This window comes from Chitinophaga sp. 22308 (assembly GCF_052045305.1).
In the GTDB taxonomy this organism is placed as follows: Bacteria; Bacteroidota; Bacteroidia; order Chitinophagales; family Chitinophagaceae; genus Chitinophaga; species Chitinophaga varians_A.
The window spans coordinates 1-57,671 of sequence record NZ_JBQEOP010000004.1; the positions used below are offsets into that span (position 1 = coordinate 1).

At 49.2% G+C, this 57,671-nt stretch carries 47 protein-coding genes (1 of these 47 running past the window's edge); 33 read left to right on the top strand and 14 right to left on the bottom strand.

The genetic code is table 11. From position 1 onward, the window contains the following. The 3 genes from ACTJJS_RS16085 to ACTJJS_RS16095 form a co-directional block, all read left to right on the top strand. Positions 1 to 7,392: gliding motility-associated C-terminal domain-containing protein (locus tag ACTJJS_RS16085; RefSeq protein WP_440664456.1), on the top strand; the 7,392-nt coding region annotated here is incomplete at its 5' end. 108 nt (positions 7,393 to 7,500) lie between these two features. Beyond that, positions 7,501 to 8,508, top strand: a complete 1,008-nt coding sequence (locus ACTJJS_RS16090) for a PorP/SprF family type IX secretion system membrane protein (RefSeq protein WP_168870662.1) — start codon at positions 7,501 to 7,503, stop codon at positions 8,506 to 8,508. Between the two features lie 60 nt (positions 8,509 to 8,568). Continuing rightward, positions 8,569 to 10,626 carry an OmpA family protein gene (locus ACTJJS_RS16095; RefSeq protein WP_440664457.1) on the top strand — a complete coding sequence of 686 codons (2,058 nt, stop codon included), beginning with the start codon at positions 8,569 to 8,571 and terminating at the stop codon, positions 10,624 to 10,626. Positions 10,627 to 10,758: 132 nt separating this feature from the next. On the opposite strand, the gene ACTJJS_RS16100 is transcribed toward ACTJJS_RS16095, so the two are convergent. Continuing rightward, the gene (locus ACTJJS_RS16100; protein ID WP_168870660.1) at positions 10,759 to 11,274 is read right to left on the bottom strand and encodes a hypothetical protein; all 516 of its coding nucleotides are present in this window, start codon (positions 11,272 to 11,274) and stop codon (positions 10,759 to 10,761) included. Positions 11,275 to 11,706: 432 nt separating this feature from the next. Here ACTJJS_RS16100 and ACTJJS_RS16105 point away from each other — a divergent pair, with 432 nt between their 5' ends. Together ACTJJS_RS16105 and ACTJJS_RS16110 are read left to right on the top strand one after the other, a co-directional pair. Continuing rightward, positions 11,707 to 13,122, top strand: a complete 1,416-nt coding sequence (locus ACTJJS_RS16105; RefSeq protein ID WP_440664458.1) for an MATE family efflux transporter — start codon at positions 11,707 to 11,709, stop codon at positions 13,120 to 13,122. Positions 13,123 to 13,203: 81 nt separating this feature from the next. After that, entirely contained in the window at positions 13,204 to 14,127 is a 924-nt protein-coding gene (locus tag ACTJJS_RS16110) for a PfkB family carbohydrate kinase (RefSeq protein ID WP_440664459.1), read from the top strand. Between the two features lie 78 nt (positions 14,128 to 14,205). Here the strand turns inward: ACTJJS_RS16110 and ACTJJS_RS16115 are convergent, their stop codons facing one another. Beyond that, on the bottom strand, positions 14,206 to 14,997 hold the full coding sequence (locus ACTJJS_RS16115; RefSeq protein ID WP_440664460.1) for a S1/P1 nuclease: 792 nt from the start codon (positions 14,995 to 14,997) through the stop codon (positions 14,206 to 14,208). Positions 14,998 to 15,100: 103 nt separating this feature from the next. On the opposite strand from ACTJJS_RS16115, the gene uvrB reads away from it, so the two are divergent. From uvrB to ACTJJS_RS16135, 4 genes are all read left to right on the top strand, one after another. Then, on the top strand, positions 15,101 to 17,152 hold the full coding sequence (gene uvrB / locus ACTJJS_RS16120; protein WP_440664461.1) for an excinuclease ABC subunit UvrB: 2,052 nt from the start codon (positions 15,101 to 15,103) through the stop codon (positions 17,150 to 17,152). A 409-nt stretch (positions 17,153 to 17,561) separates the two neighbouring features. After that, entirely contained in the window at positions 17,562 to 18,950 is a 1,389-nt protein-coding gene (locus ACTJJS_RS16125; protein WP_440664462.1) for an ammonium transporter, read from the top strand. A gap of 275 nt (positions 18,951 to 19,225) precedes the next feature. Next, positions 19,226 to 20,308, top strand: coding sequence for a porin (locus ACTJJS_RS16130; protein ID WP_440664463.1), 1,083 nt, complete (start codon positions 19,226 to 19,228; stop codon positions 20,306 to 20,308). Between the two features lie 472 nt (positions 20,309 to 20,780). Further along, positions 20,781 to 21,440, top strand: a complete 660-nt coding sequence (locus ACTJJS_RS16135; protein ID WP_168870653.1) for a DUF2461 domain-containing protein — start codon at positions 20,781 to 20,783, stop codon at positions 21,438 to 21,440. A gap of 108 nt (positions 21,441 to 21,548) precedes the next feature. On the opposite strand, the gene ACTJJS_RS16140 is transcribed toward ACTJJS_RS16135, so the two are convergent. Both ACTJJS_RS16140 and ACTJJS_RS16145 read right to left on the bottom strand, forming a co-directional pair. Continuing rightward, positions 21,549 to 21,767 (bottom strand): hypothetical protein, encoded by a 219-nt coding sequence (locus ACTJJS_RS16140; RefSeq protein WP_143312907.1) that lies wholly within the window; start codon positions 21,765 to 21,767, stop codon positions 21,549 to 21,551. Between the two features lie 348 nt (positions 21,768 to 22,115). Continuing rightward, a complete protein-coding gene (locus ACTJJS_RS16145; protein ID WP_168870652.1) occupies positions 22,116 to 23,105 on the bottom strand; it encodes an aspartate-semialdehyde dehydrogenase in 990 nt (329 codons plus the stop codon). Between the two features lie 151 nt (positions 23,106 to 23,256). On the opposite strand from ACTJJS_RS16145, the gene ACTJJS_RS16150 reads away from it, so the two are divergent. The 3 genes from ACTJJS_RS16150 to ACTJJS_RS16160 all read left to right on the top strand — a co-directional run bounded on the left by ACTJJS_RS16150 (position 23,257) and on the right by ACTJJS_RS16160 (position 27,594). Further along, complete coding sequence (locus ACTJJS_RS16150; protein WP_440664464.1) at positions 23,257 to 24,936, top strand: hypothetical protein; 1,680 nt, start codon at positions 23,257 to 23,259, stop codon at positions 24,934 to 24,936. Positions 24,937 to 25,031: 95 nt separating this feature from the next. Beyond that, positions 25,032 to 25,697, top strand: coding sequence for a DUF5606 family protein (locus tag ACTJJS_RS16155; RefSeq protein WP_440664465.1), 666 nt, complete (start codon positions 25,032 to 25,034; stop codon positions 25,695 to 25,697). A gap of 184 nt (positions 25,698 to 25,881) precedes the next feature. After that, positions 25,882 to 27,594 (top strand): M3 family oligoendopeptidase, encoded by a 1,713-nt coding sequence (locus ACTJJS_RS16160; RefSeq protein WP_440664466.1) that lies wholly within the window; start codon positions 25,882 to 25,884, stop codon positions 27,592 to 27,594. Positions 27,595 to 27,712: 118 nt separating this feature from the next. Here ACTJJS_RS16160 and ACTJJS_RS16165 read toward each other — a convergent pair whose 3' ends face one another. Beyond that, positions 27,713 to 28,147: a Fur family transcriptional regulator gene (locus tag ACTJJS_RS16165; protein ID WP_168870648.1), complete on the bottom strand. Its 435-nt coding sequence runs from the start codon at positions 28,145 to 28,147 to the stop codon at positions 27,713 to 27,715. A 14-nt stretch (positions 28,148 to 28,161) separates the two neighbouring features. After that, entirely contained in the window at positions 28,162 to 28,788 is a 627-nt protein-coding gene (locus ACTJJS_RS16170) for an SCO family protein (RefSeq protein ID WP_168870647.1), read from the bottom strand. A gap of 222 nt (positions 28,789 to 29,010) precedes the next feature. Here ACTJJS_RS16170 and ACTJJS_RS16175 point away from each other — a divergent pair, with 222 nt between their 5' ends. The 3 genes from ACTJJS_RS16175 to ACTJJS_RS16185 all read left to right on the top strand — a co-directional run bounded on the left by ACTJJS_RS16175 (position 29,011) and on the right by ACTJJS_RS16185 (position 33,323). Beyond that, positions 29,011 to 29,409, top strand: a complete 399-nt coding sequence (locus tag ACTJJS_RS16175) for a MerC domain-containing protein (RefSeq protein WP_440664467.1) — start codon at positions 29,011 to 29,013, stop codon at positions 29,407 to 29,409. A gap of 9 nt (positions 29,410 to 29,418) precedes the next feature. Beyond that, entirely contained in the window at positions 29,419 to 30,603 is a 1,185-nt protein-coding gene (locus ACTJJS_RS16180) for a GTP-binding protein (protein ID WP_440664468.1), read from the top strand. A gap of 257 nt (positions 30,604 to 30,860) precedes the next feature. Beyond that, positions 30,861 to 33,323, top strand: a complete 2,463-nt coding sequence (locus ACTJJS_RS16185; protein WP_440664469.1) for a TonB-dependent receptor — start codon at positions 30,861 to 30,863, stop codon at positions 33,321 to 33,323. 7 nt (positions 33,324 to 33,330) lie between these two features. Here the strand turns inward: ACTJJS_RS16185 and ACTJJS_RS16190 are convergent, their stop codons facing one another. The 3 genes from ACTJJS_RS16190 to ACTJJS_RS16200 form a co-directional block, all read right to left on the bottom strand. Continuing rightward, entirely contained in the window at positions 33,331 to 34,002 is a 672-nt protein-coding gene (locus ACTJJS_RS16190; RefSeq protein WP_440664470.1) for a hypothetical protein, read from the bottom strand. Positions 34,003 to 34,074: 72 nt separating this feature from the next. Beyond that, on the bottom strand, positions 34,075 to 34,641 hold the full coding sequence (gene purN, locus ACTJJS_RS16195) for a phosphoribosylglycinamide formyltransferase (RefSeq protein ID WP_440664471.1): 567 nt from the start codon (positions 34,639 to 34,641) through the stop codon (positions 34,075 to 34,077). 53 nt (positions 34,642 to 34,694) lie between these two features. Continuing rightward, positions 34,695 to 35,447, bottom strand: a complete 753-nt coding sequence (locus ACTJJS_RS16200) for a copper resistance protein NlpE N-terminal domain-containing protein (RefSeq protein ID WP_440664472.1) — start codon at positions 35,445 to 35,447, stop codon at positions 34,695 to 34,697. Between the two features lie 492 nt (positions 35,448 to 35,939). On the opposite strand from ACTJJS_RS16200, the gene ACTJJS_RS16205 reads away from it, so the two are divergent. The 16 genes from ACTJJS_RS16205 to ACTJJS_RS16280 all read left to right on the top strand — a co-directional run bounded on the left by ACTJJS_RS16205 (position 35,940) and on the right by ACTJJS_RS16280 (position 52,487). Next, positions 35,940 to 37,169 (top strand): c-type cytochrome, encoded by a 1,230-nt coding sequence (locus ACTJJS_RS16205; protein WP_440664473.1) that lies wholly within the window; start codon positions 35,940 to 35,942, stop codon positions 37,167 to 37,169. 94 nt (positions 37,170 to 37,263) lie between these two features. Further along, the gene (locus ACTJJS_RS16210) at positions 37,264 to 40,326 is read left to right on the top strand and encodes a TAT-variant-translocated molybdopterin oxidoreductase (protein ID WP_440664474.1); all 3,063 of its coding nucleotides are present in this window, start codon (positions 37,264 to 37,266) and stop codon (positions 40,324 to 40,326) included. 117 nt (positions 40,327 to 40,443) lie between these two features. Then, complete coding sequence (gene nrfD, locus ACTJJS_RS16215) at positions 40,444 to 41,886, top strand: NrfD/PsrC family molybdoenzyme membrane anchor subunit (RefSeq protein WP_168870639.1); 1,443 nt, start codon at positions 40,444 to 40,446, stop codon at positions 41,884 to 41,886. Between the two features lie 48 nt (positions 41,887 to 41,934). Further along, positions 41,935 to 42,522, top strand: coding sequence for a DUF3341 domain-containing protein (locus tag ACTJJS_RS16220; protein WP_168870638.1), 588 nt, complete (start codon positions 41,935 to 41,937; stop codon positions 42,520 to 42,522). Between the two features lie 81 nt (positions 42,523 to 42,603). After that, positions 42,604 to 43,212: a c-type cytochrome gene (locus tag ACTJJS_RS16225; RefSeq protein ID WP_168870637.1), complete on the top strand. Its 609-nt coding sequence runs from the start codon at positions 42,604 to 42,606 to the stop codon at positions 43,210 to 43,212. A gap of 50 nt (positions 43,213 to 43,262) precedes the next feature. Then, positions 43,263 to 44,468: a quinol:cytochrome C oxidoreductase gene (locus tag ACTJJS_RS16230; RefSeq protein ID WP_440664475.1), complete on the top strand. Its 1,206-nt coding sequence runs from the start codon at positions 43,263 to 43,265 to the stop codon at positions 44,466 to 44,468. 63 nt (positions 44,469 to 44,531) lie between these two features. Next, on the top strand, positions 44,532 to 45,572 hold the full coding sequence (locus ACTJJS_RS16235) for a cytochrome c oxidase subunit II (RefSeq protein WP_168870635.1): 1,041 nt from the start codon (positions 44,532 to 44,534) through the stop codon (positions 45,570 to 45,572). A gap of 106 nt (positions 45,573 to 45,678) precedes the next feature. Then, a complete protein-coding gene (locus ACTJJS_RS16240; protein ID WP_168870634.1) occupies positions 45,679 to 47,490 on the top strand; it encodes a cytochrome c oxidase subunit I in 1,812 nt (603 codons plus the stop codon). A 113-nt stretch (positions 47,491 to 47,603) separates the two neighbouring features. Continuing rightward, the gene (cyoE, locus tag ACTJJS_RS16245; RefSeq protein ID WP_168871518.1) at positions 47,604 to 48,503 is read left to right on the top strand and encodes a heme o synthase; all 900 of its coding nucleotides are present in this window, start codon (positions 47,604 to 47,606) and stop codon (positions 48,501 to 48,503) included. A gap of 17 nt (positions 48,504 to 48,520) precedes the next feature. Then, positions 48,521 to 49,084 (top strand): cytochrome c oxidase subunit 3, encoded by a 564-nt coding sequence (locus tag ACTJJS_RS16250; RefSeq protein WP_168870633.1) that lies wholly within the window; start codon positions 48,521 to 48,523, stop codon positions 49,082 to 49,084. 27 nt (positions 49,085 to 49,111) lie between these two features. After that, the gene (locus ACTJJS_RS16255) at positions 49,112 to 49,786 is read left to right on the top strand and encodes a cytochrome c oxidase subunit 3 (RefSeq protein ID WP_168870632.1); all 675 of its coding nucleotides are present in this window, start codon (positions 49,112 to 49,114) and stop codon (positions 49,784 to 49,786) included. 80 nt (positions 49,787 to 49,866) lie between these two features. Further along, positions 49,867 to 50,277 carry a cytochrome C oxidase subunit IV family protein gene (locus tag ACTJJS_RS16260; RefSeq protein WP_440664476.1) on the top strand — a complete coding sequence of 137 codons (411 nt, stop codon included), beginning with the start codon at positions 49,867 to 49,869 and terminating at the stop codon, positions 50,275 to 50,277. Between the two features lie 56 nt (positions 50,278 to 50,333). Next, positions 50,334 to 51,026, top strand: coding sequence for an SCO family protein (locus tag ACTJJS_RS16265; RefSeq protein ID WP_440664477.1), 693 nt, complete (start codon positions 50,334 to 50,336; stop codon positions 51,024 to 51,026). An 85-nt stretch (positions 51,027 to 51,111) separates the two neighbouring features. After that, positions 51,112 to 51,684, top strand: coding sequence for a DUF420 domain-containing protein (locus tag ACTJJS_RS16270; RefSeq protein WP_440664478.1), 573 nt, complete (start codon positions 51,112 to 51,114; stop codon positions 51,682 to 51,684). 62 nt (positions 51,685 to 51,746) lie between these two features. Beyond that, positions 51,747 to 51,965, top strand: coding sequence for a hypothetical protein (locus tag ACTJJS_RS16275; RefSeq protein WP_246496227.1), 219 nt, complete (start codon positions 51,747 to 51,749; stop codon positions 51,963 to 51,965). Between the two features lie 33 nt (positions 51,966 to 51,998). After that, entirely contained in the window at positions 51,999 to 52,487 is a 489-nt protein-coding gene (locus ACTJJS_RS16280) for a GNAT family N-acetyltransferase (protein ID WP_343744514.1), read from the top strand. A gap of 103 nt (positions 52,488 to 52,590) precedes the next feature. Here the strand turns inward: ACTJJS_RS16280 and ACTJJS_RS16285 are convergent, their stop codons facing one another. From ACTJJS_RS16285 to ACTJJS_RS16295, 3 genes are all read right to left on the bottom strand, one after another. Further along, positions 52,591 to 53,199 carry a MarR family winged helix-turn-helix transcriptional regulator gene (locus ACTJJS_RS16285; protein WP_247654861.1) on the bottom strand — a complete coding sequence of 203 codons (609 nt, stop codon included), beginning with the start codon at positions 53,197 to 53,199 and terminating at the stop codon, positions 52,591 to 52,593. 64 nt (positions 53,200 to 53,263) lie between these two features. After that, a complete protein-coding gene (locus tag ACTJJS_RS16290; protein ID WP_168870626.1) occupies positions 53,264 to 53,524 on the bottom strand; it encodes a DUF2024 family protein in 261 nt (86 codons plus the stop codon). 32 nt (positions 53,525 to 53,556) lie between these two features. Beyond that, positions 53,557 to 54,135 (bottom strand): protoglobin domain-containing protein, encoded by a 579-nt coding sequence (locus tag ACTJJS_RS16295; protein WP_440664479.1) that lies wholly within the window; start codon positions 54,133 to 54,135, stop codon positions 53,557 to 53,559. A 218-nt stretch (positions 54,136 to 54,353) separates the two neighbouring features. Between ACTJJS_RS16295 and ACTJJS_RS16300 the strand changes: the two genes are divergently transcribed. Further along, positions 54,354 to 55,625 (top strand): chloride channel protein, encoded by a 1,272-nt coding sequence (locus tag ACTJJS_RS16300; protein WP_440664480.1) that lies wholly within the window; start codon positions 54,354 to 54,356, stop codon positions 55,623 to 55,625. A 24-nt stretch (positions 55,626 to 55,649) separates the two neighbouring features. Here ACTJJS_RS16300 and ACTJJS_RS16305 read toward each other — a convergent pair whose 3' ends face one another. After that, positions 55,650 to 55,976 (bottom strand): DMT family transporter, encoded by a 327-nt coding sequence (locus tag ACTJJS_RS16305; protein WP_343744512.1) that lies wholly within the window; start codon positions 55,974 to 55,976, stop codon positions 55,650 to 55,652. A gap of 158 nt (positions 55,977 to 56,134) precedes the next feature. Further along, entirely contained in the window at positions 56,135 to 57,028 is an 894-nt protein-coding gene (gene meaB, locus ACTJJS_RS16310; protein ID WP_440664481.1) for a methylmalonyl Co-A mutase-associated GTPase MeaB, read from the bottom strand. A gap of 205 nt (positions 57,029 to 57,233) precedes the next feature. Here meaB and ACTJJS_RS16315 point away from each other — a divergent pair, with 205 nt between their 5' ends. After that, positions 57,234 to 57,671: the 5' portion of an LON peptidase substrate-binding domain-containing protein gene (locus tag ACTJJS_RS16315; protein WP_168870621.1), read on the top strand. It continues 198 nt past the right edge of the window; the window shows 438 of its 636 coding nt (coding positions 1-438); it begins with the start codon at positions 57,234 to 57,236; its stop codon lies beyond the right edge, outside the window.

The window sequence follows — 57,671 nt, forward strand, 5'->3', positions numbered from 1 at the left end:
ACCGGCCAACAGGCAACGCTCACCGCTTCACCTGTTCCGGGCGCGGTAATTAACTGGTACGCTGATTCTACGACTACCACCATCGCCGGTACTGGTACCAGCTTCGTGGTGGGTCCGTTTAATAATCCGGGCACTTACAGCTATTTCGCTGCCGTAAGCGTTCCAGGCGCCTGCTCTTCTGCACGGGTACGTGTAGACGTAGTAGTGACCGGTCCGGTTATTCCTTCTCCGGATTGTAATGTGCCAACCAGCCAGGTTTCCGGCACCACCCTTGGTTGTATCCTCTGCTCTGTGCAGAATCCGACCAATGACATCGACAGCTCTAAAACAAACTTCACTACCCTGAGTATGCCGGTAGGTTTACTCGGCGGCTCTGTGTTCCAACAGCTCATCTTCCCGAACCCGGGAGCCGCAGGCGACAGCATCCGCCTGACCATGGCAGCTCCGGGCGGCCTGGCAGATGTAAGCCTGTTTGGCGGTATCGTGATCACTCAATACAATGGCTCTACTGCTGTGAAAGCAGATACACTGGCCAACCTGCTGACCCTGCGTCTGCTGAGCGGCCAGCAGTTCAACGCCACCGTAGGTGCTACCGGTACTTATGACCGCGTGGAAGTAAGACTCACCGGCACGCTCAATCTGCTCAATGCTATTGATATCTATGGCGCACGCGTGCTCTATCCGAACCCAACTATCAGTGGTACTGGAGATACTGTATGTGTGAACCAGAAAGCAACCCTGTCAGTAACACCTGCTGCCGGCACTACTGTACGCTGGTATGCTGATTCTACCAGCACCACCGTATTGAGCAGCCAGAATACTTATACTACCGATACCCTGAGGACCCCAGGTAAGGTTACTTATTATGTACAGGTGGTGGGCGCCAACAATTGCGCTAATCCTGACCGTATACCCGTAACCGTTACCGTGTCTCCTGCTCCTGTTGTACCAGGCACCGATCAGACCCTGAACCTCTGCCCAGGTACCAGTGCAGCACTGGCGGTATCCAATCCGAACAGCCAGCTTACTTACAACTGGTACAATGTGGCCACTGGCGGGACCAAACTGAATACCGACAGCGGATATGTATTTAATGTACCGAATATCACCAAAGACACTACCTTCTATGTAGAAGCGATGAGCGCCTGCGGTACTGTTTCTCCAAGACAGGCATTCCACATCGTGATCTCTGCTTCGCTGAGCGCACCGGTGGTAACGCCTAACCCTGATTCTGTCAACATCGGTACACAAGCCGTTCTGAAAGCCAGCTCCAATGCCGCTAACGTGACATTCACCTGGTATGGCAGCCAGGCCGGCAATGACAGCCTGTTCACCGGTCCGACTTACGCACCGCCTACTCAGAACACGCCAGGCACCGTGACTTATTGGGTGAAAGCATCCATCAGCGGTTCCTGCTCTTCTATCCGCGTGCCGGTAGTAGTGGTATACGGACAGTTTACTACACCAACACAAGTGCCTTGCGAAGGCGCCACTACCCAGACTATTGGTGGCAGCGGTCTCCTCGTGCTGGGCAACGTATACAACCCGCAGCTGGCAGTGGACAATGATGCCAGCACCTACTCTTCTCTCGTGATCAACCTCGGCGTACTGAATGCAGAGGTATGGGAAAAAGCAGGCTTCAACGGCCTCTCCGCTCCTGGTGATACTGTAAGGGTACTGCTCTCCGACCCAAGTGTGGTATTGTCTGCTTCACTGCTGGGCGGTGTTCAGCTGACCACTTATAATGGCAATGCTCCGCAGGATTCTGTGACAGTCAGCGATCCGCTGGTGAAACTCAGCCTGTTGAGCAATGGTACACAGGCTATCGCCGAATTTGTACCGGCCCATCCGTTTGACGCGGTACAGGTGAAACTGAAATCCGGCCTCGTAGGCGCCCTGACAGAAATAGGCTTCAACTATGCACAGCGTGCATTGGCCAAACCTGCTGTACAGGCCTCTCAGGTGGCTGTTTGTTCCGGTAACACGGCAACACTCAACGTACAGAACCCGGCAGCAGGCGTTACTTACCGCTGGTATACTTCCAACGGTACTTACCTGACCGGTAAAGATGGTACTTCCCTGACTACCGGTGCGCTGACATCAGACACCAGCTTCTTTGTGGAAGCTTACCGCAATGGTTGCGCAAGCACAGCAAGAACACAGGTCGCTGTGAAAGTGGCTGCTGCTCCGGTTGCGCCGACCGTACAGTCCAATGATGTGAAAGTTTGTCCGGGTTCAGATGCGGTACTGGCTATCGCCACCCCGCTGGCCGGCTACACCTACAACTGGTACAATGTAGCTAACGGCGGTACCAAACTGAACACCGACAGCGGATTTACCTATAAAGTTGTCAATGTAACAGCACCTGCTACCTACTATGTAGAAGCGGTGAATGACAGCTGTAACACTATCTCTGCCACCAGAACGGCTGTTAACGTGAGCACAGCAGCATCACTGCCTGATCCGACCGTAACACCGAACCCTGACACCGTGGTAGTCAACCAGCAACCGGTATTTACTGCATCTGCTTCTACCGCTAATGCACAATTCTACTGGTTCGCTACCCAGACCAGCACAGACACCCTGTTTAAAGGTGCGCAGTATGCCGCACCGGCATCCGCTACCATCGGTACCGTTACCTATTGGGTAGTAGCTGCCGTACCTGGCGCCGGCTCCTGTACTTCTGCAAGAGTACCGGTAACCGCTGTCACCATCAGCGACAGGCAGGACCCTGTGCCATGCGAAGGTGCAAGCTCCTTCACTATCGGCGGCTCCGGCCTCCTGGTGCTGGGCAATGTGTACAACCCGCAACTGGCCGTTGACCAAAGCGCCAATACTTACTCTTCCCTCGTTATAGACCTTGGCGTACTGAATGCTTCCGTTTGGGAAAGAGCTTACTTCAATGGTGTCTCCACTCCGGGCGATACTGTAAAAGTGATGGTCACCAACCCAAGCCAGGTGCTTTCTGCCGCCGTACTGGCCAGCCTGCAGCTGACAGCCTACAATGGTAATACGGCAGTAGACTCCGTACTGGTGTCTAACCCGCTCGTCAATCTCAACCTGCTCAGTGGCGGCAGAAGCGCACTGCTGTCCTTCGTACCAACCCAGCCGTTCACTGGTGTGGAAGTGAAACTGAAATCAGGTATTGTGGGCGCCCTCACAGAATTAGGCTTCAACTACGCACAACGTGCTATCGTGCAGCCAACTGTACAGGTGACCAACGCCAATATCTGTAAAGGTCAGCAGGCGACGATCAACGTGGTGAACCCTGTGGCCGGTGTAACTTATGGCTGGTACGACAGTCACGGTAACCACCTGCTCGACAGCATTGCCTACGTGACACCGCCAACCCTCGATTCCGGTACTTACACTTATACTGTAAGAGCTATGCGGAACAACTGTAGCGGCGCGGCTTCCCTGCCTGCAACAGTAACCGTGTACGGTACGCCGGCTACTCCGGTTGCCACCAAAGACAGTGTGACCACCTGTTTGAATACCCCGGTTACCTTCAGCGTAAATGCAGTGCCCGGCGTAAACTTCAACTGGTACGATGCTGCTACCGGCGGTGCTAAACTGGCCTCCAACACCAACACGTATACCACTCCGTCCAACCTCGGCGTAGGTACCTATAAATTCTATGTAGAAGCAGTAAACGGCAACAACTGTACAAATGCCGCCGGTACACGCGCAGTCATCACCCTCACGGTGACCACCGCATCTACCGCAGCTGATATCAATGTAACAGATCAAACCATCTGCGCAGGTGATACCGCTGTACTGACACCGACATCCACTACAGTGGTGAACCCGGTATTCAAATGGTATGCTAATCCGGATAAGACCGGCCCGATCACACAAGGTGTTAGCGCAACCGGTGTGCTGTCTGTCTCCGGCCTCGCACCAGGTACTTACACCTACTACGTAAGCGTAAGCAGCGCAGGCAACTGTGAAAACGCTGCCGGCGACCTGAAAGCAGCACATGTGACCGTTAACAAACGCTCCACTGCGGCAGATATCATCCTCAATGATACTACAGCATGTGCGAAGACAACGGTGACACTGACAGCTGCCACCACCACTGTGACTAACCCTGTATTCAAATGGTACCAGGACGCTAATCTGCAAACACTGCTGTTCACAGGTCCGTCTTACACCACAGGGCTGATCACAGCAAGTACTACCTACTATGTGACCGTAGAAGGAAGCAACAGCTGCGCTAACGCAGCAGGTACTGCCAAAGCGGTGAATGTAAACATCACCAGCCTGCAGACACCAACTGTGACCGCTTCCAACACTAATATCTGTGCAGGTGACTCCGTAGTCCTCTCCGTACAGAACCCGGTGAATACCCTTACTTACCGCTGGTACAATGTGGCCACCGGAGGTACTGCCCTCTTCACCGGACCGGTATATATCGTGAGAAACCTCACCGTGTCCACTGACTTCTATGTGGAAGCAAGTGCAGGTAGCTGTACCGATACTACCCGTGTTAAAATATCCATCGGCGTAGGTACTGCACCAACACCGGTACTGGTATCCGACAATGTGACCACCTGTACGAACACACCGGCCATATTGATGATCCTCAACCCGGACAATGCACTTACCTATAACTGGTACACCACACCAACAGGCGGCACGCCAGTCTTCACCGGACAGGTGTTCACCACACCACCGCTGACGACTACCACACAATACTATGTGGAAGCGGTAGGAGATCCGACCAGGTGTGGCGCCGCTTCCCCACGTGCTACTGCAACAGTAACAGTAGTTACTGCTCCGCCTGCACCTGTGGTAACACCGGCTGCTGTTAATACCTGCTCCGGTTCCAGTGTGACACTGACCGTGCAGAACCCGCAGCCGGGTGTGAACTACCAGTGGAATGATGCGGCTGGCAACCTGGTATTCACCGGCACCAGCTACACCTTCACTGCCGATAGCACCACCACTTATTATGTAAGAGGAATCGTTGGCGGCACCTGTCCAAGGTCCTGCGGCGGCTGCCCTGGTCCAAGGACTGCCATCACCGTAACGGTTAACGCAGCACCGGCTACTCCGACTGTTGCAGCCACTTCGCTCAACGTTTGCGCAGGCGGCACAGTAACACTCAGCATCCAGAACCCTGTTGCAGGTACCACTTACAACTGGTATGATGCTGCTACCGGCGGCACGCTGCTAGGAACCGGCAACACTTATACTACTAACCCGCTGAGCGTAACGACCGACTTCTATGCTGAAGCCAGCAACGGTAACTGTACCAGCGTGGTAAGAGCGAAAGTGACCGTAAGTGTGGGCACTGCACCAACACCAGTACTCGAATCCAATGCACTGACCATCTGCACAGGATCTACTGCAACACTGCGTGTGATCTCACCTGTGAACAATATCACGTATAACTGGTACACCGTACCAACAGGTGGTACGCCAGTCTTCACCGGACCGGTTTACACTACCCTGCCGCTCACCGCCTCCACCGACTTCTATGTGGAAGCTGTAGGAGATCCGGCGCTGTGTGGTAATCCTTCCGCAAGAGTAAAAGCTACTGTAACGGTAACTTCAGCTCCTGCTGCTCCGGATGTAACAGCTACCAGTCTCAGGACCTGCGCAGGTACCGGTGTGACAGTATCTGTGAAGAATGCCCAGCCAGGATTTATTTATCAATGGTATGACGCACCAGTAGGCGGTACCCTGCTCTTTACCGGTGAGGTATACAACATACCGGCCGTAAACAACACTACTACCTACTATGTACAGGCCAATATCGGCACCGGCTGCTCCAGCGCCACCAGAACTGCGGTTGTGGTGAACGTAGACCCTGCACCGGCAATGCCGACTGTAGCGTCCAACAACCTGACCATCTGTATCGGTGGCAACGCCACCTTCAGCATCCAGGCACCAGACCCTGCGCTTACTTATAACTGGTACGATGCTCCGGCTAACGGAACACTGCTGGCCACCGGTCCAAGCTTTACTACCGGTGCGCTGAACAGTACCACTACCTTCTATGTGGTGGCGAAGAATAATAATGGCTGCGCAAGCTCAAGCGTGAGTGTGACAGCCACCGTGATCACCACTATCGACGCTCCGCTGGCAGATCCGATAACAACATGCGCTGGTCAGACCGTGACGCTGGCCGTGAAGAACAGTGTGGCAGGCGTCATCTACAAATGGTATACACAGGCTACCGGCGGTACGCCAGTATTCACCGGTGCTAACTACACCATCACACCGGGCGGTAACGCGACTTACTACCTCGAAGCTGCTACCAGCGGCGGTTGTGTAAGCGCCAGCAGAACAGCAGTGAATGTCACCGTCAATGCAGCTCCGACAGTACCGGTGGTGGCTAATGCAACACTTCAGACTTGTCAGGGCCAGACCGTGACACTGAGTGTGCAGAACCCTGATGCAACGCTCACTTATAAATGGTATACCACCGCAACCGGCGGAACGGCGATATCAACCGGCAGCAGCTTTACAACACCACCGGTTACCGCTAACGCGATGTACTATGTGGAAGCAGTGAATGCTACCGGCTGTCCAAGTGCAACACGCACCGCTGTAAGCGTTCAGTTGATCAGCGCTCCGGCCGCTCCGACAGTGACCGGCAACGAAAACGGTATCTGCCCGGGTAAATCAGCCACGCTGACAGCCGGTTCAACAACGGCGGGTGTCACCTTCAACTGGTACACCGCACCTACCGGCGGCACACCAGTATTTACCGGTCCGGTGTTCACTACACCTGCGCTGAATACGACCACGACCTACTACGTGGAAGCTGCAAGCCCGTCTGGTGGTTGTGTAGGCATAGGCGCAAGAACAGCGGTGATCGTTAGCATGCTGCAACCGCTCGCTGCACCGCATGTGTCCTTCAGCAACATCACTGCTACCAGCGTCACCTTCACCTGGAACGCTGTTCCAGGAGCGGTACGCTACGAAGTGACCCTCGACGGTGGTGCAACCTTCAGCGCTCCAAGCACAGGCCCAAGCGGTACTTCACATACCGTGAACAATCTGCAGCCTAACCAGACCCTGAACTTCGGTGTACGGGCCATCGGCGCCAGCGATTGTGAAACCAGCGGACTGGGTACGCTGACTTGTACAACATCCAACCCGCAAGGCAACAACATCTTCATACCAAACCTCTTCAGCCCGAACGGCGATGGCGTAAATGATGTGTTGTATGTGTACGGAACAGCGATCGCGCAACTCGAATTCAGAGTGTACAACCAATGGGGTCAGTTGGTATTCACCTCCAAAGACCAACGTCAGGGATGGGATGGTACCATGAGCGGACAGAAACAACCGGTAGGGGTATATGTATACATCGTGAGAGCGACCATGCAGGATGGACAGGTGATTACGAAGAAAGGTAACGTCACCCTCATGAGATAATGACAGGAACAGAAACCCGTAGATTAATCAAATAAAGAACTAGCCGGGGTGCATGCCAGGCACCGGTTTGCACCCCCGGCCAATTTTGAACAAGTAAAAAATGTTCCTATGAAAAGGATCTTAATTGTTGCAGTACTTTTGTGGAGCAGTTTGTTGCCCTGGCAGTCTTTTGCCCAGGTAGACCCTCATTTTTCCCAGTATTATGCCTATCCGCTTTGGTTGAACCCGGCGCTGACAGGCGTAATTGACGGAGATTACAGGGTGTCAGGAAATTACCGTAACCAATGGGCGAACTATGGAAAACCCTTCTCTACCGCCGGTGTTTCCGTAGATGCTGCCACTGACAAGAATATTGGAGTAGGCCTCAATGTTCTCAATATGTCTGCCGGTGATGCCGGATATAATTACTTCAACGCCATGGCCAATGTATCCTATACCGGCGTACGGTTTGGTCAGACTAAAACCAGCCAGATCGTATTCGGTATTCAGGCCGGTATTATCAACCGCCGGGTAGATCCGGCCAAGTTCCAGACTGGTAGTCAATATAAGCCTACCATCGGCTTCGATCCCAGCATTGCCAATGGTGAAAATGTGACAACCACTTCCTCCACTGTTTTTGATGCCGGCGCCGGCGCCATGTTCTTCGATGGTAATCCTAATCATATGCTCAATCCCTTCGTTGGGTTTGCAGCAGCACACCTCACCGGCCCGAAAGATCCTTTTGCCAGCTCAGGGGAAGAAAAGAAGCTGCCGGTACGTTACCTCGTACATGGCGGTACCAAAATAAAACTCAATGAAACGGTAAGCCTCACCCCTACAGGCCTTTATATGCGTCAGGGCAACGCCGAAGAAGTAGTGGCGGGTATGTATGCTCAACTGCTGGTAAACCCCGATTTCGATTTCCTGGTGGGCGGCAACTACCGTTTTAATGATGCCGTCATTCCTTTTGCCGGCTTCCATTTCAAAGGATTTGTCCTTGGCCTCAGCTATGACGCCAATACATCGAATATGCGTCGCCTTGTCAACGGCAGCCAGAGCTTTGAAATTTCCCTTTCCTTTATCAGCAGGAAAAGAAGGGTGCTGAATGAAGAATACTTCATCTGCCCGAGATTATAAGGATAACGTCACATAAGTGGATATAACAGAAGTGGATACATTATTTAAATTAGAACCTTCATGAAAAAAATTACACTTCTTGTACTGGTAATTTTTGCAGGACTGATTAATTCGATACAGGCGCAATACGTAGTTGATTTCAAGCATACGGCAGACGTATATTACAACGCCAAGGACTATTATTCGGCAGCACAGTATTATAATAAAGCCCTGGGCACCTTTAAGGTGAAACCGGAACAGATATTGCCATATGCCATCGCCAACGCAGCTCCTCCCAGCGGTAAGTTTAAAGACTATCAACAGGTGGTGTCCCGGCTGGCGGAATCCTACCGGCTTTACCATGATTTCGGGAACGCTGAAACCTGGTATTCCCAGGTGGTGGGATTCAACAACCCCCAATATATACAAGCCAAATACTGGTATGGCGTATGCCTGAGAGCTAACGGAAAGTATGAAGAGGCGCTTAAACAGTTCAATGAATTTAAATCCAGTTATACCGGCGCAGATGAGTTGTCTACCCGCGTGCCGCTGGAAATCGCCAACTGTGAATTTGCTTTGAGCGAAGCCAGCAAACAACCCCGCTATACCATTGCCAAACTGTCCGGTAATGTGAACGAAGGCGGCGCCAACTACGCGCCGGTGGTAATGGGCCCCAATACCCTGATGTTTACTTCTTCCCGTGCGGAAACGCCGTCACTGCCTGCTAAACAGCCTGCTGAAAAGAAGAAGGACAAAAAAGGCACACCCTACATAAACGACCTCTATACGGCCAGTGGCACCGGCAGCGATTTTAGCAGCAGCCAGAAGCTGAATATACCGGCGGCCAAAGGATATGATCAGGGCGTATCTTCTATCTCCCCGGACGGTAACTCGATGTACATGACCCGCTGGTCAGTCAAAGACGGCGTGAAACAGGCTGCCATCTACCTAAGTACAAAACAAAACGGTAGCTGGACAGAGCCGCAAAAGATGGGCAGCAATATCAATATGGACGGTTATAACTCCATGCAGCCTTATATCACGGCTGATGGCAGGTACCTGCTGTTTGCCTCCAACAGGCCCGGTGGTATGGGTAAATACGATATCTGGTATTGTGTGATGAACAGCAATGCTCCTGGCAACGCCCGCAACATGGGGACTACTATCAACACGAAAGATGAAGAACAGGCGCCATTTTATGATGCCGAGAAAAATGTGCTCGTGTTCAGTTCAGACGGCCGCGTAGGCCTCGGCGGACTGGATTTCTTCCAGAGCGAGGGCGATTTTGGTTCCTGGTCTACTCCCGTGAATATGGGCAAACCCCTGAATTCTCCTAAAGATGATATCTATTATACTGCAATGGACAATGCGCATCCTTTTGCAGAGGGATTTATCAGCTCTGACCGAGAGTCCGTTTGTTGCCTGGAAGTGTTTAGCATCAAAAGGGTCCGGAAAATGGCGAGTGGCCTGATCGTGGACTGTGATACCCGCCAGCCTTTGGCCGGAGCGACCATCACGCTGCTGGACACAGTAAGACAGAAAACACTGAGCAAAATAACACTTGACGCTACCGGCCGCTACTCCTTTGAAGTAGATCCGCAGCGTTATTATAAAATCATTGCTGAGAAAGAGAACTATTTCACCAAGAGCCTTTACTTTAAATCAGATGAACTTACCAGGGTAGATTCTCTCGACAATCCAACCCTCTGCCTCAAACACTATGAAGTAGAGAAACCAATTGTCCTGAACAACATCTACTATGATTTTGGTAAAGCGACGCTGCGCCCTGAATCCAAAATAGTACTGGATACCGTTGTGGACATGTTAAACGATAACCCCAAACTGATGATTGAAATGTCTGCACATACAGACAGTGTAGGATCTGATAAATTTAACCTGAAACTGTCCCAGGCCCGTGCACAGTCTTGCGTGGATTACCTGATCAGCAGAGGCGTTTCTTCTCAAAGGCTGATCGCAAAAGGATACGGCAAGTCCCGTCCTATTGCCCCCAATTCACTGCCTAACCATAAAGACAATCCGGAAGGCCGTCAGAAAAACAGGCGTACAGAATTTAAAGTGTTGCGCAAACAAATGCCTGTGCTGACAAATAATACCAGCGAAAATCAGTCGTCACAATAGAACAAAAGTAAGCGGGACCTGTCCCGGATTACTTTTCCATATCCTAATAAAAAACAGGAGAATAGCCGGCGTAATGCCGGCTATTTCTTTTCATCACACTATACCGGAACAGTTTTAAGTGGTATAAAGCGTTTAGTTGGATTTGCCGAAATTGCCAATCGCAATCGTATCTGTGGAGAAACGGCTGTGTTTTACCTTGAGATGGCCTGCATAGGCAATAGCGTCATTATATTTGAAAGGTATTTCTTTGGTAGCGCCGCCGGCCTGCCGTAAGCTGATCTTTTTTACGTTTTTAAACAGTTCCACTGTCAGCGCGGCGCCGTTGCCTTTTGCATCGAGGGCTTGCAGTGTATCAGTTGTAGGAGCGGTGTAGCTACCGCCAATGAAATATACCTGATGGGTGGTGTCTTTCTTGTTTTTTCCCAGGGATAAAGTTACGTTGATGGAGCTGTCGCTATTTTCGAGAACAGTAATGAAACCTGTTTCCCGGGCTGCATCAGTGCCGGTGCCACGTAGCTTGAAAGTGGTGCTGCGCGGTGCAGGTGGAGCAGGAGGACCGTCATCCTTGTTGCAGGCGGTGAAAGCGATGCCCAGTACAGTAGCAGCTACGACTCCCGCTTTGAGAGCGTGTTGGTGAAACTTAAACATAATGTTTGTTTTACAAAAGGTTAATTGGTTAAGTTGACTTAGGTTTCCTGTTGTTATTGGTTTCCTTAAAAGGCTTAGCGCGCTGCCTACTGGGATGTTAAACGAAGGACAGTAGTAAATGTTACAACCATTTTACAAAAATAGTCGGACAGGTATTGCCTGTAATGTGTCAGCTGGTTGTCTGTATTGATTTTAACGGAATATAATTTATGGAAGCCTGCCAGGTAGGCGTTGCAACAACGGTTTTCGTGCCTTTACGGAATTTGCACTTTTCAAAAAAACGGCTACTTTTGTTTTACATCGTACTGGTGTAAAAATGATAGCATATGAAAGACTAATTTAAACGTGGACCTTCCACGTTTGCCCTTCCCTCCTGAATGCTTAATGGTGGCTGCTTGCAGACACTGAGTTTACATTTTTAACATATTGGACATGCCTTTCTTTAAACAGGCACGGCTACGTGTGGTTCATTTTTTTGAACTGTTTCGTATCGCTGTTGCCGGAACAGAAAAAGAGTTTACGACCGGGAGTATCAACCGGGCTATATTTTTACTGGCTATTCCCATGGTGCTGGAGATGGCCATGGAATCGTTGTTTGCGGTGGTGGACATTTTCTTTGTCAGCCATCTGGGTGTGAATGCCATTACCACGGTTGGTTTAACGGAATCTGTATTAACGCTGGTATACACTTTTGCCATGGGGTTAAGTATGGCTGCTACGGCTGTGGTAGCGCGGCGTACCGGTGAAAAGAACCATGAGGAAGCGGCCCATGCCGCGATGCAGGCGCTGTATGTGGCACTGGTGCTCTCGGTGATCATCAGCGTTATCGGATTTCTTTTTTCCCGAGATATTTTATTACTGATGGGAGCTTCGGCAGAAGTGGCTGACTACGGTACTGGTTATACGAAAATATTGCTGGCCGGCAACCTGGTGATTGTATTATTATTCCTGATCAACGGTATTTTCCGGGGCGCCGGTGATGCAGCATTGGCCATGCGTTCGCTGTGGCTGGCCAACGGGTTGAATATTATACTCTGTCCGCTGCTGATCAACGGTTGGGGACCGGTGCCGGCCATGGGGCTGCAAGGGGCTGCCCTGGCTACTTTCATTGGCCGTGGTACCGGTGTCTGTTACCAGGTGTATCATCTGGTAAGAGGAAAAGACCTGATCCGTATTACCAGGCAGCAGCTGTCGCCTGCCTGGAACACGATCGTATCTGTCCTGAAGCTCGCTGCAGGCAGCACTGCGCAGATGTTGATCGCTTCTGCCAGCTGGATTTTCCTGGTGAGGATTATATCTTATTTCGGAAAAGACGCGGTGGCAGGCTATACGATCGCCATCCGGGTGGTGATTTTTACGATTTTGCCGGCATGGGGCATGGCTAACGCAGCGGCGGCCCTGGTAGGGCAGAATTTGGGCGCACAACAGCCGGACAGGGCGGAAAAGTCGGTGTGGCGCGCGGCTTTCCTGAATATGGTCTTTCTTGGGGTGGTGGGCCTTGTTTTCCTGACAGGTGCTCCGGCGATCATTAAATTATTCACTCCCGAGGCCGATGTGGTCGGCTATGGTGTACAATGTTTACGCCTGATGAGCCTTGGCTATGTGTTTTATGCTTACGGGATGGTAATTACCCAGTCGTTTAACGGTGCCGGCGACACCCGTACGCCTACCCTGATCAATCTGGTGGCGCTTTGGATGTTCCAGGTGCCGCTGGCCTATTCCTTGTCGATATGGCTCAATTGGGGCCCTCAGGGCGTTTTCTGGGCTATTGCGATTGCGGAGTCCATGATGGCTGTAGCAGGGGTACTGTTATTCCGCCGCGGTACGTGGAAACAGGTAAAGATTTAACCTTTTTTCCTTTCTCCGGAAGATGTTACCTTTGCCTGGTTTTGTATTAAATTTTAAACTAATAAACTTCAGGAAAGTAACATGGCTCTTACAGTCGTAGGCACAATGGCGTTTGATGAAATTGAAACGCCCTTTGGTAAATCAGGAAAAATCATTGGCGGTTCCGCCACCTATATCGCATGGGCTGCTTCTAATTTTGTACAACCGGTTAACCAGGTTTCCGTGGTGGGTGAAGATTTCCCACAGGCTGAGCTGGACGCGCTGACTGCCAGAGGTGTGGCATTAGACGGGGTACAGGTGAAGAAAGGCGAAAAATCTTTCTACTGGTCCGGTAAATACCACATGGACATGAACACCCGCGATTCGCTGGTGACTGACCTGAACGTACTGGCGGACTTTAATCCGGTTATCCCGGAAAGCTACCAGGGCAGCGAATTCCTCATCCTGGGGAACCTTACACCGCAGGTACAGATGAGCGTAATTGACCAGCTGACGGTCCGCCCTAAGCTCATCGTAATGGACACCATGAACTTCTGGATGGAAGTGGCCATGGAAGACCTGCTGAAAGTGCTGAAGAAAGTAGACCTGCTGATGGTGAACGATAGCGAAGCACGTCAGTTGAGCGGTGAATACTCTTTGGTGAAAGCAGCCAAAAAGATCCTGACCATGGGCCCCCGCTACCTGATCATCAAAAAAGGTGAACATGGTGCGCTGCTCTTCCACGAAAACCATGTGTTCTTCGCTCCGGCTATGCCGCTGGACGAGGTATACGACCCAACCGGTGCAGGTGACACCTTCGCAGGTGGTTTTATCGGTTACCTGGCCAAAACCCGCGATATCTCCTTCGAAAACATGAAGACTGCGATCATCGTAGGTTCTGCTATGGCGTCCTTCTGCGTGGAAAAATTTGGTACTTCCCGCCTGACAGAAGTAACGCATGAAGAACTGAATACCCGTCTGGAACAGTTTGTACAGCTGGTAAACTTCGACATCGACCTGGTATAGACCAGATAAGTTATAATAAAAGGAGCGGCCAACCTGTTCAGGTTGGCCGCTCCTTTTATTATGATAGCCCGGAGGAAATTATTTGAAGATCCCGTTCAGGATGGTGGCGAGGCGCAGGCCACCTTTCAGGAGCTGGTTGTTCATGTCTTCCACAAACACATAGTTGTAGCGGTAGCTGAGTTTAGCGTCCGGGTTAGTGTAGCCGTACACTTTGTCTGCCAGCAGGTGAGATTCAAACATCCAGTCAGCGATCGTGCCGCTTTGCAGGGCTTTGACCCGCGCAGGAGTGGCGATGTCGATAGCTTTGGTATATTCCGTGTAGCTGAGCTGTTGAAAGTCGATCAGTTGTTCATCCCATACGCGATGCAGGTTGGATGGCTGGTTGAACCACATGACATTGATTTTGTTGCCGCCCATGTCTTCATCACGCCCGACGTGCAGCGGCTGGTGCATATCGCCCAGCATATGTACGAGGAAGGTGAGGGAAAAAAGTTTCTTTTCTTTGGCCAGCTGTTTGTTTTTCAGGTCACGGATCATCGCCTGTGTCTGAGTGTACAGGTTTTCACCGGTGGCTGCTTTCAGGAGGCTGTCAAATTCCGCGCGGCTGACATTGGCCGGGAAATCGAGATAGTGCCATTTGTTGGTATGGTCGTACTGGTGTGTGGTGTCGGATTTGATGAAATCAGGCCAGTTGGCGATCATAGGCAGGCTTTGGCGGCCCAGGATGTTGGCAATGGCTTTTTTAGCCTGTGGCGTCAGGTGCTGCCAGGCAATCTCTGCTACAATGCGGTGCCCGTTAGGCCCCCAGGCAAAGCTGGCTAAAGGAAGTAAAAGGGCCAGAATCAGGCCCGTCAGGATCTTTTTTCTCATGAGTAAGTCAGTGATTGAAAGGGCAAAAGTAAAGCTCTTTTTTTAACACTTTGACATGTGTCATTTTAGTATTTTTACATACTGCTCAAATGAAATTTTCAATATGCCATTTAAGATACATGCGCCTTATGCTCCCGCTGGTGACCAGCCGGAAGCTATCAGACAATTGACTGAAGGAGTACTGGAAGGTGAACAATATCAGACACTTTTAGGGGTGACCGGATCGGGAAAAACCTTTACGGTGGCCAACGTAATCCAGAATGTGCAGCGCCCTACCCTGGTGCTGACCCACAACAAGACCCTGGTAGCCCAGTTATATGGAGAACTTAAACAATTTTTCCCGGAGAATGCCGTGGAATACTTTGTGTCCTACTATGATTACTACCAGCCTGAAGCATATATGCCGGTGAGCGATACCTATATAGAAAAGGACCTCGCCATCAATGAAGAACTGGACAAGTTGCGACTGAGGGCCACGTCCAACCTGCTTTCCGGGCGCCGTGATATTATTGTGGTGGCCAGCGTTTCCTGTATTTACGGTATGGGTAACCCCACCGAATATGAAAACGGGATTATCCGTATCCACCAGGGACAGACCTTTAGCCGGAACGCCTTCCTCCATGGACTGGTGAATTCCCTGTACAGCCGTACTACCGGCGATTTTAACAGGGGGAATTTCCGCGTACAGGGCGATACGGTAGACATCAACCTGCCTTATGTGGACTATGGTTACCGTATTACCTTCTTTGGTGATGAAATTGAAGAAATAGAAAGCTTCGATGTACAGAACGGAAAACGTATCGGTACAATGGACAATGCAGCCATCTTCCCGGCCAACCTGTACCTTGCGCCTAAAGACATCATGCAGCAGGTGATCTACGAAATACAGGATGAACTGCATGCACAGGTGGAATATTTTAAATCCAACGGGAAACTGATAGAAGCGCAACGATTGTCCGAAAGGGTAAACTATGATGTGGAGATGATCCGAGAGCTGGGCTACTGTAGCGGTATTGAGAACTATTCCCGTTTCCTGGACCGCCGTAAGCCTGGTACCCGCCCATTCTGCCTGATGGATTATTTCCCGAAGGATTTTCTGTTGGTGATCGATGAAAGCCACGTGACCATTCCGCAGATTGGCGGTATGTATGGTGGCGACCGCTCCCGTAAGCTAAACCTCGTGGAATTCGGTTTCCGCCTGCCTTCAGCGATGGACAACAGGCCGCTCAATTTTTATGAGTTTGAGAACATGGTGAACCAGGCCATCTTCGTGAGCGCTACTCCGGGCGATTATGAGCTGAAAAAGACAGAAGGTGTTGTGGTGGAACAGGTGGTCCGTCCGACGGGCCTACTGGAGCCGCCTATTGAAATACGTCCGAGCGTGAACCAGGTAGACGACCTGCTGGATGAAATAGATAGACGGGTGTTGAAAGGCGACCGTGTGCTGGTGACTACGCTGACCAAACGGATGGCTGAAGAGATGGACAAATACCTGGGACGTATTAATATTAAGTCGCGTTACATCCACTCTGAGGTGGATACGCTGGAGCGTATCGAGATATTGCGCGACCTGCGTTTAGGAAATATCGACGTACTGGTGGGCGTGAACCTGCTAAGGGAAGGGCTTGATCTTCCAGAGGTGTCGCTGGTGGCTATTTTGGATGCCGACAAAGAAGGTTTCCTGCGTGATGAGCGTTCGCTGACGCAGACTGCCGGTCGTGCTGCGCGTAACGTAGACGGGCTGGTGATCTTCTACGCGGACCATATCACGGACAGTATGCAGCGTACGATTGATGAAACCACGCGTCGCCGGGAAAAACAGGCGGCGTATAATGTGGAACATAATATTACGCCAAGGACCGTGCGTAAGAGCAAGGAGCAGATACTCGGACAGACATCTGTATTGGAAATCAAACATTTTGACGAGTCCTCCCCTTATGCCGTGCATGATGTGTCGCTGGTAGCGGAAGATGCCGTACAATTGGCCAAAGAAACGACAGCTTCGGCCAAAACGATTCCGCAGATGGAAAAAGCTATTCAGAAAGTGAAGAAGGATATGGAAAAAGCGGCAAAAGACCTCGACTTTATGGAAGCCGCCCGTTTACGCGACCAGATGTTTGCGATGGAGCGGGAATTGCAGGATATGAAACATTAAATTGTTCTCCGTTTTTAAAACATTATATAGAATTATTTGTAATATATCACTGGAGAAACTAAGAATCCAGTGATATATTATATATGTGTATAAAGTTGATAAACAATTTACTGTAAAGGATTACAGCTGATCATAGTAACACCTCTCCCTGATTTTATTGAAAAAAACTTAAGCCTCTTAGGTTGATTTATAATTAATTGATTAATAGTTTATTATGTTTATGATATCGATTGCAAAATGTACCTCGGAACAATAGAATAAAAGATTGATATTATTATTTATTGGTATATGATTGAGTTAATCCTAATTTTAGTAGCGATTATTCAAATAATTCTATTTTTAGGCCCTTCTATTTGATGTTTTAAATTTCATGTCTACTTTTATTTAAGAAATTTAAAAATCAAATGCTATGAAGAAAAGTTCATTCCAAGACTATCTCCCCTTTATTTTTCTGGCGGTAATAGCAGTAATTGGAATTTTTATTCCAGCTCTCCCCAATTTTTCAGATGTTAGTAAATATAATACGGCTGACATCGCCTGGATTCTTGTAGCCTCTTCTCTGGTGTTTTTGATGACTCCCGGCCTTTCCTTCTTTTACGGAGGTATGGTGAACCGGAAAAATGTGATCTCTACTATGATGCAGAGTTTTATTGCAACCGGGTTGATCAGCATAGTATGGGTAGTTGTTGGGTTTAGCCTGGCATTTGGAAAGTCTTATCATGGCATTATCGGTTCTCCTTCTACATATTTTATGTTTAACCATGTTGGTTCCGGCGCTCCCTGGAGCCTGGCTCCCACAATCCCGTTGCTGTTGTTTGCGCTCTTCCAGATGAAGTTCGCCATCATCACGCCAGCGCTGGTGGTAGGCGCGGTAGCGGAAAGGATTCGTTTTACTTCTTATGTACTGTTCATGGTGCTGTTCAGCATCCTGGTATATGCTCCTATTGCACACTGGACCTGGCATCCGGATGGTATTCTCTTTAAGCTGGGCGTACTGGACTTTGCCGGCGGCACAGTGGTACACATCTCTGCTGGTTGCGCTGCCCTCGCGGGTGCCCTGGTGCTGAAACGCAGAAAAGACCATATTGAAAAGAAAGAACTGCAGCCTGCAAATATTCCCTTTGTACTGTTAGGCACTGGTTTGCTGTGGTTTGGCTGGTTTGGTTTCAACGCCGGTTCTGCACTGGGTGCTAATGCTCTGGCAGCCACCGCTTTTGCCACTACCAATACGGCTACTGCAGCTGCTGGCCTTTCCTGGGTTTTCTTTGATGTGATCCGTGGAAGAAAACCATCGGCCCTCGGATTCTGCATCGGCGCAGTAGTAGGCCTGGTGGCTATTACACCGGCAGCCGGCTATGTTGCTATCCCGCAAAGTATATTCATCGGCTTTATTGCTGCCATTGTTTCCAATATGGCGGTTCACTGGAAATCAAAAACCAGCATCGACGACACACTGGACGTGTTCCCCTGTCATGGACTTGGTGGTATGGTAGGCATGCTGTTGACCGGCATCTTCGCTACCAAGGCTATTAACGAAGGCGGCAACAACGGCTGGTTCTACGGAAACTTCGAACTGTTCAAAAATCAGGTGCTGGGACTGTTACTGGTAGTGGCTTACAGCTTCACCGTGTCTTATGCTATCTTCAAACTGATCAACCTCATTCATCCGCTGCGGGTTACTGAAGACGAAGAAGCACTCGGTCTGGACGCTACCCAGCACAATGAACACTATCATCCTGCCATGCTGAGTGTAACCGACAACGGATCACTTAAAGAAGAAGAACTGGTGCACTCCTGAAAAGCTGCACCAGTGATGACCCTCCGTGATAGTAAGTTCTTTGAGTTCGATTCTGACCTTTATCAATTTTATTAAGACGTATAGACGATATCGTTTGAAAGATCTGGAATGGATAATTAATGAGATAGCATGCTGTAAATAGTGAAACGCTTTCTTAATTATCCATTCCTAACTATGTAGCATCAGCACGCGCAAGCACGCGCCACGTCCCCAAAACAATCCGCAGGAGAAGGCCGCATCATTGCTTACCATTTTATCAACCAAACTATAAGTACATGAAACGAATGCTAACGACCTTATTTGTTATGGGTAACTCCTTTGTTGCCTGGTCTCAATCCTCCGACACCCTGCCGGCACCGGCATTCAAAATTTCAGGTTCTGCGGACGTCTATTATAAATATAACCTGAACGGTAATTATACAGATAATAAAACCAGCTTCACCAATTCCCATAACTCCTTTGAATTGGGAATGGTTTCGCTTAAAGTGGAGCATGGATTTAAAAAAGGTAGCATAGTAGCCGATCTCGGCTTCGGAAAAAGGGCTGGTGAATTCTCCTATAATGAACCGCCGTCACCGTCAAACGGCCTGTCAATGGCCATCAAGCAATTATATGTGTCCTATCAGCTGACAGAGAAAGTAAAGCTGAGCCTGGGCAGTTACGCAACCCATGTAGGATATGAGCTGGTAGATGCTTACCAGAACCGGAACTATAGCATGAGTTATATGTTCAGCTATGGGCCGTTTTTTAATACCGGCGTAAAAGCAGATATTACCCTCAGTTCCTCCCTGAGCGCGATGGTAGGCGTGTTTAATCCTACCGATCTTAAATCAGTCACCTTAAACAGTCATAAATATATAGGCGCACAGCTGGGCTTCGCTCCTGCCGAAACGCCCATCAAACTTTATCTCAACTATCTCGAAGGAAAAGATACGCTCGGCGTACAGAACCATCAGGTAGATGTGGTAGCCACCTATCAGGTAAATAAAGTGCTGGGACTGGGTTACAACGGTACCTACAGCACTTACCTCAATACCCGTGCACCTAAAGAAGAACGCAGTAGTGCCAACTGGTGGGGGTCTGCCCTGTATGTGAATTGTGATTTTACCCAAAAAGTGGGACTCACGCTCCGGGGAGAATATTTCAGCGACAAAGACGGTGTGAAAGTATTTGGCGCCGTGCCGGGCGGAGGCAGTGTGGTGGCTGGTACCCTTTCCCTTAATTATAAGGCAGGAAACCTGACCATTATCCCTGAATTCAGAGTAGATAAAGCGTCTGTGGATATTTTCAATAAATCCGGTGGAACACCCGCCGATGTTACGGCAAATGTACTGTTTGCCGCTGTTTACCACTTTTAATAACCAAAATCTGACTAATGTAGGAAAGAGAGACTGGGAAACCCTTGCTGCGAAGGAGGCGGGCTCAAAGGCCGGCCTCTTTTGCAGTTTTGTATTTTCCGGTCATATCATACACCTCTGCACCTCCGCGTTATCGCAAGATCTGATATTTGAAACATTGTGACCGCAGGCTTCAGCCTGTTATCTCATACACCTCTGCACCTTTGGGTTATCGCAAGACCGGACTGTTGAAACAGATCGTAGCCCCGGGCTTCAGCCTGTTATCTCATACACCTCTGCACCTTTGGGTTATCGCAAGACCAGACTGTTGAAACAGATCGTAGCCCCGGGCTTCAGCCTGTTATCTCATGCACCTCTGCACCTCCGCGTTATCGCAAGACCGGACTGTTGAAACAGATCGTAGCCCCGGGCTTTAGCCCGGGGAAATTTTATCAGCCGCATGTATTATCTTGCTATAAAAAAAGTATAACCAATGTTACAGCCTTCCACGTTGAAATTTCTAAAATCACTGAAACAGCATAATAATAAGGTCTGGTTCGATGAGCACCGGGATCAGTATCTGACTGCCAAAGCAGATTTTGAAAGCATGGTCCAGCAACTGATAGATGGTATGGCCAAACAGGACGCCACGCTTGCCGGACTGCAGTTGAAAGATTGTGTATTTCGTATATACAAAGACGTTAGGTTTTCGAAAGATAAGACGCCTTACAAAATAAATATGGCCGCATCCTTTCAGGCTGGCGGAAAGAAGTCTACCCTTGCGGGCTATTATTTTCACCTGGAACCGGGCGGCAATAGCTTTGCCGGCGGCGGCCTCTGGATGCCACCCGCCCCTGAGCTGAAAAAAGTCCGGCAGGAAATTGACTACAACTTTGACGAGTTTGAACGCATCATCGCCAATAAGGGTTTTATCAAACATTTCGGAAAGGTAGAAGGCGACGCCCTCAAGACGGTACCCCAGGGATATCAGAGCGATAATCCCGCTATAGCCTACCTGAAATTAAAAAGCCTCATTGTATCACACCCCATTACGGATGATGCCTGCCTGCAGCCATCACTCGTCCGGGAAATCCTAAAAACATTTGCGCTCATGCAACCGCTGATTGCATTCATTAACCGTGCAATGGACTGACCCATTTAGTCATTTTTTCATTTTATTATTTTAACTATCGCATTGGGTAGATTGGCCTGGCATAGGCTTTAAATAGCCAAATAACAAAATGGAAAAATGACTAAATGATTAGTTTTTGTGAATCAGAAATTCAAACGGACGCGCTTTTCTGTTCTTCAGTAAATTCTCCTTGTCTGTACGCGCGTGGGCAAACCGCTGATTGTAAACATTTGCCACCTCGATGGTAGGAATTATTCCATCCAGTGTGTCCTGCTGGTCCACGATATTCATGATTCTGGACACCTGAGATGAAAAATTGGTGCTCCACTCTTCAGTAAACTTGTGCATTAACAAAAGCTCACGATTGGTGTTGGTTTTCATAGGACTAAAGGGTGTTTTCTGATTAGAAAATAACGAAAATATCCGGCATCTCTCTAAAATTGGACTACTCTTTTTGCAAAAAGCTTAGTTGGCATAGGATTATGTTATCAAAATTGGATTTTATAAGCCACAAATCAATACTACTTCCGTGTAATTTTTACACTTTGTGTGTTATGCTATTGTGAAATATTCAAAAAAAAGCAAGCGATAAGACGCTTGCTTTTAAGGAGTTATGATTTCGTTTTTCGTATAGCCATACGCGAGACTACGTTTAGGGTGCATTACGGCACACAATTACATAGCACGACAGTATGATTACAACCAATTCTTTTGTTGCAAATATTCCGCAATCTGCACAGCATTGGTAGCAGCACCTTTACGCAGGTTATCAGCCACAATCCACATATTTACCGTGTTAGGCTGTGTTTCATCGCGGCGGATACGGCCAACGAACACTTCGTCTTTGTCGTGTGCATCCTTCGGCATCGGGTATTGTGCCCTGGACGGATCATCTACCACGATCACACCAGGCGTCTGGGAAAGCAGCGTACGAACTTCATTGACATCATAATCATTTTCAAATTCGATGTTCACTGCTTCGCTATGCCCACCCATTACCGGAATGCGTACAGTCGTAGCCGTTACTTTGATGGTATCGTCGCGCATAATTTTCTTGGTCTCGTTCACCATCTTCATCTCCTCTTTCGTATAGCCGTTATCGAGAAACACGTCGATCTGAGGAATAACGTTCAGGTCAATCGGATAAGCATATGCCATCTCCCCGCTGATGCCTTGTCTTTCGTTCATCAGTTGGGTAACAGCTTTTACGCCGGTACCGGTTACAGACTGGTAAGTGGATACCACCACTCTTTTAATCTTGTATTTTTCGTGCAGGGGCTTCAGCACCAGCACCATCTGTATGGTAGAACAGTTAGGATTCGCAATGATTTTGTCTTCCTGTGTGAGCGCATCACCATTTACTTCCGGAACGACCAGTTTTTTATCCGGGTCCATTCTCCAGGCGCTGGAGTTATCGATCACAGTAATGCCTGCTGCCGCAAATTTAGGCGCCCACTCCAGGGAGGTGCTGCCGCCGGCAGAGAAAATAGCCACATTAGGTTTCATGGAAATAGCCGTATCAGCGCTCACCACCTTCCAGGTCTTACCCTTAAATGTTACTTCCTTACCTACGGACTTCTCAGAAGCCACGGGAATCAATTCTGTGACAGGGAAATTCCGCTCTGTCAACACCTGTAACATTTTTGAGCCTACCAGACCGGTCGCTCCTACTACGGCAACTTTCATTTTGTTTTACATTTTAATTTTTGGAGTCCCAAAATTAATATATACGCACCGCTTTTCATAACAATCGAAGGTATTTATTCGGCGTTAAGACGGCATTAACATACAACTGGCAGATTACCTGTATGTTTGAGGCTTAACCCCCAACTGCACCATGAATATACCCATTGTTTGTATCGCCCTGCTGTGGCAGGTTGTCTCAGGCAGCGACACGGCCGCTGTCCCTGTTTATGACGTCGTGATTCACGAGATGATGATAAAACCCTCGTCCGTTGCAGGTTTACCGCCTTTTGAATACATTGAGCTGCGCAACAGAAGCAGCCGCGCTGTCCAGTTACAGCACTGGACATTGGCGGTAAACAAGCGGGAAGTCGCCCTGCCGTCTTATTTACTGCAGCCGGACAGCCTGTTGCTGCTCTGTCCCGCGGCGGCAGGCTTTACGGGGACTAATGTGCTGCCGGTGGACCGGTTTCCGGCCCTGCCCGATGACACCGGGCTGGTGGTGTTATATAATAACCGCCGGGAAGTGATGCATGCAGTGGCTTACACACCTTCCTGGTATGTGCTGCCCGCCGCCTCCCGGGCAGGCCGCAGCCTTGAAATGATAGACCCGTCGCTGCCCTGCGGCGGCAGAATAAACTGGGCGGCTTCTTCCTCCCCGGCGGGAGGTACGCCAGGGGCCTATAATTCCGTGGCCCGGCGTATCACAGATGATACCCGGCCGGACCTTTATTTTATAGAGATGCCCGATAGCCTGCACCTCCTGCTTCATTTCAGTAAAACGCTTGACAGCCAGAAAGCGGCTTCCCTGGCCGGTTATCGGGCCGGCTCTTCTCCGGTGGCTGCTGTGACAGTACTGCCCCCGTTGTTTAACATTGTAGCCCTCCGGCTGGCATCGGCAATAGATTCGGGCACAGTGGCCGTAAATGGCATTTCCGATTGTGCAGGGAACGAAAGCAGCATTAAAAACAGCCTGCCGTTTTCGCGGCCACAGGCGCCGGTTTTGGGGGAGCTGGTCATCAATGAACTGTTGTTTGACCCGCCCGCAGGTATACCGGAGTTTATAGAACTACATAACCGCGGCACGCATGCTGTTAGCCTGGAGCATATTTTTCTTTGCGTCAGAAAGGCAGACGGGCAACCAGGTCCCAAAAAAAGACTGGCTGCCAACAGCCGCCTGCTGATGCCCGGGCAGTGGCTGGCCGTTACTACAGAGGCCGACCGCCTGTGTGGTTACTATCGCTGCGCCAGCCCTGAAAATATCCAGGAGATCGCCAGTCTGCCATCTATGCCTGCGGAGGGCGGGACGTTGCTGTTACTTGCCGACAGTACCGTGTTGGATGAAGTGCGATACCTGTCAGATTTTCATTTTCCGTTGACAAGTCAGCCGAAAGGCGTGGCCCTGGAACGGAGAGACAGCGGCCATACCGTTAACTGGATATCAGCGGCTGCTTCCGCTGGATACGCCACTCCGGGATACGCTAACTCCCATACATGGCCCGATATGGCAGACAATGCCCGGGTTACGCTGGAACCGGCAGTGTTTTGTCCGGACGATGCCACCGCCACCAATCGCACGGTTTTGCAATGGACGCTCCCCCATGCCGAATGGGTGGGCAATGTAACGGTCTTTACTGCCGATGGACGTCCAATCCGTTACCTGGCGCGGAATATGACAATGGGAAATAAAGGAAATCTCTACTGGGATGGATTTGGAGAAAATAAAGTACTTTTGCCGCCAGGTATTTATATATTTTTTATTGAAATATTTGACCTCAAAGGCCGGGTCAAACGCTGGAAACAGCCCCTGGTCATGGCACGAAAGTTGAATTGATGCCAGCCCTTTGCTGACGGCATTTTCAAGGTGAAAATTTGTCAGCGGGCAATCTATTATAATTATTTATATTTGCGCTTCCTAAAAATTAGAACATGCAGTACAGAGAAATTGTTGCAGTAACCGGATTGGGCGGTTTGTTTCAGTTAATTGCCAGCAAACAAGATGGCGCCATCGTTAGGTCACTGGAAGATAAAAGCACAAGGTTTGTATCTTCCCGCGTGCATAATTTTACTCCACTGGAAAGTATTGAAGTTTTCACTACCGGTGAAAACGTAAACCTGGCTGAAGTATTCAAAGCCATGGACGAAAAAGCGGCTGCTTTTCCGCTGATTGACGGTAAAGCAGACAATAACGCGATCAAAGCTTATTTCAAAAACGTATATCCTGAATTCGACGACGAAAGGGTATATGTGAGCGATATGAAGAAAATGGTGAAATGGTTTGGTATCCTCAAAGCGAACGATCTGCTGAAGTTTGAGGAAATCCTGGCCGAAGGTGAAGAGGTAGCGGAAGAAGCTGTGGAAGTGGAAGACGCTCCGGCCCCTGCTAAAAAGAAAAAAGTTGCTGAACCTGCTGCTGAAGAAGCCGCCGGCGAAGAGAAGCCTAAGAAAACCCGCGCTAAAAAAGCTGCTGCAGCTGAAGGCGAAGAGGAAAAAGCACCTAAGAAAGCAAAAGCTAAAAAAGAAGATGCTCCTGCTGCCGAAGGTGAAGAACCTAAAAAAGCGGCTAAACCCCGCAAGAAAAAAACAGAAGAGTAATTTTCGATGTAGAAATTTTTTGATCTTCGGATTTAAATTCGAAAATCAGAAAATTCGAAAATCAGCAATATCTTTCAGGCTTCCGCATACAGTACTTCACTGTAACGGAAGCCTGATTCATTTGTGGGAATTGAGGTAAATTGACTAAATTCCAAATCCGAAAAATTCAGTAAAACATCAGCACATGAACGCAGATATAAAAAAACTCCCCCGTCATTTTCTGCCGGAAACGTTTGAAGTGACTACCTGGGACGCCCTGCAGCCATACTATGAAGCGCTGCAGCAAAGAAACATCAACAGCGTGGCAGACCTGGAACAATGGCTGAAAGACGTCAGCGAACTGGAAGCGGTGGTCAGCGAAGACGCCTGCTGGCGCCAGATCAAAATGACCTGCGATACCACCAATAAAGAACTGGAAGATGCTTTCACCTACTTCTGCATGGAGATACAGCCCCGCCTGCAACCCTATGCAGACGCCATCAATAAAAAACTGCTGGGCAGTCCCTTCCTGAAAGAACTGGACCAGGACCTGTATAAAACCTATCTGCGCAACGTAGAGAAACAGGTAAAACTTTTCCGCGAAGAGAATATTCCCCTACAGGCTGAACTGAGCGTAACAGGACAGCAGTATGGCGTTATTTCCGGCAAAATGACCATCTCTGTTAACGGTCAGGAATATACGCTGCAACAGGCGGCCAAATTCCTGAAAAATGAAGACCGCGCGCTGAGAGAGGAAGTATTCGGTAAAACCGCCGCCCGCCGCCTCCAGGACCGCGAAGCACTGGACACGCTGTACACCAGCCTCGTACAAAAACGGGACATGGTAGCTAAAAATGCAGGCTTCGCCAACTACCGCGATTATAAGTTCGTGGAACTGGGCCGCTTTGATTACACCAAAGAAGACTGTTTCCTGTTCCATGAAGCCGTGAAAACACATATCCTGCCGCTGGTACAACAAATACTGGAAAAACAGCAGGCTAAACTGAAGGTGGACAAACTGAGGCCATGGGACACAGAGGCTGAACCAGTAGGCGTAAAGCCGCTTGAACCCTTTCAGACAGGAGAGGAACTGATCACTAAAACAATCGAAATCTTCGACCAGCTGGGGCCTTTCTTTGGAGATTGCCTGCGGGTAATGAAGAAAATAGGCCGCCTCGACCTGGAAAGCCGCATCGGTAAAGCCCCCGGAGGATATAACTGCCCACTGGCGGAAACTGGCGTGCCTTTTATCTTCATGAACGCAGCCGGCCAGATGAGCGACGTTACCACCATGGTACACGAAGGTGGACATGCTGTTCATTCTTTCCTGAGCCATAACCTGCCGCTGAGCGCCTTTAAAGAATATCCAATGGAAATCGCTGAAGTGGCCAGCATGAGCATGGAGCTGATGGCAATGGATTATCTGGATATTTTCTTCGATAATAAAGAAGAATTGCGCCGCGCCCGTCTTCAACAACTGGAAAGGTCACTGACCATTTTCCCGTGGATTGCAACAATCGATAAATTCCAACACTGGATATACGAGCGTCCGCAACATACTACAGAAGAACGTACCGCCAAATGGCTGGAAATATTGAACGAGTTCTCCCCCGATGTGGTGGATTGGAGCGGATATGAAGACTACCGCGCCGCCAACTGGCAACGGCAGTTGCACCTCTTCGAAGTGCCTTTCTATTACATTGAATACGGTATCGCTCAACTGGGGGCTATCGCTATGTGGAAGCAGTTCAAGGAAAACAAACAACAGGCACTCGATAACTACGTACGGGCGTTAAGTTTAGGAAGCACCAAAACACTGCCTGAATTGTATAAAGCTGCCGGTATCCGGTTTGACCTGTCTCCGGCATACATCAAAGAGCTGGCTGATTTTATGAAAAGCGAGATCGAAAAAATTTAGGGATTTTTTGTGGATAAAAAAGCGAAGACCAAAACGACTATCGTTTTGGTCTTCGCTTTTTTATTGCCAATTTTTTAACTCACGAAATCAAAAAATCATAAATCAAAAAATCCCTGAATTATTTACAGGATTTACATACACCGTTTACCACTACTTCCACGTTGTGCATGGCGTAACCTTTCGGCAGCTGTATGCTGGGCACATCGGTTTCATCCAGGCAGGTAGTGTTGCCACAGGTTTCGCATTTGAAATGTATGTGATGGTCATGATGGTGATGTTCTGTACATTCGGATTTGCATACAGCATAACGTACAGAGGTATCTGTGGTCGGTATCTTATGGATAATACCTTTTTCAAGAAATGTCTGCAGGGTACGGTATACGGTCACACGGTCAAATGATTTGCCCGCGAGTTTTTCAAAGTCACTGTGTTCAAGTGCTCCGTTACTTTTCATGAACAACTCCAGGATTTTCACTCTGGTATCTGTTATGCTCAATTTGCTGTCCCGCAGTAAGGCGCTGATTCTCTCTGTTAATTGTTGTTTGGTACCCATGATGAAAAAAACTTTTATTCTTCCATTAATCGGTCTATATCGTCAATCAGTTTGTCTACGTCTTGTTTTTTGGTGCCTTCGTACAGGCCGCGTATCTGCCCGGTTTTGTCTACCAGTGCGAACCACTGCGTGTGTACAAAGTCTTCGTCGCCGGTGTAGGTGCCGTCATCCACCAGGTATCCCTGACGGGCAAGTGCGTACAGCTCTTTTTTGCTACCGGTGAGGAACCACCAGTTTTTGGAGTCTGCACCATGTTTTTCGGCGTAGGCTTTTAATACCGGAACGCTGTCATGTTCGGGATCTACCGTATGTGACAGGATCAGGAAGTTCGGTTTGTCTTTATATTTCGCGTATACTTTTTCCATATTGGCATTCATCTTCGGACAAATACCGGTACAGGTAGTGAAAAAATATTCCGCTACATAAATTTTGCCCTGCACGTCTGCCTTGCTTTTGGTATGGCCGTCCTGGTCTGTAAAGGAAAAGCCCTGAACGGTATGTCCCGGTGCGCCGAGGACCGGTAATTTTTCCTTACCCAGAAAAGTGCCCCGTTCCCCTTTAATAACATAACCGGCATATCCCAGAAATCCGAGGCTCAGCACGGTAAAAAATACAATATATAAGATCGCTTTCTTAGACATAGGTGAAAAATCCCCGCTGTTTAACGTCAAAAATTAGTCAATGCACAAAGGTAACACTTGTTTGACAGACACGAATCATGTAAAGCTATTTTACCCTGTTTTAGATAGATGATCAACCGATTAGAAATTATCTTTAAAAATATGTTCAAATCATGTTGTTTTTTATTTGCAACATTGTTGCAAAATTACATAGTTTTGCGACAGGATCAAAATTCAGGTAAGGTGGAGAATATATTTAGAAGATTGAATCTGGACATGATAGGAATAGGGGCTTCTATGATCTGTGCGGTACATTGCGCGCTGCTGCCGCTGGTATTTGCTGCGCTCCCGCTACTGGGAATGGAAATAACGGAAAACACGTTGCTGGAGTATTGCCTGTTGCTGTTTTCCTTTGGCATAGGCGTGCTGGCCCTGGGCCAGGGATACCTGCGCCACCACCGCCGGCTGTTGCCGCTGTTACTGTTTATTGCGGGTTTTGCCCTGCTGCTGGCCGGACATTTCTGGACCGCCGCGGCCTCCTGGGAATACACCCTGATATGCATTGGAGCCGGCGCTATCGTTGGCGCGCACCTGCTCAATCAGCGCCATCGCCGCTATTGCAGAATACATAAGCATCACTAACTATATTATATGAAAAAATTGCCCGTTACCGTGCTGAGTGGTTTCCTCGGCGCAGGGAAAACTACGCTCCTGAACCACGTGTTACATAACCGTGAAAATCTTCGTGTGGCCGTTATCGTTAACGACATGAGCGAAGTGAATATTGACGCTCAACTGGTGAAGAATGAAAACACGTTGCACAAAACAGAAGAGCGACTGGTGGAATTGAGCAACGGCTGCATTTGCTGTACCCTGCGCGATGATCTGCTCACAGCGGTGGAACAGTTGGCCAGGGAAAACCGGTTCGATTACCTGCTGATTGAATCCACCGGTATCTCAGAACCGGTGCCGGTAGCGCAAACATTCTGTTACCAGGATGAAAACAATGGCATAGACCTGAGCACCGTCAGCCGCCTGGATACCATGGTGACCGTAGTGGACGCTTACAACTTCGCGCGGGACTACAGCAGCAGCGCACGCTTACAGGACGAAGGCCTGACAACAGATACCGCCGATCAGCGGACCATTGTGAACCTGCTCACCGATCAGGTGGAATTTGCCAATGTCATTGTGCTGAATAAATGTGATCTCGTCACCCCGGACCAACTGGGGAATCTGAAAGCGCTGCTGCGTAAGCTCAATGCCACCGCTGTGATTACAGAAGCGGTAAACGGCCAGGTGCCGCTGGACCAGATACTGGACACCGGTTTATTCGATTTTGAAACAACCTCGCAAAGTGCCGGCTGGCAGGCGGAACTGGAACGGGAGCATACACCGGAAACGGAGGAATATGGTATCGGCTCTTTCGTATACCGGAGCAGGAAACCCTTCCACCCGGAACGTTTCTGGCGATATCTCAATGAAGACTGGCCGGGTAACATCATCCGCAGCAAAGGACTGTTCTGGCTGGCGTCGCGACCGAAGCTGGCGGTCAACTGGAGCCAGGCCGGCGGTTCCCTTCGCGCGGAGAAAGCAGGCTACTGGTGGTGCGCCATCCCCCGCCAGCAATGGGACTTGGATGAAGAAACGTATCAGTTGGTCACCAGCCGCTGGGACGAACGTTTCGCTGACCGTTACAATGAACTGGTGCTGATCGGACAGGATATGGACAAGGCCACTATTACAGCGGAGCTGGACCATTGTCTCTGCACTGAAGCGGAAGTGGACCTCTATGTACAGGGAAGTATTTTCCGCGATCCTTTTCCGGCCATGTAACTTCTGCCGATAGATTCAAACGGGCCCTTCCTGCTGTTATTGACAACCTTGTTCCTTTATGCATGGCGTGTTCCGCCACCGGCCCATTCATCTCCCGAGTATAAAAACCTAAATTTAGATTAGCCTAAATAATAATTGAGGCTAGTGTAAAATAAGATTATAGTTTTGTGAAAAAATAACCGCCGTCGCGCGGGGAAGTGTCATCACTTATCCCGGGACCCCGTGCGCCTGCTTTACCTACAAGTGTCAGATTTTGCATGAAACATTTATTTACACTACTGGGTGCCCTGTTGTTGATGCTATCGTCGCAAGCACAACAGGGGACCATCACGGGAAAAATTACTGCCGGCGGTAAACCGGTACAATTTGCAAACATTGCCATACCAGCGCTGAAATCCGGTGCTGTGGCGGATCAACAGGGAACGTTCGTGGTCCGGAACGTACAACCCGGAACGTACGATATCAAAGTATCCATGATCGGATACCAACCAGTGACGCTGAAAAAAAGCATCCGCAGCAATCAGACCATTACGTTGGACATCGCGCTGGAAGAAGACCTGTCGAAACTCAACGAAGTGGTGGTAACAGGCGTGTCCCGAGCTACGGCCGTGCGCAAAAATCCTATACCCATTGCCGTTATAGGCAAGAGGGACATGAACATGCACGTAAACAGCAATATCATTGATGCGATCGTAAAAGGCGTACCCGGCGTGAGCGCCGTTACCACAGGGCCTAACATCTCCAAACCCTTCATCCGCGGCCTCGGGTACAACCGTGTATTAACGCTCTTCGACGGTGTACGGCAGGAAGGACAACAATGGGGCGATGAACATGGTATCGAAGTAGATCAGTACGGAATAGCAAGGGCGGAAGTTGTAAAAGGCCCTGCCAGTCTGACTTACGGCTCCGATGCGCTCGCCGGTGTTATCAATATGATTCCCGACGTGCCGGAAACCGGACCGGGCAAACTCAAAGGCAGTTTCCTGACAGACTATCAAACCAACAACGGCATGGTCGGCTCTTCACTGGGACTGGCCTACAGCAAAAATGACTGGAAATATGTACTGCGCGGTACCATGAAAACCGCCCACAACTATCGCAATAAAATTGATGGTTTCGTGTATGGCACTGCTTTCCGTGAATACAACATTTCCGCGCTGGCCCGGGTGGATAAATCCTGGGGACATTCACAATGGGGCGCCAGCCTGTATGATAATACCCAGGAAATCCCCGATGGCAGCCGGGATTCGCTGACCCGTAAATTTACCCGTCAGGTAAAGGATGCCGATGACGATATCAAAGACAGGCCCATCGTGCCGGACAATGAGCTGCGCACCTATACCCTGAACCCATTGCATCAGCATATTCAACATTACCGGTTATATAACCGTACCCGTTGGCAGCTTGGCAAAGGCGACATCAACGCCTTGCTGGGCCTGCAACAGAGCGTGCGCCGGGAATATAATCACCCGGAAATGCCAGTCCAGCCGGGACTGTACGTTGTGCTCAACACGCTCAACTACGATCTGCGGTACAACCTGCCTGCCCTCGCCGGCATGGAAACCACAGTGGGCGTAAACGGCATGTACCAGCGTAACCGCAGTCGTAACGCTACAGACTTCCCCATTCCGGATTACAACCTGTTTGATATCGGCGGGTTTTTCTTTGCGAAGAAAACCATTGGCCAACTGGACATTTCCGGTGGCCTTCGATATGATAGCCGGTATATCCGCTGGAACGATTTTTATGTAGGCCCCAACAAGGACAATGGTTTCGATAAAAAATACGACCTGCCGGATACCGCCGGCGCAACGTTGCAGTTCCCCGCTTTCCGGCATAACTACACCGGTATTTCCGGCAGTCTGGGCGTTACCTGGAACCTGAGCCAGCGGGTGTTACTGAAGGCTAACATTGCCCGGGGCTACCGGGCGCCCAATATAACGGAAATCGGTTCCAACGGGCTTGACCCCGGCGCGCACATCGTATACCTGGGCAACCGGGAGTTTAAGCCGGAATTCAGTCTCCAGCAGGACCTGGGTTTTCTGGCTTATCTGCCCGACCTGGACATCAGCGTGGAAGTGTTTCACAATAACATCGAGAATTACATCTACCAGGCGCGATTGTATGATGCTGCTGGCGAGCCGGTGGTGATAGTGCCCGGCAACGCCACGTATCGTTACCAGCAATCCGGTGCGCGGCTGTATGGGGCAGAAGTGAGTGTAAATCTGCATCCGCGTACCGTGCCCTGGTTGACCATGGATAACAGCGCCGCCTATACGGAAGGGCGTAACCGCAACCAGGCGCTCATTGACTTACATGGCGATGCAGCCCGCTACCTGCCTTTTATACCGCCGCTGCATATACGTTCAGCCGTCAAGGCCACCGCATCCCGCAACTTTGGCGTTTTCTCCAAAGCCTATGTACGGGTGGGCGCAGACCGGTTCTCTGCACAGCATCATTTTTACGGAGTTGATAATACCGAGACTTACACTGCCGGCTATACGCTGATGAATGTGGGAGCAGGCTCCGGTATTGTGAATAGGAAGGGGAAGACGGTGATGGAACTGTTTTTCCAGCTGGACAATGTATTTGACGTAGCCTATCAGGCCAACATGAACCGGTTGAAATATTTCGAATACTATAGCAGTTCCCCCAATGGCCGCACAGGCATTTATAATATGGGGCGTAATTTCAGTGCGAAGGTGATAGTTCCTTTTTAGATAATGGTTATTTACGAAGGCGGAGGCCCAGTTTGATACCGAGGTGCAGGCTGGGCAATACGCTTACCAGCGTGCCTTTGTTACGGTTTACCACTCCGTCGTCGCCGAGCACATAGTTATCCGAGTGGTAGGCTTTGCCCCGGAGGCCGATGCCGAAATAGGGATCGAGCACCAGTTTCTCCCTGCGGAACTGGCGGCCTACCAGTAATTGTATGGCATATACATCTTTGGAGGCGGAGTTGGTGTAGGTATTGTTGTTCAGGGTTACGTCCTGGTTGGAATAGAACACTTTTTTAAAGATCAGTACCGGTTCAAAGTAGGTTCCGGCTGCCGAGCTGGGGCCTATTTCCTTGGTGATCAGATAATAGCGAAGCCCTGCCCTGAATCCCAGTCCTGCGCCATCTACAAACTGTTCTGTAGTGATGTCCGGTTTTTTCTGGCCGATATCGATCTTTTTGGCCAGCACATAGTCGGGGTAGTCGGTATAGATGCCGCTGATGCCCAGTTCTATACTGATTTTATCAGTGATGTCCTGTTCGAGAACGATGTCCAGTTCATTGATCAGGGTAGTGGGATTTATTTTGAGATAGGTAGACCTGAACCGTTTTCCATCTTCCTGGGCATAGGAGAAGGCAAAAGACAAAGAGAGTATTCCGATAAGCAACAAAGTCTTTTTCATACAGTTAGTAGGTAGCTAAGGGTGAGGGTTGACGGGCGGTGTGCGGCAGCTGGTGGGGCCGCACACCGTCTGTTATTTTAGCAATATTCGTTCCACAATTAGCGGAAACCATTGATGCTCCAGTGCCTGCACCTTGCGGGCAACAGTCTCCGGAGTATCTTCAGGAGTAACGATGCAACGTTCCTGGAGGATGGGTTCTCCGTCATCATATTTTTCATTGACGAAATGGATCGTGATGCCGCTTTCGGTTTCCCTGGCAGCCACCACCGCTTCATGTACAAAGTGTCCGTACATGCCTTTGCCTCCGTACTTGGGGAGCAGGGCCGGGTGTATGTTGATGATCCGGTTAGGAAATGCCTGTACCAGGTTGGCCGGCACTTTCCAGAGGAAACCGGCCAGCACGATCAGGTCCGTACCTTGCTCCTGCAGGAGCTGTACATATGTGTCCGTATGGAAAAATTTCTCTTTGTCAATTAAAACGGCGGGTATGCCTTCCCGTTGGGCGATGTCCAGCACCCCTGCCCCGGGTTTGTTACATACAATCAGGGCCACCCTGCCTTTATCCGAATTTCTGAAATGATCGATGATCTTTTGCGCGTTGCTTCCTGCACCCGATGCGAAAATGACAATATTTTTCAACAGTACTGTTTTACGCGCAAAGGTACTATTTCAGATGTTTTTTTGACCGGGAGTTATTTCAGGTACTCTCCGCAGCCATGATAAGTTTGTTCTTTTGTCTTCACCTCTACGCTGTTTGGGCGCATGAGCCCGCTCATGTCGTCTGTGCACATGGTGTTACGGATGGTAAGTGTCAGCTGCGGGGTGGTATATACCTTCAGGGTGTCGGTATTGGGCCTGGGCGCAGGGAGGGATGCCACAAGGCTGTCGCCGGAGGCGGTGCGGAACAGGATTTTTCGGGCTTCCAGGTCGAGGCTCCAGAAAGGTTCGTTGCCGTTGGCGGTGAAGGTGATGCCGGCGCCGGCTTTTTGGGCCAGCAGGTCGCGGCGGTCGCCGCCTTCTACCGGTTTAAGGACGTAGTTGCTGGCGAGGGCGCCTTCAATGCGTTTGCCTTGCTTATCGAGTACGAGGAGTTTGCTGTCGGATGCCAGGAAAGAGGTGCTATCGGTTTTTTTCCGGATGCTGACGATGGAATCGTTGATTTGCTGCCAGGTACCCTTCTCTGTGAAGGCGATTCCCTGTCCCCTTCCCTGGTAGGATACCAGTTCGGTAAAGGTATGGTCGTCGAAGAGGCTGATCTGGTAGTCCATCCCCGGGCAGTCGGCGCAGGGCAGCGTACCCTGGTAGGTGCCTGTGATATGGGGTTTGGCGGCAGTGGTGGGCTGTTGGCCGGCAGCGGTGCTGTCGGTGGCGGTTTTGGAGGTTGGATGATTGTTGCAGGCCATGAGGGCGGCAAACAGGGTTGTTAAGCAAATGAGTTTACGCATGGGACTAATATTTTACAGACAGATTTGAACATTCTTGTCCGGTGGCAGGTTATTAAGGGTAAAAATAAGATACTTACCGTAAATTAAGGCGGCAGAGATCATATAATATATTATGTGGCAAGGATATAGGGAGCCGCTATGAAGTTTTGATCTGCATATAATAATATTATATCCCGCTGAAAACGCCTGTCCTCCTACTTATAGGTCTGTCAGCAAAAGGGGATTGAACTTTCAATGAAAATAATAAGTTTTGAAAGGTCCGGAGGGCATAACTCCTAAATTAGCCAGCATAAAGGATTTCATCAGAAAAGTTACAGTTCAGGGAGCAAAAATGAAGCATTTCTTAAGGCAAATAATTTTTAGAATTGTTGGTAAATTGTCAACATTGTGTCTTATTTTTGCTGGCACTTTTAAGAAACTTTAGGTCAAATCTAAACTATATAGGCTGTGTATCGTCGTGTTTCCATTCTTTTGCGCAAGCATTTTGTGAGTGTGCTTATTCTATGCGCTAGTATAGTAATTCCGTTTTCTGCCGTAAAAGCAGCGGATCCTGCCAAGGGTAAGCAAATCTTCCAACAAAACTGCGCTTCATGTCACAATGTCCATAAGAAGCTGACAGGTCCTGCACTGGCGGGTGTAGAAGGTCGCTGGTCCGATAAGAAATTATTGCACCAGTGGATCCACAACTCCGCTTCCGTACTGGCGTCTGGCGACAAGTACGCCAACGACCTCTTTAATGAGTACAACAAAACCGCGATGACGGCTTTCCCTTCATTAAGCAATGAAGATATTGACGACATCCTGGCGTACATCAAAGTTGAAGAGGCGAAACCTGTAGGTACTCCTAAAGAAGGTCCTGCTACTAGCGGTGCCGGTGCTAAAGAGCAAGGCAGCGACAACAGTCTTCTTTTTGGTATCATCACCCTGATCCTGGCTGTAGTAGCCCTGATCCTGATGCAGATCAACAGCAACCTGAACAAACTTGCTGGTGATAAAGAAGGTCATCCTACTCCGGAGCCAATCCCCTTCTACAAAAACAAGGCTTACATCGCACTGGGTATTCTCCTGCTCTTCATGGTAGGCGGTTATTTCACCATCCAGGGAGCTATCGGGCTGGGTCGTCAGAAAGACTACATGCCTGAGCAGCCGATCTTCTACAGCCATAAAGTGCACGCCGGCATCAACCAGATCAACTGTCTGTATTGCCACGCCGGTGCCGAGAAGAGCAAGCACGCTATGATTCCTTCCGAGAACATCTGTATGAACTGTCACAAAGCCATTAAAGAGTACTCCGGCCCTGAGCTGTTTACTGCTGAAGGCAAAAAAGTTGACGGTACTGCGGAAATCGCGAAATTATACGATTACGTAGGCTGGGACGCTGAAAAAGGTAAGTATACCAAACCAGGTCGCCCTATCGAATGGACCAAGATCCACAACCTGCCTGACCACGTTTACTTCAACCACTCCCAACACACAGTGGCCGGTAAACAACAGTGTCAGACCTGCCACGGTGCCATCACCGAAATGGACGAAGTACATCAGTTCGCCGACCTCTCAATGGGCTGGTGTATCAACTGCCACCGTACTACCAAAGTGCAGTTCGCTGACAACAACTACTACAGCATCTTCGAGAAACTTCATCAGGATATTAAAGATAAGAAGATCGATAGTGTGACTGTTGAAATGGTAGGTGGTACTGAATGTCAAAAATGTCACTACTAGAAAGGATTTAACGCGTCATGATTTTCTGCTTACAGAAAATCATGACCTGTTTCAGAAGATATCAAAATTTATAAACGTAACTCGTTAATATAACATGGAGCAAAAAAAGTATTGGAAAGGCTTGGAGGAGTTGCACAATACCGAAGCGCATCAGGAAATTGTGAAGAACGAATTCAGAGAAGAATTACCGTTTGAGAGTGAAGGCCTGTTGAATGCTACTACCCCCCGCAGGGACTTTCTGAAATACCTCGGTTTTACCACGGCTGCCGCTACTATCGCTGCCAGCTGCGAAACTCCCGTTCATAAGGCTATCCCTTACGTGAACAAACCGGAAGAGATCACTCCGGGCGTAGCCAATTATTATGCTTCTTCTTACGCCATCGACGGCGAGTACGTGCCTGTTGTGGTGAAAACCCGCGAAGGCCGTCCTATCAAAATAGAAGGTAACACCCTGTCTTCCATTACAGGTGGTTCTACCTCCGCTAAGGTACAAGGTGCTGTACTGAGCCTGTACGACGTGGCCCGTCTGCGTTTCCCGACTATCGGCGGTACTGAAACAACCTGGACAGAGCTGGACAAACAAGTTGGCGCTGCACTGGCCGGACTGGGCGGTGCGCCGGTTGTTTTGTTAAGCACTTCCCTCCTCAGCCCTACTACCAAGAAAGTAATCGACGCTTTCCTGGCTAAGTATCCAAACTCCCGCCACGTAGTATACGATCCGGTGTCTTACTCCGGTATGCTGCTCGCGAACGAGGCTGCCTACGGTAAAAGGACCATTCCTTCCTACCACTTCGAAAATGCTAAAACCATCGTTAGCCTTGGCGCCGACTTCATCGGAACCTGGCTCAACCCGGTTGAATATGCCCGTCAGTTTGCCCAAACCCGTAAGGTAAGCGCTAAAAAACCGGAAATGTCCAAACTGTTCCAGTTTGAAAGCAATATGAGCCTCACCGGTGCAAACGCGGACGAAAGATATACACACAGACCTTCTGAAGCCGGTGCCGTAGCACTGGCCCTGCTGGCCGCCGTAGGTGGCAGCGTTAGCGCTCCCAAACTGGACGCTAAAGTGGAAGCAGGCATCAAGAAGGCTGCCAGCGAACTGAAAGCCAGCGCTGGCAAAGCACTGGTAGTAAGCGGTTCCAACGACGTGAACGTTCAGCTGATCGTAAACGCCATCAACAACATCGTAGGCGCTAACGGCACCACTATCGACTGGGCCAACCCTTCCGGTTACCGTCAGGGTATCGACGCAGACATGGCTAAACTGGTGAGCGATATGAACGCCGGCAGCATCGGTGCTGTAGTAGTATACGGCGCTAACCCCGCTTATGACTACTTCGACGCCGCTAAATTCAGCGAAGGCCTGAAGAAAGTGAAAACTTCCATCTCCTTCAACGACCGCCTCGACGAAACCACTGAACTGTGTAAATATGCCGCTCCTGATCACCACTTCCTGGAAAACTGGAACGATGCTCAGGGCAAACCAGGCTACTACAGCTTCGCACAACCTACCATCTCCCCGCTCTTCAAAACCCGCGCTGCACAGGACTCCCTGTTAGCATGGACCGGCAACACCACTACCTGGGCAGACTACCTGAAAGCTGAATGGATCAGCAAACTGGGCAGCCAGGAAGCATGGGACAAAGCCCTGCAGGACGGCGTGGTAGAACCAGCCACAGCTCCGGCTCTGGGTGGCGCTTCCTTCGCTGGCGACATCGCCGGCGCCGCAGCTAAAATCAGCAGCGCTAAAAAAGGTGGCAAATACGAACTGGTACTGTACGAAAAAGTAGCCATCGGTAACGGTAGACAAGCCAACAACCCATGGTTGCAGGAAATGCCTGACCCGATCTCCCGCGCTACCTGGGACAACTACGCTTGTATCTCCAACACCCTCGCTAAAACATTCTCCGCTGAGCTGGGTGACGATTACGAAATCAACGTTGAAAAGAAAGAACTGAAAATAAAAGCCAACGGCAAAGAAATCGTGCTGCCAATGCTGATCATCCCGGGTATGCACCCTGAAGTGATCGCTATCGCGGTAGGTTACGGCCGTGGTAAAAACGTAGGCCGCGCTGCCGCTGAAATCGGCCAGAACGCCTATCCGTTTGTAACCTTCAACGGTCAGACTTTCGATTACTTTGCAGTTGACGCCGCTGTAGAAGCTACCGGTAAAAAATACCCTGTTGCTTTAACTCAAACGCACAACAGCTACGAAGGCCGTCCTATCATCAAAGAAACGACCCTCGAAGAGTTCAAACACAATCCTAAAGAAGTAAACGAAGACAGGGAAGAACTGAAGAAATTCGGTAAAGACTTCCGCAGCGACGCTACCCTGTATTCTACTCACCCATACCCTGGTATCAAATGGGGCATGTCTATCGACCTGAACACCTGTTTCGGTTGTGGTGCTTGTACCATTGCCTGCCAGGCAGAAAACAACGTTTCCGTAGTAGGTAAAGAGGAAGTAGGAAAAGGGCACGAAATGCACTGGATCCGCATCGACCGTTACTTCAGCGGAGATGAAAACAATCCGGAAGTAGTGTTCCAGCCGATGCTGTGCCAACACTGCGATAACGCTCCTTGCGAAAACGTTTGTCCGGTAGGTGCTACCAACCACAGCTCTGAAGGTATCAACCAGATGGCTTACAACCGTTGCATCGGTACCCGTTACTGCGCTAACAACTGTCCTTATAAAGTTCGTCGCCTCAACTGGAGAGACTGGAACGGTGCGGACAGCTTTGAAAACAACCTGTATGATGTAGCAGATATGAACGATAACCTCACCCGCATGGTACTGAACCCTGACGTAGTGGTTCGTAGCCGTGGTGTGATGGAAAAATGCTCTTTCTGCGTACAACGTTTACAGGAAGCTAAACTGGAAGCTAAAAAAGCCGGCCATCCGATGAAAGACGGTGCTGCTAAAACAGCTTGCCAGCAGGCTTGTGGCGCTGATGCGATCGTGTTCGGTAACATCAACGACAAAAACAGCGAAATCTATAAGATCCGTAACGAAGAGCAAACTGAAAGAATGTACTACGTGCTGGAAGAAACACACGTACTGCCTTCTATCAACTACCTGGCTAAGATCAGAAACAAAGATGCCGCTCCTAAAGCAGAGAAAGAATCTGCTCACAAGGAAGAAGCGCATCACGCGTAAGATCTTTTAACAGGTAACGTTAAAGGAGAAAAATAACAAAAGAAGTTACAGAATCTGAGATCATAACAAAAGACAAGGGCTAGTAGCTAGAAGCTAGCAGCTAAAAGCTTATAGAATATGAGTTTAAAATACGAATCCACACTGAGAGAACCTTTAGTTGACGGGGTTAAGGATTATCACCAGGTAACGGAAGATATCATTAGTCCCATTGAAGGGAAGCCTGGTAAATTGTGGTATGTAGGCTTTTTAATATCACTGTCACTGTTGGGCTTCGGCGCATTTTCAGTGTTTTGGCAAATTTATTTCGGTGTGGGTGTTTGGAATCTGAACAAAACCATCGGTTGGGGTTGGGACATTACCAACTTCGTATGGTGGGTAGGTATCGGTCACGCCGGTACCCTGATTTCGGCCATCCTCCTGCTGTTCCGTCAGGGATGGCGTACAGGGGTGAACCGTGCGGCAGAAGCGATGACCATCTTCGCGGTAATGTGCGCCGGCCAGTTCCCGATCATTCACATGGGCCGTGTATGGATGGCATTCTTTATCCTGCCTTATCCTAACACCCGCGGTCCGGTATGGGTTAACTTTAACTCTCCGCTGCTGTGGGACGTATTCGCGATCTCCACTTACTTCACTGTATCACTGTTGTTCTGGTACTCCGGCCTGATTCCGGACTTCGCTACCATCCGTGACAGGGCTAAAACCAAACTGCGCAAGCTGTTATACGGTGTGGCTGCTTTCGGCTGGACAGGTTCTACCAAACACTGGCAACGTCACGAGGCGCTGTCACTGGTACTGGCAGGTTTATCCACTCCGCTGGTACTGTCCGTACACACCATCGTATCTTTTGACTTTGCTACCTCTGTTATTCCCGGCTGGCATACAACCATCTTCCCTCCTTACTTCGTGGCGGGTGCGATCTTCTCTGGTTTCGCGATGGTACAAACACTGCTGATCATCACCCGTAAAATATTACACCTGGAAGAATACATTACCCTGGGCCACATGGAAGCCATGAACAAGGTAATCGTACTGACAGGTTCCGTAGTAGGTTGCGCTTACCTGACTGAGCTCTTCATGGCATGGTACGGTGCTAACCCTTACGAGTTCGCTACTTTCTTCAAATACCGCGCTGCTGGTCCGCTGGGTTGGTCTTACTGGATCATGATGACCTGTAACGTAATCACGCCGCAGGTGTTCTGGTTCCGTAAAATGAGAAGAAACGTGATGGTGACTTTCGTAATGTCCATCATCGTAAACATCGGTATGTGGTTCGAACGTTTCGTGATCATCTGTACTTCCCTGTACCGCGACTATCTGCCGTCCAGCTGGTCTTACTATCGTCCATCCTGGCCAGAAGTTGGTTTCTACATGGGTACCTTCGGTCTGTTCTTCACCTGCTACTTCCTGTTCGCTAAATACTTCCCGGTAATTGCAGTGGCTGAGATCAAGGCTATCCTGAAAACTTCCGGTGAGAACTTCAAAGAGAAAATGGAAGTGTACGAAGGAGAATCAGCAGAGCAATTTGCAAAAGCTGTTCACCACGAACATGCTCACTAATAGATGAATTGACAGAATTAATTAATTGGAATTTGAATTTTTAAATATATGGCTGTTAAAAATTTTGTTGTAGGCTTGTTTGACGATGAGGCAGTGTTGTTTCCGGCAGTGAAAAAAGTTCGCACTGCTGGCTACAAGTTGCACGATGTATACACTCCTTTTCCTGTTCACGGCCTGGATCATGCGATGGGTTTAAGGGAAACCAGCCTGCACACAGCCGGTTTCATATATGGTATCACTGGTACCACCACGGCTTTAACTTTCATGAGCTGGGTATTTAATGTTGACTGGCCGCTGAACATCGGTGGTAAGCCACACTTCCCGTTACCAGCGTTCATTCCCATTACCTTCGAGCTGACTGTATTGTTCGCCGCTGTGGGTATGGTGATGACATTCTGTTATCTCTGCCAGTTAATGCCAGGCGTAAAGAAACATATCTTCCATCCAAGACAGACTGATGATAAGTTTGTAATGGTTATTGAGCTCACCGAAAAATCCAATGCGGAAGAAATCAAACGCTTCCTCAATGAAGCTGGTGCGCATGATGTCAATGAACAGCGGGCAGAAGCCGGCTGGTGGTATGGCAGATATGACAAGAACGACGAAGACGTTTACGCTCGTCCGGTTAACGCTTAATACATTAACAGCAAAAAAATACAGTTGCAACCATTAGATACTGGAAGCAGAACTAATGAAAGCTAGAATAAATAATTTCTGATGAAAAGGACTTCTAACATATTGATTGTAGCCGCATTGGCAACTGGAGCTTTCCTGGCAGCCTGTAATAAAGGGGAGCACAACAGAAAGCCCGGCAGGATTTATATGCCCGACATGTATGAATCCCGTGCGTATGAGTTTTACAGTGCTCGTTTGGCAGGTCTGAAGCCAGTGGACGGAACAGTTAAGAGAGGTGAACTTTTGCCTTACCATCTGAAAGAAGCAGATACGGCACAGGCAAATCTGGTGAAAAATCCGCTGACTATCACCGCTGATGATCTGAAGGAAGGTGAACGTTTATTTAATATTTACTGCGGTATCTGCCATGGTACTGCACTGGATGGTAACGGTCCGCTGTACAAAGGGGGCGAAGGTCCTTACTCTGCAGCTCCTGCCAACCTGGTAGCCGGTGCTAAATCCGGTTACTCCGAAGGCCGCCTGTTTCACGTAATGACCTATGGTTATAACATGATGGGCAGCTACGCCAGCCAGCTCGACAGGGCACAGCGCTGGAAGATAGCCGCTTACATCAAGAGCAAACAGCCTGGTGCTGCTGCACAGCCTGCAGCCGCAGCTGCTCCGGCAGCAGACAGCGCAAAAGCTAAATAAGTTAGAGAGAGTTAAAACTGAATTTCAAACAAGTATTTTAATATACAGTAATGAAAGACCAATTTGTAGTACCGGCAAGATTAAAAAAGACCAGCTTCGTGTTAATGGGCGTGGGCTTGCTGACTTTATTGATCGGATTAATTGCGTTTCAAGGTGAGAATTCGACACGGTTCTGGGCCGGTCTGTTGCAAAACAGCAGCTTCTTTTTGCTGATTACATTGGCCAGCACCTTTTTTATTGCAGCCACAACACTGGCGCACGGTGGTTGGCAGATCGCCTTCCGTCGCGTTCCTGAAGCTATCTCCATGGCAGTTCCTGCTTTGGCGGCTGTGCTGTTTATCATTGTGATGATCATCGTTTTCGGTGGTAAAGAACACATCTACCACTGGATCAACGCACATCATGTAGCAGAAGACAAAGTCCTGACCTGGAAATCCGCTTTCCTGAACAAAGGATTCTATACTACCGCTACCATCCTCACCCTGGGCCTGTGGATTTTCTTTACCCTGAAACTCCGCAACATGTCCATCGAAGAAGATGGTTGGGACCTGAAACCAGAAACCGGCCGTAAACTCATCTGGAGAAATACCGTTTGGTGCGGTGGTTTCCTGGTGATTTACACCCTGAGCGTTGGCTCCACCACTCCCTGGATCTGGTTAATGAGCATCGATGCACATTGGTTCTCCACCATGTATTCCTGGTATACTTTCGCCAGCAGCTGGGTATCAGGCCTGTCCCTGATCGCATTGTTCGTGGTATACCTGAAAAAACACGGTTACCTGACTTATGTGAATGAAGAGCACCTGCACGATCTGGGTAAATTTATCTTTGCTTTCAGCATCTTCTGGACTTACCTCTGGTTCTCCCAGTACATGCTGATCTGGTACGCTAACATGCCGGAAGAAACTGAATACTTCCAGCCGCGCGTATGGGGCGAATGGAGACCTATCTTCTTCCTGAACCTCCTGATCAACTTTATTACGCCGTTGCTGTTCCTCATGAAGAGAGACACCAAACGTAACTATACTTCCGTAGCCTTCATCGCTGTTGTAGTAATCGCCGGCCACTGGCTCGATTTCTGGCAGATGGTGGGCCCCGGCACCTACAAACACCTGGTATTCCCCTGGTATGAACTGGGTCTGGGCGCTGGCTTCGTTGGTCTGATTATTTTCCTGGTTGCCAACGCGCTGACCAAAGCTCCGCTGGTACCGAAAAATCATCCTTACCTGAAAGAAAGTATTGTTCACCACACCTAATATGGTGATAACGAAGATTTAGCAATAGAAAAGCATTAGATAACTTAATTATTTCATATAGCAATGTCAGGATTTTTAGCAGTCTTAGTTATTGTTCTCATATTCATAGTCATCTTCCAGATTGCGAAGGCGAGCGAATATGTGTCCATATTGAAGGGAGAAAAGAAAGCGCGCCAGCAAAGTAACCGTATCAATGGTTTCCTGCTGATAGCATTCCTGGTGCTGGGGCTCATCGGCGTGTATTATTGTAATAATCTGCTGAAAGGCAAGATCCTGGGCGAATCTGCTTCTGTGCAGGGTGAAGGTGTAGATACCCTCATCTATGTAACTCTCGCCATCACCGGTGTCGTGTTCGTGGCTACGCAGATCCTTTTGTTCTGGTTCGCATTCAAATACCAGGAAAAAGAAGGCCGTAAAGCATTTTATTTTCCGCATAACAACAAACTGGAAGTGATCTGGACCGTTATCCCGGCCATCGCACTGACAGTTCTGGTGGCTTTCGGTCTGAAACACTGGTTCCAGCTGACTTCTGATGCGCCGAAAGATGCAGCAGTGGTTGAAATCACTGGTAAACAATTTAACTGGCTCATCCGCTACCCGGGTAAAGACGGTGCGCTCGGCCGCCGCGATTTCAAGAAAATCGACGAAGCTGCCAGCAACCCGCTGGGTATGGATTGGGACGACCAACTGGGCAAAGACGACTTCATGGCAACTGAAGTTCACCTGGTAGTAGGTAAACCTGTAAAATTCGTAATCGGTTCCCGTGATGTAATTCACGACGTTGGTTTACCTCAGTTCCGTATGAAAATGGACGCTGTACCTGGTATCCCTACCACCCTGTGGTTTACGCCTAAGTTCACCACCAAACAAATGAAGGAAAAAACCGGTAACCCGGATTTCACCTACGAAATATCCTGCGATCAGATGTGTGGTTCCGGTCACTACTCTATGAGAGGCGTGATTGTTGTTGAAACTCAGGAAGAATACGACGCCTGGGTTGCCAAACAACCGCTGCAGTACAGCCTGGCCCACCCGGCTCCTGCTGAAGCGCCAAAGGCCGACAGCACACAAAAAACAGTGGCAGCGAATATCGGTAAGCCGTAATTTTGTGTAGAAGAAATTTTTGACGCAGTACTTAACCAATAATAAAAGACAAACTGACAAACGCGATACTTCCCGGGCGTTGGTTTATTAATAAACAGAACCGATTATGAGTAACGAAGCAACATTGCACAGTCAACAGGAGGTAATGCACGGCGCGCATGATCATCATGATCATGAGCACCATCATGAAGACAATTTCATCTCGAAATATGTATTCAGCCTTGATCATAAAATGATTGCCAAACAATTCCTGATCACCGGTATCGTTTGGGCTATCATCGGTGCTTTCTTTTCTGTGGTGTTCCGTTTGCAACTGGGTTTTCCCGATGCTACTTTCCCCTGGCTGGAAAGCATTCTGGGTCACTGGGCTAAAGGTGGCCGTATCACTCCCGAAGCTTACTATGCATTGGTAACAATGCACGGTACTATCCTCGTATTCTTTGTATTGACCGCTGGTTTGAGTGGCACCTTCTCCAACCTGCTCATTCCCCTGCAGGTAGGTGCCCGCGATATGGCTTCTCCTTTCATGAACTGCCTGAGCTACTGGTTCTTCTTCCTGGCCAGCCTCGTTATGATGGCTTCCCTGTTCGTTCAGACAGGACCGGCTTCCGGCGGTTGGACCATGTACCCTCCGCTGAGTGCACTGGGAGACGCTTCCATCGGTTCTAAAATAGGTGTTGACCTGTGGCTGACTTCCATGGCGCTGTTTGTTGTTTCGCAGCTGCTGGGTGGTCTGAACTACATCTCTACCCTGCTGAACATGCGTACCAAAGGTATGAGCATGACCAAAATGCCTTTAACCATCTGGTCATTCTTCTTTACCGCTGTCCTGGGCGTACTGTCTTTCCCTGTTCTGCTGTCCGGCTTCATTCTCTTGTTGTTCGACCGTCACGCAGGTACCAGCTTCTATCTCTCTGATATCTTTATCGCAGGTAAAGCCCTGGCAAACGAAGGTGGTAGCGCCATCCTCTACCAGCACTTGTTCTGGTTCCTGGGCCACCCTGAAGTATACATCATCATTCTCCCTGCCATGGGTATGGTGTCTGAAGTACTGGCAGTTAGCTCCCGTAAACCAATCTTCGGCTACCTCGCCATGATCGGTTCCCTGTTCGCTATCTGTATCCTGGCCTTCCTGGTTTGGGCTCACCACATGTTCGTTACTGGTCTGAACCCATTCCTCGGTGCCTTCTTCGTACTGCTCACCCTCCTCATCGCGGTGCCATCTGCCATCAAGGTATTTAACTGGCTCACCACCATCTGGAAAGGTAACATCCGCTTTACGCCGGCGTCCCTGTTCTCTATCGGTTTCGTGAGCACCTTTATCTCTGGTGGTCTGACTGGTATCTGGCTGGGTAACTCCTCTATCGATATTCACCTGCACGATACCTACTTTGTAATCGCACACTTCCACATCGTAATGGGTGTGTCCGCATTCTTCGGTATGTTCGCCGGTATCTATCACTGGTTCCCGAAAATGTATGGCCGCTTTATGAACAATACTATCGGCTATATTCACTTCTGGGTAACCCTGATCGGTGCTTACCTGATCTTCTGGCCTATGCACTACGAAGGTATGGCCGGTATGCCAAGAAGGTATTTCGACTACTCCAGCTGGACTTCCTTCAATCAGTTCGGTGGCCTGAACCAGTTTATCAGTATCGTGGTAATCCTGGTATTCGCTACACAGCTGCTGTTTGTGTTCAACTTCTTCTACAGCATTTTCAAAGGAAGAAAACTGACCGAACAGAACCCATGGAAAGCTACCTCCCTGGAATGGACTACGCCGATCAACCCGGGTCACGGCAACTGGCCTGGTGAAATTCCTGAAGTTCACCGCTGGGCTTATGACTACAGCAAGGATGGAAGAGACTTCATCCCACAGACAGAACCAATTGGTCCTAACGAGTCAGCTCACTAACTTATAAGATGAGATTCCGGAGCGCAGAAATAAACTGCTTTCCGGAATCTTGTTCACCGTGATGTTTGTAAATTTGTCCCGGACTTAAAACCCGGGATGTGGATAGAAATAAAATGTTGCAAGAAAACTCCATAAAGTTGTCGTCATCGTATGCAGTAGCGAGTAAGGTGAAGGATTATTCTCAGTTAATGAAGTTTAATCTCACCTTCATGGTGGTATTTTCATCTGTGGTAGCTTATCTGCTGGTGCCGGGTGTGGAGTTTGACCTGATCAAAGTTCTTTTGTTATTTGCCGGTGGTTTGCTGGTTTCCGGATCAGCCAATACCATCAACCAGATATGGGAAAAAAATACCGATAAGCTGATGGCCCGCACCGCCACCCGCCCCTTGCCCTCCGGCAGGATGAGCGAAACGGAAGCGATCATCGTTGCTGCGGTAACCGGTGTAGCGGGTTTCCTGATCATGGGTTATTGCTTTAACTGGCTGAGCGCTGCCCTGAGCCTTTTCTCCCTGGTGATGTACGGTTTCGTATATACACCCTGGAAGAAATGGAACTCCCTGGCTGTACTGGTAGGGGGTATTCCGGGCGCCATGCCGCTGCTCATTGGCTGGGCCGCAGGCGCCAACAACCTTTCCGAAGGCGGTTGGTCACTGTTTGCCATCCAGTTCCTGTGGCAGTTCCCGCACTTCTGGGCTATCGCCTGGATTGCACATAAAGACTATACCCGTGCAGGATTTAAACTGCTGCCTGCCAATGGCGAACCTAACAAGTTCACCGCATTACAGGCGGTCATGTATACCCTGTTACTGATCCCTGCCGGTGTAGCACCCTACCTGCTCAAAATCACAGGCGGTATTTCCGCTATCGTGGCTATTCTGGCAGGTGTGTTTTTCCTGTACCGCGCGATTAACCTGTACAGAAAGAATGATGTTCCGGCAGCACGTAAACTGATGTTTGGTTCATACATTTACCTGACCATTGTTCAGCTGGCACAGCTGCTGGACAAGGCCTAAAAGAAATAGAAGGAGTGATGCATACAATGAGCATACAACGTAAGAAAATTCATCCGCACAAGTATTCCCTATGGATAGCAATGGGTAGTATTACCATGATGTTCATCGGATTTACGAGTGCATACGTTGTGAAGAGATCGCAGGCTAACTGGCTGGCATTTGAACTGCCGCATATTTTCTGGTTGTCTACTGCTGTGATTTTACTCAGCAGCCTGACTGTCCACCTGGCCCTGAAACAGTTCAGGGAAAGAAATATGCAGCGTTACAAGCAGCTGATCACCATTACTGCCTTACTGGGCGTAATTTTCGCTGCTTGCCAATGGATTGGCTTTTCACAATTGAAAAATAGCGGACTTCCCCTCAACGGGCCTGTTTCCGCTTCGTTTATTTATGTTATCGTAGGCGTGCATATGTTGCACGTATTGGGCGGTGTGGTAGCACTGCTCATCATGTTTGCCAGGGCCTACCGGACCCGCATTCGTACCTACTCCTCAGTACCCATCGAAGTAGCCGCTACCTACTGGCATTTTGTGGATGTGCTGTGGATCTACCTGTTGATTTTTTTAAGTATCGCGAGATAAACTTTGTAAAATTTTATAAAACTAACAATGGACACAGCAGTTACAGCGAAGAAAAAATGGTGGGACGGAGGATACTCTCCCTTTAATGTGAGCTATGGCAAGTTGATGATGTGGTACTTCCTGATATCAGATGCCTTCACTTTCGGAGCATTACTGATTTCTTACGGAACTATTCGCTTCTCCAGCACTTCCTGGCCTGATCCGAACGAGGTTTTCCGCTCTTTCCCTGGTATGGGCCATGCCAACATGCCACTGGTATTCGTGAGCTTGATGACCTTTATCCTGATCATGAGCTCTGTAACCATGGTACTGGCCGTTCATGCCGGTCACATGAGAGATAAAAAAGCTGTTGCCAAATGGCTGACCTGGACTATCGTTGGTGGTGCCTGCTTCCTGGCCTGTCAGGCATGGGAATGGACACACCTGTTCCACGAAGGCGCCTGGTGGGGCCGCAATCCTTTCCACAACGTGGACGGTACAATGGCTTCTACTAACTTTACTAACTTCTTCTTTACCATTACCGGTTTCCACGGTCTGCACGTAACCTCTGGTGTTGTACTGAACATCATCATCCTCGCTAACGTACTGAAAGGTACCTACGAAGAAAGAGGTCACTACGAAATGGTGGAAAAAGTAGGTCTTTACTGGCACTTTGTAGATCTGGTTTGGGTATTCGTATTCACCTGCTTCTACCTGCTCTGATCGGGAAGTATCAGCTGCAACGAATACAAGGTTTGTAATTAGAATTATCGCATTTTAGAATTTATTTAATCTCAATAGGAATGGAGCATACGCATACCGCAGAAGGACATGCACATCATGATTCATCTACCAAAAAGATCTGGAAAACTTTCTGGATTCTCCTGGCTGTAACCATGGTAGAAGTTGGCCTGGCGTTTTTACACCTGGAAACAGGTTTCCCCAGCAGAGTACTGCTGAACGCTGTGTTCATCGGACTGACAGTAGTGAAAGCATTTTATATCGTTTCCGAGTTCATGCACCTTGGCAGCGAAATCAAAAACTTGATCTACACTGTTCTGCTTCCTTTGCTGCTCTTTATCTGGTTCATTATCGCTTTCCTGTATGAAGGTAATTCATGGAAAAACCTGAACAGGGACCTGAAACCAGGTACACCGGTTGAAGCAGTGAAAACTGCACCGGCTGAAGGCGGACACGGACACGGACACCACTAAGTTTTTGACTATTAAATTTCAGCGTCATCTCACGCAGGGCTATATTAGGAGTTGCATTGGCTATATTGGTACCGCTGACAGGTTACCTGATTGTAGATCATTACGGGAAAAACGTAATACCTATTCCAAAGTATTACATTCCCGAAAGAGTGGACACGATCGTTAAAAATGGCAAAACCACTTACGACACCGTTTTCCACCAGATCAGGAATTTTAAAATGACCAATCAGCTGGGCCAACAGGTAAGCCTGAAGGATATGGAAGGTAAAGTGATCCTGGTAGATTTCTTTTTTACTTCCTGCCCTTCTATCTGCCCTACCCTGACTAAAAACCTGAGAAAGATCCAGAGTGCTTACGGTAAAACAGATACGCTGCTCCAGATCCTCTCTTTCTCAGTAGACCCTGTCAGAGATTCAGTACAAAAGCTGCGGAAATACGGATATGACTACCAAGTGAATCCGGACAACTGGTGGCTGCTGACTGGCGATAAGAAGGAAATCTACGACCTCGCCAGACACGACTTCTTCGTTTCTGTAACAGAAGGTGATGGCGGACCGGATGATTTCATTCACACGGAAAAGCTGATACTGATTGATAAAAACAGACATATCAGAGGATATTACAACGGGCTCGATTCCAATGCCGTTAAACAATGTGCAACAGATATCGCCACCCTGTACCTTGAAAAAGACAGGCACCGCCCGGGATTCTGGAAATTCCTGAAAGGTTTGTTTAAGAATTTTAGCTGATTAATCATAAAATAATCGTGAAAGGTGGATAAAAGAAAGGGTTTTCACCTTTCTTTGTCCACCTTTCTCATATCCGGAACATATTATGGAACTAAAGAATAAAAATCTAAACACACCTATTGCCATCGTTTCTGTCGTGATCCCTGCGCTGGTGGCTTTACTGTTTTTCCTGCCGAAGCCTGACTTTCATCCCGGCTTTGATATCAAAATCCTCCCGTTGTTCCATGCTATCCTCAATTCCGCTACTGCGGTGCTGTTGGTGGCCAGTCTTTACTTCATCAAAAATCAGCAGGTAAAAGCGCACAAAACCACTAACCTGATTGCAGTGGGGTTGTCTGTTATTTTCCTGTTGTCATATGTTACTTATCATGCCCTGGCGCCCGAAACCCGCTTTGGCGATGTGGACCACAACGGCGTGGTGGATGCTGCTGAAAAAGCGGTGCTTGGCGGTATCCGTTATGTATATTATTTCCTGTTGCTCACGCATATTGTACTGGCTGGTATTATTGTGCCGCTGGTGCTGTTCACCCTGCTGCGTGGCTTCCAGAACGATATTCCCCGTCACCGTAAAATTGCCCGCATTACCTGGCCTCTCTGGTTCTATGTGGCTGTAACCGGTGTAATTGTGTATATCATGATTTCTCCATATTACCATTGATATATTTCGACGGTATTTTTCCGTTAGATGACCTAATTTTGTTTTGATTAAAATATGCCGATATGAATAAGCTGTGTTTGTTTCTGCTGACTGTAATGCTGACGGTGATGAGTTCTCCGCTGATGGCGCAATGCTCACTTTGTACCAAAACAGCACAGCAGTTGGGAGAAGGTCCTGCAAAAGGATTGAACAATGGTATTCTGATGTTGGCATTTACGCCACTGGCCATCATTGGCCTGTTGGCTTTCCGCTGGTGGAAAAGCAACAGGGAAGCATCCTGATAACCTGCGTTTGCTGCAATGTTTTAACCCCTTTTGTTTGTCACTATGATTACCTATCGCAAAGCGGATATCCGGGACATTCCACAAACGGTATCATTGCGTCTTCAGTTTCTTAAAGAAGTGTACCCACAGGCAGATGCCTCCCGTGACGTGCTGTTGCAGGAAAAGATCACTGCTTACCTTCAGGAACACCTTCCCCAGGGAGATTTTGTAAACCTGTTTGCCGAAGATAATGGCGTGATAGTGGCCAGCGCAGGTATCGTTTTCTATAACCAGCCTCCCCTCTATCATAACCTCGATGGCCAGGTGGCCTATATCCTCAATGTATATACGCTGCCCGCTTACCGTGGGCAAGGGATTGCCAGGGCCTTAATGGAAAGGCTCATAATAGAGGCAAAGGATCGTAACACGGGTAAACTGAGCCTGCATGCCAGCAAAGACGGGCGTTTGCTCTACGAAAAGCTGGGGTTCCTGGCCGGAGATAATGAAATGACCTTACAATTGCCGCGGGTGCAACCCTGACAGGCTCCCGGAGGAGCGTTCTGCTGAAAGGCAGGAAAAATAGTTGGCATCTCCCGAAAACATACAACAAAACACTCACACCGGACAAGCGCTGAATCCCGGCCTAGTCTCTGGTTTCAAATACCGGACAGTCTACCCGCAGGTTGGCCTGCTTCAGGGAGATTCCCAGCTCATTGCAATAAGGGCCTTTTTTGCTGCTTGCGAAATGTTCGCAATTGAAGCACATCGGCTGATGAGTGATCACCTCCTGCTGGTTCAGCTGATAAATCAGCTGCATCAGTTGCTCCAGCAGTATGCCCTGTTCTTTCACAGGACTGGCTGCTACGGCTTCCTGCATCGGTGCGGCAAAGTGCTCTACCTTTTTGGCGATGGCACGTCCTTCCTTCAACAGGTGCAGGGAATGGCTCCTGGTATCCGTTTGGCTCGGCTTTCTTACCAGGTAATTTTTTTGCTCCAGCGATTTCACAGCGTCGCTGATGGTGGCTTTTGTCATGTTGAAATACAACGCCAACGAGGTCACCGTACGTTGCTCTTCCGGATAATGGAGCAGGAACGTCAGTACCTGAATTTGTATGGGACTCAACCCATATTGCGTGGCCTCCTGCCAAAGGAGCACCCTGAAAGCCTCTGATAAGCGCTCAAGAGCAACCACAATTTTGCTTGGTGTGTTTTCTGCCTGCTGCGCGGGGCTGAATGTGGAAACTTTCCCCATATTTACTACTGTCCTTAATTAGCGGGGCAAGGTACAATAATAAAGCCTGCTTGTAAATAGCATATTAGTGACATCCTTGGGATTCGTGAATATAATATCCCTGTTCGGATATCTGCAGCTCCCAGCGGGGAACGGTTTCTGTGGTATAGCTAAACCGGCAGTCCCGGCTGCTTACCGGCAGGTTTTCCTGCAGGCGGCCCTGTAGAAAAGCGCTCCCATAGGCCAATACAGCGGCAAATGCCGTATCGGGAGGTACGATAATGTCAAAGAGAAGAACGCCTCCTGTCCTCTTTTTTGCGCAAGCCTTGTATACGGCCACTTCCATAAATATAGTTTTTGGGGGGTGAGGGAAAAATATCAAAAAGGGGCCGGCCGCCCGCCAGGATAAATCCATAATAAAGCACTCAGGCTCACGGCCTTAAACCAGGCCTGGTGCATAGCGGCGGCTTCGGGCCCACTGTATCCTGCATGATTGATAAAATAACGGCCGGCTTCACTGACCGGAAATACGAAAGTTGTCATGTACCGCAGATATACCGGTGACAAGGCATGTAAATCGTCAAGCGGAACATTCCTCAACTGTAACTGCCGGGCAATACGCTCTTCAAATTCCCACCACCGGTGACTGTCACGACGACGGCACAAGCTGGTGATCCAGGCATTGAAATGAGGCCGGAGACTGTTCAGGTAATCCAGGTCAGGCGCCCCGCTGCTGGTGAAGTAGTGAGCGAGATAATTATTGCTGACAATATGCTCATACCACTGGTTCAATATTTCTTCCGCATGAGGCGCCAGTATCTCCCCTGCCATCGTCAGATATTGTTCGTCTTCATGTGTGAACAGCATCATGCGTTTGATCTTGATCAATACCTGTGCATCAACAGAAGTGCTTTGGGGCTCGGGAATCATTGATGACCGCTCAGCTGCGTTAATCATAGCTTACGTACGTTTTGAACTGCTGCAATTAGATAATGGTCATGTGCAAATATAGTAAGGAATCCTATTCAGTTGCAACATTGTGCAATTGCAACAACATTTTTATTTGCGGTACCCTTTCTGTTTTGCGCAGCTATATGGGTTTGAATTAATTTGAGATTTTCGGTTGAACTGTATAGTTTTGATCACCTGTTAACCAGGTATTTTGAACTATCGTAATGAAAAATATTCTGACACGCTTATATAAAAACGGTCTTGGTATCCACTCCGTACTATCCGAAGACAAAGAAAATTTTAAAATAATTCCCGGGGAGGGGTATTTACGACGTGTTTTTTACCTCACGGCGCTGGGCGCCGGAGCGGGAATACTCACTGTGGGCGTGGGAATAGGGCTGTTATGGCTCATCCGGCTTATAACCAGCCTGGCCTTTTTCGGGGAACTAACAACGGAAGCACGCCTGCTGGCAGAAAGTGAGATGGGCATCTGGTTACTGTTCATCCCGGTAGCTGGCGCCTGTTTGTCGTTGCTGTTGCTCAGGAAGCGCATGCCGGCACTAAAACTGCCTGCGCTGGCCGTTAATATCGGCACCGGCGCGCCGTTGGGCGTAGAAGGACCTGTGATGCTGATTGCCGGCGCCGCCGCCATCCAGGGGCAGCGGTTGCTGCGGATCTCCCGCCCCGAAGCGCATCTCCTGCTGGTGGCAGGAGCGGCTGCGGCAGTAGCCTGGTATTTCGGTGCTCCGGTATCAGCCCTGCTACTGGCGCTGGAGCTGTGGCTCGTCAGCAGGTCACTGTTTACCCTGCTGCCGGTACTGGCGGCTATTATAGTGGGAGGTCTCGCCCACTATTGCTTCCGGGACATGCAACCGTTTTTTACGGTGGATTGTCCCCTGCCGCTCCTGAACGGTCCCGGTTTACTGATGTATATGGTATTGGGATTGGTCATCGGATTGATGTCCGCAGGCATTGTCCGGGCTTCCCGCGGCCTTGCCCGGCTGGCAGAACGGCTCAGACAGCACAATCCCTGGTGGCTGCTGCTGACAGCTGTTCCCATAGGCGTATTGGGCTACCTGGCGCCGGAAAGCCTGGGTAACGGGGAAGCCTATGGCAGCGATCTGCTGCGGGCACATGTTACGCTGCAATTGTTATTTGTGGCGGGTATTGTGAAACTGATAGCCTGGCTGTTTTTCACCAGTGGAAATAATACGGGGACCACTATCACGCCCCTGCTCATTATGGGAGGGGCCATAGGAATGTTATTGGCGGTAGTGGCGCTGGGCATATGTCCTGGTGTGGCGACGAGCCCCGTACTGGCCGCGATAGTAGGTATGGCGGCTTTGTTTGCCGGCGTTACAAGAGCCTGGCTGACGGCCATTGTGTTGATGCTCGAATTGACACATTATCTGCCGGCGGCGCTGCCGGTAACAGGAGCGGTCATCATCGCTGTACTGGTGTCATGGCCGCTGATAAAGACAAGGCGCACCGCCTGATGCGGGCGCCCTGCCGGAATATTATTATTCGCCTCCGGAAACGGCTTTCAGTCCTGCAATAGAACCGATCAGCATCACCAGAAAAAATATACGCCACATAGCCGCCGGCTCTTTAAAAAAGATCATACCTGCAATAGCGGTTCCTGCCGCGCCGATGCCTGTCCATACAGCGTAGGAAGTCCCAATGGGCAAGCCGTTGTTGATCGCCTTGTTCAGGAAAAAGAAACTCAGCGTAATACAGATGAAAAAGCACACTGAAGGCCACAGCTTTGAAAAATTCTCAGAATACTTCAGTGAAACAGTAAAGCCAACTTCAAATAGTCCGCCTATAAGCAGGAATAACCAAGCCATAATAACCAGATTTATACGTGAAAAATAAAATTTATGTAAGAGGAAAGAGTGGGGACAACAAAAGCCCGCAGCCTCAGGATCAGAGGCCGTAGTTGAATACTGCGTAAGCGATGGATATGCCGAAAGAGGTTGTCCGCATGCGGCAAAGATAATAAAATTTAGCGACCCGCCTTCTCTGATACGTAGCGGTACAGGTTAAATGACTGTTGTGCTATCTGTGCCTGTATTTCCGCTTGTAGTGTCTTTTTGCTGATATCGTGCATGCGGCGGTACTGTATAAGCTGGTAGGCCTTTTCCGCCAGCAGCAGGGAATGCCGCTGGTGCTGGTGTTGCACGGCCTCATGATGCCGGACAATAGCTGTGGTAATTTCGTTTATCCCTTCCTGTTGGGTGGCGATGGATTTGAGGACAGGGATCTCCCAATGTTCCTGCTGTTTGCTATGGGCCAGCAAGCGCAGATTTTTTACGAAGCTATCAGCATTATCACGGTCTGCCTTGTTGACCACAAAAATGTCTGCGATCTCCATCAGGCCTGCTTTCATGGTCTGGATTTCATCTCCTGCTTCGGGCACTACTACCACAATGGTAGTGTCGGCGATACCGGCAATTTCCACTTCGCTCTGGCCTACGCCCACGGTTTCTATGAAGAGGTAATCGAAGCCGGCTGCTTTTATCAGATCGCTGACTTCAATGATTTTCGGGCTAAGGCCGCCCAGCGCGCCACGGCTGGCCATGGAACGGATAAATACATTAGGGTCTCCGAAATGTTGCGCCATCCGGATCCTGTCGCCCAGCAAGGCGCCGAAATTAAAAGGGGAAGAAGGGTCTACTGCAATGATGGCTACTCTTTTTCCAGATGCCAGCAGGTGGCTGATGAGTGCGTTGACCAGGGTACTTTTACCGGCGCCGGGAGGACCGGTAACGCCCACCACTTTAGTGTGACTGTTGTCCGGCAGTTGTTCCAGCAGCATTTCATAACCGGTCGCTTCATTTTCCACCAGAGAAATACAACGGGCCAGCGCTTTTATCTCTCCACGCAGAAGTCCATCCATATATTGCTGGTACATGTACAAAGTCTTTAGTTGATCAGGTATGGCAGGATACCCTTATCTGTTATGTCTGAGAATGAGTAATAATGTTGTTTATAAAGGTATTCCTTTTATTTAATATATACGTATCATGAGTGCTAATAAGCAGATTCTGCGTCCGTTATGCGGGCCGTTTTTTTTACCTTTAGCGTAAACTCTGAGCCGTAAGATGACAAATTTTATTTCCATATTTCCCCTTGGCATTGTGGTATATCCGGGAGAACAGCTGAACCTTCACGTGTTTGAGCCCCGGTATAAACAGCTGGCGCGGGAATGCGTGGCGGAAAACAAACCCTTTGGTATTCCCGCGGTCATCGACAGGAGAATAATGGAATATGGAACACTGGTCACTATTGAAAAAGTGCAGAAATTGTATGATAACGGTGAAATGGACCTGATTACCCGTGGTACCAGCGTATTCAGAACGCTTGAACATATAGGGGACATTCCTCATAAATTGTATGCCGGCGCGATTGTCAATTACCCAGAAAACCATGTCAACAGTAGCTCCCGCCTGTTGAAAGAGGTGCTGCATGGTATCCGGGAGCTGCATGCCATCCTTCAGATACATAAAACCTTTCCCAGGGAGGACGTCAGCCTTACTTCC

Coding starts and splice junctions, on each gene's coding strand:
- ACTJJS_RS16090 (WP_168870662.1), top strand. CDS start 7,501: ATGAAAAGGATCTTAATTGTTGCAGTACTTTTGTGGAGCAGTTTGTTG.
- ACTJJS_RS16095 (WP_440664457.1), top strand. CDS start 8,569: ATGAAAAAAATTACACTTCTTGTACTGGTAATTTTTGCAGGACTGATT.
- ACTJJS_RS16100 (WP_168870660.1), bottom strand. CDS start 11,274: ATGTTTAAGTTTCACCAACACGCTCTCAAAGCGGGAGTCGTAGCTGCT.
- ACTJJS_RS16105 (WP_440664458.1), top strand. CDS start 11,707: ATGCCTTTCTTTAAACAGGCACGGCTACGTGTGGTTCATTTTTTTGAA.
- ACTJJS_RS16110 (WP_440664459.1), top strand. CDS start 13,204: ATGGCTCTTACAGTCGTAGGCACAATGGCGTTTGATGAAATTGAAACG.
- ACTJJS_RS16115 (WP_440664460.1), bottom strand. CDS start 14,997: ATGAGAAAAAAGATCCTGACGGGCCTGATTCTGGCCCTTTTACTTCCT.
- uvrB (WP_440664461.1), top strand. CDS start 15,101: ATGCCATTTAAGATACATGCGCCTTATGCTCCCGCTGGTGACCAGCCG.
- ACTJJS_RS16125 (WP_440664462.1), top strand. CDS start 17,562: ATGAAGAAAAGTTCATTCCAAGACTATCTCCCCTTTATTTTTCTGGCG.
- ACTJJS_RS16130 (WP_440664463.1), top strand. CDS start 19,226: ATGAAACGAATGCTAACGACCTTATTTGTTATGGGTAACTCCTTTGTT.
- ACTJJS_RS16135 (WP_168870653.1), top strand. CDS start 20,781: ATGTTACAGCCTTCCACGTTGAAATTTCTAAAATCACTGAAACAGCAT.
- ACTJJS_RS16140 (WP_143312907.1), bottom strand. CDS start 21,767: ATGCACAAGTTTACTGAAGAGTGGAGCACCAATTTTTCATCTCAGGTG.
- ACTJJS_RS16145 (WP_168870652.1), bottom strand. CDS start 23,105: ATGAAAGTTGCCGTAGTAGGAGCGACCGGTCTGGTAGGCTCAAAAATG.
- ACTJJS_RS16150 (WP_440664464.1), top strand. CDS start 23,257: ATGAATATACCCATTGTTTGTATCGCCCTGCTGTGGCAGGTTGTCTCA.
- ACTJJS_RS16155 (WP_440664465.1), top strand. CDS start 25,032: ATGCAGTACAGAGAAATTGTTGCAGTAACCGGATTGGGCGGTTTGTTT.
- ACTJJS_RS16160 (WP_440664466.1), top strand. CDS start 25,882: ATGAACGCAGATATAAAAAAACTCCCCCGTCATTTTCTGCCGGAAACG.
- ACTJJS_RS16165 (WP_168870648.1), bottom strand. CDS start 28,147: ATGGGTACCAAACAACAATTAACAGAGAGAATCAGCGCCTTACTGCGG.
- ACTJJS_RS16170 (WP_168870647.1), bottom strand. CDS start 28,788: ATGTCTAAGAAAGCGATCTTATATATTGTATTTTTTACCGTGCTGAGC.
- ACTJJS_RS16180 (WP_440664468.1), top strand. CDS start 29,419: ATGAAAAAATTGCCCGTTACCGTGCTGAGTGGTTTCCTCGGCGCAGGG.
- ACTJJS_RS16185 (WP_440664469.1), top strand. CDS start 30,861: ATGAAACATTTATTTACACTACTGGGTGCCCTGTTGTTGATGCTATCG.
- ACTJJS_RS16190 (WP_440664470.1), bottom strand. CDS start 34,002: ATGAAAAAGACTTTGTTGCTTATCGGAATACTCTCTTTGTCTTTTGCC.
- ACTJJS_RS16200 (WP_440664472.1), bottom strand. CDS start 35,447: ATGCGTAAACTCATTTGCTTAACAACCCTGTTTGCCGCCCTCATGGCC.
- ACTJJS_RS16210 (WP_440664474.1), top strand. CDS start 37,264: ATGGAGCAAAAAAAGTATTGGAAAGGCTTGGAGGAGTTGCACAATACC.
- nrfD (WP_168870639.1), top strand. CDS start 40,444: ATGAGTTTAAAATACGAATCCACACTGAGAGAACCTTTAGTTGACGGG.
- ACTJJS_RS16220 (WP_168870638.1), top strand. CDS start 41,935: ATGGCTGTTAAAAATTTTGTTGTAGGCTTGTTTGACGATGAGGCAGTG.
- ACTJJS_RS16225 (WP_168870637.1), top strand. CDS start 42,604: ATGAAAAGGACTTCTAACATATTGATTGTAGCCGCATTGGCAACTGGA.
- ACTJJS_RS16230 (WP_440664475.1), top strand. CDS start 43,263: ATGAAAGACCAATTTGTAGTACCGGCAAGATTAAAAAAGACCAGCTTC.
- ACTJJS_RS16235 (WP_168870635.1), top strand. CDS start 44,532: ATGTCAGGATTTTTAGCAGTCTTAGTTATTGTTCTCATATTCATAGTC.
- ACTJJS_RS16240 (WP_168870634.1), top strand. CDS start 45,679: ATGAGTAACGAAGCAACATTGCACAGTCAACAGGAGGTAATGCACGGC.
- cyoE (WP_168871518.1), top strand. CDS start 47,604: ATGTTGCAAGAAAACTCCATAAAGTTGTCGTCATCGTATGCAGTAGCG.
- ACTJJS_RS16250 (WP_168870633.1), top strand. CDS start 48,521: ATGCATACAATGAGCATACAACGTAAGAAAATTCATCCGCACAAGTAT.
- ACTJJS_RS16255 (WP_168870632.1), top strand. CDS start 49,112: ATGGACACAGCAGTTACAGCGAAGAAAAAATGGTGGGACGGAGGATAC.
- ACTJJS_RS16260 (WP_440664476.1), top strand. CDS start 49,867: ATGGAGCATACGCATACCGCAGAAGGACATGCACATCATGATTCATCT.
- ACTJJS_RS16270 (WP_440664478.1), top strand. CDS start 51,112: ATGGAACTAAAGAATAAAAATCTAAACACACCTATTGCCATCGTTTCT.
- ACTJJS_RS16275 (WP_246496227.1), top strand. CDS start 51,747: ATGAATAAGCTGTGTTTGTTTCTGCTGACTGTAATGCTGACGGTGATG.
- ACTJJS_RS16285 (WP_247654861.1), bottom strand. CDS start 53,199: ATGGGGAAAGTTTCCACATTCAGCCCCGCGCAGCAGGCAGAAAACACA.
- ACTJJS_RS16290 (WP_168870626.1), bottom strand. CDS start 53,524: ATGGAAGTGGCCGTATACAAGGCTTGCGCAAAAAAGAGGACAGGAGGC.
- ACTJJS_RS16295 (WP_440664479.1), bottom strand. CDS start 54,135: ATGATTAACGCAGCTGAGCGGTCATCAATGATTCCCGAGCCCCAAAGC.
- ACTJJS_RS16300 (WP_440664480.1), top strand. CDS start 54,354: ATGAAAAATATTCTGACACGCTTATATAAAAACGGTCTTGGTATCCAC.
- ACTJJS_RS16305 (WP_343744512.1), bottom strand. CDS start 55,976: ATGGCTTGGTTATTCCTGCTTATAGGCGGACTATTTGAAGTTGGCTTT.
- meaB (WP_440664481.1), bottom strand. CDS start 57,028: ATGGATGGACTTCTGCGTGGAGAGATAAAAGCGCTGGCCCGTTGTATT.